Here is a 54,767-nt window from a genome sequence, read left to right as displayed (position 1 = left end):
CAGAGGGGAAACGGGCTGTGGCATCAGGTCAAACGCTTTGACAGTGTACCCGCCTGACGGCGGGTAACTGAAGTGACTTTAAACATACAAGGGGAAACAGATCGACGGGTGAACGGAATATTCATCCAGCATAGCGAAAAGCATTTGCACTGCTTTAGGGATTAGATCACAGCGTAGAACTCTTCCAGGTCTTCTCTGCCAGACCGCGGGTCATCGACAGCGTCTGCGCTTCCTGCTCTTTCAGGCGCTGATAATGCCCTTCCAGCCGTTTCAGAATCTGTTCTTTAAGCTTCGGATGATGGTTAAGGATCTCTTCCAGCACCGCACCATACACTTCTTCTTTAGCGCGCCACGGGAAAATCTCACGGCGGTTCATCCATTTCAGGTCGATAAGTGCCGAAGTAATATCCGTGACTTCCTGCGTATTACGGGTGATGTTTTCGTTCTTAAGGCGAATCAGAATTGCTATATTTTTACTTAACGTAAATTCATGGTCTTTATTTTCATCGGCGCTAATTAACACTGGCTGTTTTTTTATAGGTTCTGCCATAGCACTACTCCTCAATTGAATAGCATAATGGCCAGGGCTTTTCTTGAGTCATTTGATTAACCCAAATTTCCTGTTCCTTGCTACTCACCCAGGCGGTTTTGTCTTCGATAAGCATCTGCAAATCGGCGGCACTAATAAGTTCTTTTTCAACCAGTTCGCCAATCAGGGCGTGTAACGCCTCTATCCGAACCGCGCACAGCAGCCGCTCTTTAATATGACGATCGGTTTCTTCAAGCAGGCGGTTTTTGGCCTGCCCGGCATAATGACTGCCGCTCAGGATGTTTTTTTCCAGCGTTAAAATCTTGTCCTGAACGACTTCCGGCGTGGTACTATTTTCAACTTCTGCAGGGAGCGTTGACGGTGCAGCAACGGGATAGCGCCGTGGTAAGAAGTGTTCAGGCAGCATCGAATGTGATCCTTTGAAATCGGTTCAATATTCAGGTTCAGAGATTCGCGATATGATGCCTCAATTCAAAAATAAAAAAAACAGGAGTTTCTTATGCACAGCATATTTTATTCTATTGTCACAATTTTGATTTTGTTATGTGCCGTGCTGATTATGCGCAAAGAGTTTAGCACCTCAAATAATAAAAAAAATCGTGCTTCGGGTGAAATACAACCCATCACCTCCAGTGAAGAGCGGGAAGATTATTTCGGCATGCTGATGTCTAAAATTACGCCCAGCTATTATTGGCGTATTAACAGTGAGTATATTGATTTTACTCACGCCACCATTAAAAAAATGCGTATCGATGAACTGACGTCTCAGCCGGTTTTATTTAGCGCTCAGCGCCGCTGCAGTGATTTAAATTCGGCGGTATATAAATATTATGACAACATTAAAAAACGCTGTGCCGACGGTGAGGAGGTGCCATTGTCAGATATTGAAGTGCTGAACCTGCGCCAGTGTTTTAACGAGTTTAGCCGCGACGCTTACCCTGCACTGGTGGCGCTGGTATGGCCGCAGTATCAGCGCCCGGAGATCGACCTGAAAAGTGTTTAAGGTCTGCAATGCAGGTCACTCTTAAACGCCGGAATTCGCTATAATGGCGCTCTTTTGATATTTCCAGACAGGACATTATGGAACGTTTTATTGAGAATGCGATGTACGCCTCGCGCTGGCTTCTGGCTCCGGTTTACTTCGGGTTATCTCTGGCCCTGCTTGCGCTGACGGTGAAATTTTTCCAGGAGATCATTCACGTTCTCCCGAATATCTTCTCGATTGCGGAAGCAGACTTAATTCTGACGCTGCTCTCGCTGGTGGATATGGCGCTGGTCGGCGGCCTGCTGGTGATGGTGATGTTTTCTGGCTATGAGAACTTTGTCTCGACGCTGGATATTTACGAAGGCAAAGAGAAACTGAGCTGGCTGGGGAAAATGGACTCCGGTTCGCTGAAGAATAAAGTCGCGGCATCCATCGTGGCGATCTCGTCCATCCATCTGCTGCGTATTTTTATGGACGCTAAAAACGTGCCGGACAACAAACTGATGTGGTATGTGATCATCCACCTGACGTTTGTGCTGTCGGCGTTTGTGATGGGCTATCTCGACAAGCTCTCCCGCAGCGCCAAGTATTAAATATTAAGCCCCTTTTAAACAGGGGCTTTTGCTTTTATTTGTCGGACGATGCCTGCCACAGATTTAGCTCACCATCGGCGACGTGGCGGTCAATTCTCTCCAGCTCTTCTGCCGTAAAGTTGAGGTTCTCCAGCGCTTTCACATTCTCTTTTAGCTGTTCTGGCCGGCTCGCACCGATCAGCACTGAGGTGACGCGTTCGTCTTTCAGCAGCCAGCTCAGCGCCATCTGCGCCATCGTCTGGCCACGCTGCAGCGCCATCTCGTTGAGCAAGCGCAGGCTGCTGAGATTAGCCTCAGTCAGCATCTTTTCATTCAGCCCGCGGATTTTATTGCCTTCCACCTGCATCCTTGAGCCTTCCGGGATGCCGTTCAGGTATTTGCCGGTCAACAGGCCCTGGGCGAGCGGGGTAAAGGCGATGCAGCCGCTGCCGTTGCGCTGCAGCGTGTCCAGCAGGCCGCTTTTATCGACCCAGCGGTTTAACAGGTTGTAGGAGGGCTGGTGAATAAGCAGCGGAATTTTCCATTCCCGCAGCAGATCGGCCATTTTTTGCGTTCTTTCGGCGGAGTAAGAGGAGATCCCGACATAAAGCGCTTTGCCGCTTTGCACCGCATGTGCCAGGGCGCTGGCCGTTTCTTCCATCGGCGTTCTCTCATCCACGCGATGGGAATAGAAAATATCAACGTACTCCAGCCCCATACGCTTCAGGCTCTGATCCAAACTCGCCAGCAGGTACTTGCGTGAGCCGCCAGAGCCATAAGGGCCTGGCCACATGTCATACCCCGCTTTGGTGGCGATAATCAGCTCGTCGCGATAGCCGCTAAAATCCTGTTTCAGCAGGCGGCCAAAGTTTTCTTCCGCTGAGCCCGGAGGCGGCCCGTAGTTATTCGCCAGATCGAAATGCGTAATGCCAAGATCGAACGCGGTGCGCAGCAGATCGCGCTGGGACTCCAGCGGGCTTACGCCGCCAAAACTGTGCCACAAACCGAGAGAAAGCGCAGGCAGCTGCAGGCCGCTCTGGCCGCAGAAGCGATACTGCATGGATTGATAACGCGACGGGCTGGCTTCGTAGGGCATGGTGTCTCCTTAGGGTCAGAGTTATTTTTTGAAACGTTGTTTCCATCTTAACCCTGCGGAGACATTCGGCAATCCGAAAATCAGGCCTCCGGCGAGAGCGCGCTGTGCGGCGTGCCCTGGTAATACGCGAGCGCCACCATCAGCGACTGTACCAGGCAAAGCGTGGCGGACTGCGAGCGGAAAGCGTCTACCTGCGCCTCTTTCACCACAAAACAGAGATCGCTAAACGTGGCAAACGGGCTAATCTGGCTGTCGGTGATCACTATCTGACGGGCCCCCGCCTGGGCGGCAATTTCGCTGACCATCAGCGTCTCTTCGGCATACGGAGAGAAGCTTATCGACACCACAATATCTTTCGCTTTCACCCGGTTGACCTGCTCACGCAGCATCCCGCCAAGCCCGTCCAGCAGCACAGCGCGGCAATCCAGATGGCTCAGGGCATAGGTCAGATAGGCCGCCACGCTAAAGGAGCGACGCAGGCCAACAACGTAGATCGTGTCTGCTTCGGCAAGCAGTTCCACGGCACGCTGCAGCATGTCCGGTTCGGTACGGGCGGCCAGCTGCTGCAGGGCCTGAGCATTTGAGCGGGCAAACTCCTGCAAAATATCCAGCGGCGTTTCCGGCACGGCTTCGCTGCCCAGCTCGCGGAACAGCCTCGCCCGGTCGGTATAGCTTGCTGTCTCTTCCACCAGATTCATGCGAAACAGCTGTTTCATCTCGTTGAACCCGCTGAAATCAAAGGCATTGGCAAAACGGATAAGCGTAGAGGGCGGCACCTCCGCCCGCTCGGCAATGGCGGCCACGGTATCAAATGCCACGCTGTTGGTGTTATCCAGCACGTAGCGGGAAACCTGCTGCAGCCTTTTGCTCAGGCTGTCATAGCGGTCGCGGATCTGCTGCTGGAGTTCGCTCAGGGTTGTCGCCGTGGTCAATTTGCCATCCTCAAAAGTATTCGCTGAAACGTATTTAAGCGTAGTCCCGGCAAAAATGAAACAGATGCACCAAAACTGGCGGAGGCTGAAACGCCGCTGACGTCTCAGTCTTTGCACCTCATTCTGCGGGTTAACATAAAAACGAAGTGTTGATCACAATAATCAACATTTATTTTATTTCAACTTAAAATGGAATGTTTGTTTCATATACAGTGTTCGGGAGACAACCCTAACAGCAAGAGGCCAGAGATGGAGACGGTAGCGAATTTTATCCACGGTGAATGCGTCGCGGGCGAAGGCCAGCGAGTACAGGCGATCTTCAACCCGGCGACTGGCGCGCAGATCCGCCAGGTCACCATGAGCACGGCCAGGCAGACGGAGCAGGCCATTGCTGCCGCCCAGCAGGCGTTTCCGGGCTGGGCTCGCCAGTCTCCGCTCAAGCGTGCCCGCGTGATGTTCCGCTTTAAAAGCCTGCTTGAGGAACACATGGACAGCCTGGCGAAGCTTATTAGCGAAGAGCACGGCAAAGTCTATTCTGACGCGGTGGGCGAGCTGACCCGCGGCCTTGAAGTGGTGGAGTTCGCCTGCGGCATCCCGCATCTGCAAAAGGGCGAGCATTCGGCCAACGTGGGAACGGGCGTGGACAGCCATTCTCTGATGCAGCCGCTTGGCGTCTGTGCGGGGATCACGCCGTTTAATTTCCCGGCAATGGTGCCGATGTGGATGTTCCCCATCGCGCTGGCGACCGGCAATACCTTTGTGCTCAAGCCGTCAGAAAAAGATCCGTCGCTGTCGCTGCGGCTGGCGCAGTTGCTGAAAGAGGCCGGGCTGCCGGACGGCGTGTTCAACGTGGTGCAGGGCGATAAAGAAGCCGTGGACGTATTGCTGACTGACCCAAGGGTGCAGGCCGTCAGCTTTGTCGGCTCGACGCCGATTGCCGAATACATTTACCAGACCGCTTCTGCCCAGGGTAAGCGCTGCCAGGCGCTGGGCGGGGCGAAAAACCACTGCATTTTGATGCCGGATGCCGATCTGGACATGGCAACCAACGCCATTATGGGGGCGGCTTTTGGTGCCGCGGGGGAACGCTGCATGGCGCTTTCGGTGGTGGTCGCCGTGGGGGATGAAACTGCAGATGCGCTGTGCGCGGGGCTGGAAAAACAGCTTGCTACCCTGCGTGTGGGGCCGGGCCTTGGGCAGGAGCCGGAAAACGAAATGGGGCCGCTCATTTCCGCGCCCCACCGGGCCAAAGTGCTGGGCTATATTGATAGCGGAGAGCAGCAGGGCGCGACGCTGCGCGTGGATGGCCGGGGCCTCAGGCTGGCAGGCCACGAAGGCGGCTATTTTGTTGGCCCTACGCTGTTTGATCATGTCACGCCTGAGATGACCATTTATAAAGAAGAGATCTTCGGCCCGGTGCTGAGCGTGGTGCGTGTGCCGGATTACACCAGCGCGCTGGATCTGATCAATAAACACGAATACGGCAACGGCACGGCGATTTTCACCCGTGACGGCGGCACAGCCAGGCGCTTTACTGAAGACGTCCTGGTGGGCATGGTTGGCGTAAACGTGCCCATTCCGGTGCCAATGGCTTTCCACAGCTTTGGTGGCTGGAAGCGTTCTATCTTCGGGCCGCTGAACGTGCACGGCAGTGACGGCGTGCGTTTCTACACGCGGATGAAAACCGTCACCGCCCGCTGGCCGGAAACCAGCCATCAGCAAGGATCTGCATTCTCAATGCCGACGCTGGGCTAAGGGGAGGAAAGATGACCACACAACGCATGACCATGGCGCAGGCACTGGTCAGGTTTTTAAACCAGCAGTACGTAGACATTGACGGGCAGGAGCAGCCGTTTATAGAAGGCGTAATGACCATTTTCGGGCACGGCAACGTGCTCGGCCTTGGGCAGGCGCTCGAGGAGGACCCCGGGCACCTGAAGGTGCATCAGGGCTGCAACGAGCAGGGGATGGCGCATATCGCCACCGGCTTCGCCAAGCAGCACCGGCGGCAGAGGATTTATGCCGTGACCTCCTCCGTGGGTCCGGGAGCCGCCAATATGGTGACTGCCGCCGCAACGGCCACCGCCAACCGCATTCCGCTGCTGCTCTTGCCCGGCGACATCTATGCCAGCCGGCAGCCGGACCCGGTGCTCCAGCAAATTGAGCAGTTTCATGACCTGAGCATTAGCACCAACGACTGCTTCCGGCCGGTGTCCCGCTACTGGGACAGAATCAACCGCCCCGAACAGCTGATGAGCGCCATGATGAGCGCCATGCGAGTACTTACTAACCCCGCTGAGACTGGCGCGGTAACGATTTGCCTGCCGCAGGATGTGCAGGGCGAAGCCTGGGATTACCCGAAAAGCTTCTTTGCCCGGCGGGTACATCATATCGCGCGGCGTCCGCCGGATGAAAACCGGCTGCAGGCCGCGCTAAAGCTTATTGCTACAAAGCGTCGTCCGCTGGTTATTTGCGGTGGAGGGGTTCGCTATTCCGGCGCGCATCGGGCATTTCAGGCTTTTGTGGAACGCTTCGGGCTGCCGTTTGCCGAAACGCAGGCCGGGAAAGGTGCAATTGTAAGCGAGCACTCACTTAATCTGGGAGGCCTCGGTGTGACGGGCGGCCTGGCGGCTAACCTGCTGGCCCCACAGGCGGACTTAATCATCGGCGTGGGCACCCGGCTGACCGACTTTACCACCGGCTCTAAATCACTGTTTTCACCTGAGGCTGATTACCTGCTGCTGAATGTGGCCGAATTTGATGCCCTCAAACTGGACGCCACGCCGCTGGTGGCCGATGCCCGGATTGGGCTTGAGCAGTTGACTGCCGGGTTGCATCAGGCTGGCTATCACGCCGCCTGGCAAAACGAGGCCGCGCACGCGAAAGCCGCCTGGCACGAGGAATGCCAACGGCTGTGGACGCGGCAATGGCAGGCGGGAGAAGCCCCGGAAGTGGCGGGCCATCTGGACGAAACGTTGCAGGAATACAGCCGTGAATTAGGCACATTTTTGACCCAAACCCGCGTGCTGGGCCTGGTAAATCAGCACATTGAAGATGACGCTATCGTGGTGGGCGCGGCGGGGTCGCTGCCGGGGGATTTACAGCGCCTGTGGCAGGTAAAAACGCCGGACAGCTATCACCTGGAATACGGCTATTCCTGCATGGGGTACGAGATAGCCGCGGCGGTGGGAGCAAAGCTCGCGAAGCCGGAGCAGCCGGTGTACGCGATGGTGGGGGATGGTTCTTACCTGATGCTGCATTCCGAGCTGCAAACTGCCGTACAGGAAGGGATCAAAGTCACCATTCTGCTGTTCGATAACGCCGGGTTCGGCTGCATCAATAACCTGCAGATGGGGCACGGCATGGGCAGTTTTGGTACCGAAAACCGTCATCGAAATCCGCAAAGCGGCAGGCTGGATGGCCCGCTGGTGAAGGTGGATTTTGCCCAAAACGCCGAAAGCTACGGCTGCAAAGCCTGGCGGGTTAATAGCGAGGCGGAGCTGCTTGCCGCGCTGGAGGCATCTCGTCAGGAGCCGGGGCCGACGCTGCTGGATATCAAAGTGCTGCCTAAAACCATGACCCACGACTACGAAGCCTGGTGGCGCACCGGCGATGCTCAGGTTTCTCGCTCGAGCGCGGTGGCTGATGCCGCTGAACAAACCGCCACTAAGCTTAAAAACGCCCGTCAGTACTGACCCTTTAGCATTCCGCTGGACTATCTGGCGGAATGTTTATTTCATTTTTGCTTTCTTCTCTTCTTGCGCTGCAGCATGGGTGCACTCTCCCTCTCAAGTCCCTTCTCTGTTCAGGTTTTAATTCATTCGGCGTTGTGATTCTGCTAACAAAATACAGCCGATAAATTATCAAAATGTTAACCTCTGCGCAAAAATGAAACTTTCACTCTGCATTAAAATGAAATAAATGTTTTATTTAAGGCGTCGTTATTCAGCTGCATGTGAAAGCCGGAAGACCCGGCTCATGATCCTACTGCAACACCACTTTCGGGAGCCGCCATGTTTAACATTGCTTTACTGGGCGCGGGCCGTATCGGCCAAATCCACGCCGCCAATATTGCCGCCCATCCCCATTCCACCCTCTGGTCCGTTGTCGATCCTAATGCAGAAAACGCCGCGCGCATTGCTGAAAAATACCAGGCGCGCCAGCAGAGCGTTGCCCAGGCGATGAGCGACCCGGAGGTTCATGCGGTGCTGATCGCCTCGGCGACCGACACTCACGCCGACCTGATTGAGCTTGCCGCCAAACATGGCAAAGCAATCTTCTGCGAAAAGCCGGTGCATTTGGATCTGGCCCGTGTGCGCGACTGCCTGAAAGTGGTGAAAGCACATAATGTGCCGCTGTTTATCGGCTTTAATCGTCGCTTTGATCCGCAGTTCCGCAAACTGAAAAACGAAGCGCTGCAGGGGCGCATCGGCACGCCGGAATCGCTGGTGATTATCTCCCGCGATCCATCGCCGCCGCCGGCTGAATATGTGCGTGTCTCCGGCGGCATGTTCCGCGACATGACCATCCACGACTTTGATATGGCTCGCTTCATCATGGGCGAAGAGCCGGTGACCGTGTATGCCCAGGGCAGCAACCTGGTGGATCCGGCGATTGGCGAAGCGGGCGACATCGATACCGCTTTTATCGTCCTGAAATATGCCTCCGGAGCGCTGGCGACCATCGTCAACAGCCGCCGCTCGGCCTATGGCTACGACCAGCGCCTGGAGCTGCATGGCGCTAAGGGCCTGCTGACCGCCGGCAATATCCTGGAAAACCAGGTTCAATTCTTTGGCGACGGCGGGAACACCAGCGCGTTGCCAGAACACTTTTTCCTCCAGCGCTACAAAGATGCCTATGCCGCCGAATGGCAGCACTTTGTTGCCGTCCTGCGCGGCGAGGCCAAACCCGAGTGCAGCGGCGATGACGGTGAACGCGCCCTGTACCTGGCCGACAAGGCGCTGGAGTCACTGCGTAGCCAGCGCGAAGTTGCTTTGTAACCTCCGAAGACCCTACACATAGAAGAGAGATAACAATGAAAAAGCTGATCCTCGCCGCCCTCATCGCCCTGACCACGGCGCCGGCGCTGGCCGAAAACGAACAGATTGTTTTTAGCACCCCAAACCTTGCGATGCCGTTTGAAGTGCATATGCAGCGCACCGCCGTGCAGGCCGCCAAAGAGATGGGCGTCAAGCTACAGGTTCTCGACAGCCAGGGCAGCTCGCCTAAGCAGGTCGCAGACCTGGAAAACGCCATCACGCGTGGCGCTCAGGGGTTTATCGTTTCGCCAAACGACGTTAACGCCGTGTCGAGTGCGGTAGGGGAAATTCAGGATGCCAAGCTGCCGGTGGTAACGCTCGACCGCTCGGTTGCCAGCGACAAGCCGGTACCGCACTTTGGTGCCAACAACTACAAAGGTGGCCAGGCCGTAGCTGATTTTGTGAAAGCCAAATTCCCTGACGGCGCGGACATTGTGCTGCTGACCGGGCAGCCTGGCTCCTCCTCCAATATCGAACGTACCAAAGGGATCCGCGACGGCCTGAAAGCCGGGGGCGACAAATATAAGATCGTCGCCGATCAAACCGGGAACTGGATGCGTTCTGAAGGTATGCGCATCGTTGAAAGCGTCCTGCCATCGCTGCCGAAAAAGCCTCAGGTGATCCTCTCCGCTAACGACGATATGGCGCTGGGTGCGATTGAAGCGCTGCAGGGCCAGGGCATGAAGCCGGGTGAAGTGCTGGTGACCGGCTTTGACGCAGTACCGGAAGCGCTGGCTCGCGTGCGTGACGGCTGGATGGCGGCAACTGCCGATCAGCGCCCTGGTTTTGCGGTGAAAACGGCGATGAGCCAGCTGGTGGCCAACATTCGTGAGAAGAAGGCGATCACCGGGGCAGATTACGCGCCCACGATGATCACCAAAGATAACCTCGATCAAGCAGAGCGTATCGGCGAAGCCGGCAAATAAATCTGAACGTGCCCGTCCGCCTGCGGGCGGGCGCAACAGAGGAGCAGTCTGATGTCGCAACCTTTACTGAAAGTGACCGACCTGGCGAAAAGTTTCTCCGGCGTCTGGGCGTTGAGCAGCGCACAGCTCAGCGTTGGGCAGGGGGAAATCCATGCCCTGCTGGGGGAAAACGGCGCGGGAAAATCCACGCTGCTGAAGGCGTTGGCCGGGGCGCAGCCGCAAACGCGCGGTGAGATCTGGTTTAACGGTGAAACGCTTTCGGCGGATGACTCGCCGGTAGCGCGCCAGAACAAAGGCATTATCACGATTTATCAGGAATTTAACCTGCTGCCCAATATGACGGTGGCGGAAAACATGTTTCTTGGCCGCGAGCCGCGTCGCCGCAACCTGATTGTCGACAGCAAAGCGGTGAACCAGGAAGCGCAGGTCATTCTGGATTATTTGCAGCTCAACGTCGCGCCGACGACTGCCGTGGCCCGCCTGAGCGTGGCCCAGCAGCAGATGGTGGAGATTGCCAGGGCGCTGACGCTGAATGCCCGGCTGATCATTATGGATGAGCCTTCCGCAGCCCTGAGCGACAGTGAAGTTGAGAGCCTGCACCGCGTGGTGCGCGAGCTGAAAGGCCGCGGCGTCAGCATTATTTATGTGACCCATCGCCTGCATGAAGTCTTCCAGCTTTGTGACCGTTTCACCGTGTTCCAGGATGGCCGCTATACCGGCTCCGGCGACGTGGCGGGCACCAACGTGGAGCAAATTATCCGCCTGATGGTCGGCCGCGATGTGGTGTTTAACCGCCGCGATGCCAGCCTTACGCACCATGCAGACAAGCCCATCCGCCTGGCGGTGAAGGGGCTGAGCCGTGAAAAACCGCCGCTTGATCCACACGGCATTGCGTTGAAAGACATCAGTTTTCACGTCCACGCCGGAGAAGTGCTGGGCATCGCCGGGCTGGTAGGCGCCGGGCGTACCGAGGTTGCTCGCTGTCTGTTTGGCGCAGACAAATTCACCACCGGCAGCTTCGAGCTGGACGGCAAACCTTACCGACCGCAAAACCCGATGCATGCCCTGGACCAGGGGATCGCGCTGGTGCCGGAAGATCGTAAAAAAGAAGGGGCGGTGCTGGGTCTGTCGATCCGCGACAACCTTTCGCTCTCCAGCCTTTCGTCGCTGCTCACCTGGCGCTATTTCGTCAGCCCGCGCAAAGAAGATGCGCTGATTGAGTCCTACCGGCAGGCGCTGCAAATCAAAATGGTTAACGCCGAGCAGGAGGTACGCAAGCTCTCCGGCGGGAACCAGCAAAAAGTGATCCTGGCGCGCTGTATGGCGCTGAATCCAAGGGTGCTGATCGTCGACGAGCCGACTCGCGGCATTGACGTAGGGACTAAATCGGAAGTGCATCAGGTGCTGTTTGATATGGCTAAGCGAGGCGTGGCGGTGATCGTGATTTCTTCCGACCTGCCGGAGATTCTCGCGGTGTCGGATCGGATCATTACCCTCAGCGAAGGGCGAGTGACCGGCGAACTACACGGCGATGAAGCCAATGAAGAACGGCTGATGACTCTGATGGCCATCAACCATAGCGCCTTAAGCGCCGCATAACGGGGGAGCCCATGACGCAGATGATTACCAAAACCCAGACTCCGGCAAAAAGCGCCTCGCGCTTCGATCCGATCGCTTTCTTCGAGCGCTTCGGGGTGCTGATCTTCATGTTCTTGTTGCTGATCTTCTTCCAGTCACAGAACAGCAACTTCCTGTCCGAACGCAATATTTTCAACATCCTGACCGAGGTTTCAATCTACGGGATCATCGCGGTGGGCATGACCTTTGTCATTCTTACGGCGGGTATCGATCTGTCGGTGGGGTCGATCCTGGCCGTGTGTGCGATGACCGCAGCCTACGTGATCAAGGGCGATAACTTTACCACCGTCGATCCGAACGCCTGGGGCGGTTTTAGCTGGCTGCTGGGGCTGGGGATCTGCCTGGCGCTCGGCACGCTGATAGGCTTCCTGCACGGCCTGGGCGTCACTCGTCTGCGTCTGCCGCCGTTCATCGTCACGCTGGGCGGGATGACCATCTGGCGCGGCCTGACGCTGGTGATCAACGACGGTGCGCCCATCGCCGGGTTTGACGCGGGCTACCGCTGGTGGGGACGCGGCGAAATGCTCGGCATCTCTGTTCCTATCTGGATCTTCGCCATTGTCTCGATTCTGGGTTATCTGGCACTGCACAAAACTCGCTGGGGGCGCTTTGTGTATGCCATCGGCGGCAACCCGGAAGCGGCTCGCCTCGCCGGGGTTAACGTGAAGCGCGTGCTGGTTAGCGTGTACGTGGTTATTGGCTGTCTTGCCGGGCTGGCTGGCTTTGTGCTCAGCGCCCGATTGGGCAGCGCCGAAGCGGTGGCGGGGATCTCCTTTGAGTTGCGCGTGATCGCCTCGGTGGTGATCGGCGGGACATCGCTGATGGGCGGCTACGGGCGGATCAGCGGCACGATCATCGGCGCCATCATCATGGGGATCCTGATTAATGGCCTGGTGCTGATGAACGTGTCGGCTTACTACCAGCAGATCATTACCGGGCTGATTATCGTGCTGGCGGTGGCGTTCGATACCTACGCCAAGAACCGCCGCGGCGCGCTGTAAGGATTTTCCCTCACCCTAACCCTCTCCCTCTCAGGGAGAGGGCTGGGGTGAGGGTACAAAGGCTGGTCACGACTTCAGGAACAACACATGAAAAAGGTCAGAATTGGTTTAATCGGTACCGGCTACATCGGCAAAGCTCACGCCATCGCCTACGCGCAGGCGCCGACGGTCTTTGACCTGCAGGGCGAACTGGTTCGCGAAATGGTAGCGGAAGTCACGCCGGAACTGGCGGCGAAGCGCGCCGCCGCGTTTGGGTTTAATCGCTCCACCGGCGACTGGCGCGAACTGGTGGCGGACCCGAATATCGACGTGGTGGACATTTGTTCCCCAAACCACCTGCATAAGGAGATGGCGCTGGAGGCGATTCGCCACGGCAAGCACGTCTATTCGGAAAAGCCGCTGGCGCTGAACGCCCGCGACGCACGCCTGATGGTGGATGCTGCCGATCTGGCCGGTGTCAAAACGCTAGTCGGCTTCAACTACATGAAGAACCCAACGGCGCAGCTGGCAAAGCAGATCATTGCACGCGGTGAGATCGGGGAAGTAATCCACTTCTACGGCACCCACAACGAAGACTACATGGCCGATCCGCTTTCGCCGATCCACTGGCACTGCTTCAAGGAGACCGCCGGGCTTGGTGCGCTGGGGGATCTGGCGGCGCACATCGTCAATATGGCGCAGTACCTGGTCGGCGATATCCGCGAAGTCTGCGGCGACCTGAAAATCGTGGTGCCGCAGCGCCCGGCTTCGGCTGGCAGCAGCGAGATGATCGCCGTGGAAAATGAAGATCAGGCCCACGCGATGGTGCGCTTTGAAGGTGGTGCTCAGGGCGTGATTGAAACATCACGCGTCGCCAGCGGCAGAAAAATGGGGCTGACCTGGACGATCACTGGCACGAAAGGGGCGCTGAGTTTTACCCAGGAACGCATGGCGGAGCTGAAACTTTATCTGCAAAGCGATCCCGAAGGCCGCCAGGGGTTCCGCACGCTGCTGGTTGGCCCGGCTCACCCGGATTACGGCTCGTTCTGCATGGGCGCGGGGCACGGCATAGGCTTTAACGATCAAAAAACGGTGGAAGTACGCGATCTGATCGACGGCATTGCCGCCGATGCCCCGCTGTGGCCGGATTTTGAAGAAGGCTGGAAGGTGTCTCGCATTCTCGACGCGATCGCCCTGTCACACCAGCAGGGGCGCTGGATCAACGTATCTGACATTGTCTGAGGACGAAGAATGAAAGAAAAGCAGTTGGATCTGATTTGCATGGGGCGGGTCGCGGTAGATCTCTACAGCCAGCAGATTGGCGCGCGGCTGGAAGATGCCAGCAGCTTCGCCCGTTATCTTGGCGGCTCGTCAGGCAATGTAGCCTACGGCACCGCTCGCCAGGGGCTGAAATCTTCCATGCTGGCGCGCGTTGGCGACGAGCACATGGGGCGCTTTCTGCGCGAAGAACTTAGCCAGGTTGGCTGCGACACCAGCCATTTAATCACCGACAAAGATCGGCTGACGGCGCTGGTGCTGCTGGGCATCAAAGATCGCGACACTTTCCCGCTGATTTTTTACCGTGACAACTGCGCAGATATGGCAATCACGGCGAACGATTTCAGCGAAGAGTACATTGCCTCCGCCCGCTGCCTGGCGATTACCGGCACGCACCTCTCAAACCCGCGTACCCGTGAGGCGGTGCTGACCGCGCTGAGCTATGCCCGCCGGAATGATGTGCGCACCGTGCTGGATATTGATTACCGCCCGGTGCTGTGGGGGCTGACTTCCCTTGGCGACGGCGAAACGCGTTTTGTTGAAGCTGAACAGGTCACAACCCAGCTGCAATCGGTCCTGCATCTCTTTGATGTGATTGTCGGCACCGAAGAAGAATTTCACATTGCCGGTGGATCAACCGACACGCTGGCGGCGCTGAAAAAAGTGCGGCAGACCACGGAAGCCACGCTGGTCTGTAAGCGTGGAGCGCAGGGCTGTTCCGTATTTCTCGGACTGATTCCTGACTCGCTGGACGGCGGGATCAACGTCAGCGGCGTGCGCGTGGAAGTGCTCAACGTGCTGGGCGCGGGGGATGCGTTCATGTCTGGGTTGCTGCGTGGTTATCTCAATGACGAAGGCTGGGAGCAGGCCTGCCGCTATGCCAATGCCTGCGGCGCGCTGGTGGTTTCACGCCACGGCTGCGCCCCGGCGATGCCGAGCAAAATCGAGCTGGATGATTACCTTTCGCGTGAGCATCAGGTACCTCGGCCGGATCTCGACGCCCGCCTGAATCATCTGCACCGCGTCACCACCCGCCGTCGGCAGTGGCCGGAACTCTGCGTGATGGCGTTCGACCATCGCAGCCAACTGGAAGAGATGGCGCTGAAAAGCGGCGCAGATTTACGCCGTATCCCGGTGTTGAAACAGTTAATTTTGCAGGCAAGCCGCGAAGCCGCTCAGCGTGCCGAGCTGGAGGGCAAGGCCGGGCTGCTGTGCGACGGCACCTTCGGCCAGGACGCGCTGAATTCCATCACCGGTGAAGGCTGGTGGATTGGCCGCCCGATTGAGCTGCCGGGATCACGCCCGCTGGAAATGGAACACGGCAACATCGGCTCGCAGCTGATTAGCTGGCCGCAGGAGCATATCGTCAAGTGCCTGGTCTTTTTCCACCCGGAAGATGCCCACGCGCTGCGCCTGGAGCAGGAGCAGAAAGTTGCGGAAGTGTATCGCGCCTGCTGTCAGTCGGGGCACGAGCTGCTGCTGGAAGTGATCCTCCCGGCGGATATGCCGCGCAGCGACGAGCTTTATCTCAGAGCCGTTTCCCGCTTTTACAACCTCGGTATCTACCCGGACTGGTGGAAGCTGCCGCCGCTGAGCAGCGCTGGCTGGGCGGCCCTGAGCGAGCTGGTGGAGAAACGGGATCCTCACTGCCGTGGCGTGGTGATCCTCGGCCTGGATGCACCGGTCGATGTGCTGCGTGAAGGCTTCAACGCAGCTGCTGATTACCCGATTGTGAAAGGCTTTGCAGTAGGGCGCACGCTGTTTGGCGAAGCCTCGCAGGCCTGGTTAAAACGCGATATCGACGATGCGCAGCTGGTGGCGCGCATCCGTGACAATTACCTGCGGCTGATCGCCCTGTGGCGCGAGCGCGGCCAGCATAAACAATAAGGAGAGCATTATGACCGTGCATTTAGGCATTAACCCGCTGACCTGGACCAATGACGATCTGCCTTCTTTGGGCGCCGACACGCCGCTGGAAACCTGTCTGAGCGAAGGGAAAGAAGCCGGGTTTGAAGGTTTTGAACTGGGGAATAAGTTCCCGCGAGAGGCCGGCGTGCTGGGACCGATTCTCGATAAGCATGATTTGAAGCTGGTCTCCGGCTGGTATTCCGGTCGCTTGCTTGAGCGCTCCGTTGAGCAGGAAATCGAGGCCGTGCAGCCGCACCTGACGCTGCTGCGCGAGCTGGGGGCGAAGGTGCTGGTGTTTGCCGAAGTCACGCACTGCATTCACGGGGAGCAGCAAACCCCGGTGCATTTACGGCCCAGATTCCCGGCCGAGCGCTGGCAGGAATACGGCGAAAAGCTGACCGCGTTCGCCCGTTATACCCAGCAGCAGGGCGTGCAAATTGCCTATCATCACCACATGGGGACGGTGATTGAGAGCGCGGACGACGTGAATAATTTGATGGTTCATACCGGGACGGAAGTCGGGCTGTTGCTGGACACCGGGCACCTGACCTTTGCGGGGGCCGATCCTCTGGCGGTAGCTGAACGCTGGATCTCGCGTATTAACCATGTGCACTGCAAAGACGTGCGTGCTGGCGTGCTGGCTGATGTAAAAAACCGTAAAACCAGCTTCCTGGATGCGGTGCTGAGCGGTGTGTTTACCGTGCCGGGCGAGGGCTGTGTGAACTATCCGCCGATCATGGCGCTGCTGAAAAAGCAGGGCTATCAGGGCTGGCTGGTGGTTGAGGCCGAGCAGGATCCGGCGGTGGCGCACCCGATGACCTACGCGCGCTTGGGCTACGCTAACCTGAACCGTTTTGCTCGCGAAGCCGGGCTGATTTAAGGAGGGAGCATGGCCGAATTACTTTCCCGCTGGCAGCAGCCAGACGCGAAGGGGCAGACGCAGCACGTCACGCCGGAGAACGCGGGCTGGGGCTACGTGGGATTTGCTGCTTATCAGCTTCAGGAAGGGCAGGTTCTGGAACTGCCCGCCGTGGAGGAAGAGCGCTGCCTGGTGCTGGTCGCAGGACGCGCGACGGTGGACACGCCGCTCGCCCGCTTCCCTGAAATAGGCGACCGCATGAGCCCGTTCGAACGCCGTAAACCCTGGGCTGTGTACGTGACATCCGGTGAGCCGGTTACGGTTCAGGCGCTCACCGCGCTCGAGCTGGCTGTTTGCTCCGCGCCAGGTAAAGGGACTTATGCCACGCGACTCATTGCCCCGCAGGATATTGATGCCGAGGCGCGCGGCAAAGGCCACAATCAGCGCTATGTCCACAATATTCTGCCGGAGGATAAGCCCGCCGACAGTCTGCTGGTGGTGGAGGTGTACACCAACGAGGGCTGCACCAGTTCGTACCCGAGTCACAAGCACGACACCGATAATCCGCCCAACGAAACCTATCTTGAAGAGACCTATTATCACCGCCTCAACCCACCGCAGGGGTTCTGTCTGCAGCGCGTTTATACCGATGACCGCGCGCTCGATGAGTGCATGGCGGTATACGACAAAGACGTGGTCAAAGTGCCGAAAGGCTATCACCCGGTGGCGACGGTGGCCGGGTACGATAGCTATTACCTGAATGTGATGGCGGGGCCGGTACGCAAATGGATGTTTACCTGGGAAAAAGATCACGCCTGGGTCAACGGCAGCGAGTACGGTACTCAGCAGAAGTAACTGGCATACAAACCGAGAAAGGCTGCCAGGCTGCCCAATAAGGCAGCCTTTTTCTTTGGGAGATGGCCTGAGATATATAGCTTTTGGCGCTGGCATATAGCGTTACATTATCACCGGATTTTAGCTGGAATGTTATTTTAGCCGTATCTGGTACAGAGAAAGTGACCGCCGATAGCGTCACCTGTCGCAGGCTTTTCCCCCTAAAAGATGTTCCGGAGTCAAGGTTATGAGCGACAGCTTTCGTCAGTTAACCGCTGAAGATACCGCGATTTATTATCCACTGGTGCATGAGGCGTATGCCTCCGCGCGCGAGCTGGGCATTAAGTTCGATGCCGCCAGCGCCGATGCGGAAAAAATGCAGGCTCACATCAACAGCCACGCCGTTTATGGCATGTTCCGCGACGGCGAACTTATCGCTTCGGTCACCCTCCGCTACCCATGGGGGCCGTTGCCGGGGCCGTTTGGTTTGCCGCACATCGGCTGGTTTGCTACCGCCCCGCGCCTCAGAGGCCAGCGCCTTGGAGCTCAGCTACTCGACTGGCTTGAACAGGCCGTACTGCACCAGGAGCTGCGCGCCCCCGCTTATTCACTGGGCACCGCCGAGAGCCATCCCTGGCTGATTCAGCTCTACCACTCGCTGGGGTTCGAAACAGTGAGCCGCAAAGATCTCGGTAAAGGCCATATCACCGTTTATATGCAGAAAACCATTAGCCCCAGACAGCCCGCTTTCGAGCGATGTTTCAGGAGGACATAAGATGAAAGAGCTTCTCGCCGAACACCAGCCACTGGCCGACCAGATTCAGGCTTTCCGCCACGATATGCACCGCTTCCCCGAGTTATCCAATCAGGAATTCGAAACCACAAAGAAGATTAAGGCTGCCCTGGACGAGGCCGGGATTCGCGTGCTTGATCTGCCGCTAAAGACCGGGCTGGTTGCAGAGGTCGGCGGTTTTGAGCCGGGGCCGTTAGTGGTGCTGCGTTCGGACATTGACGCATTGCCTATTGAAGAAGAGTCCGGCGTGGCGTTCAGTTCGCAGCACAAAGGCGTGATGCATGCCTGTGGACACGATTTTCATACTTCGGCCGCATTAGGGGCTGCTATTTTGCTGCGCCAGCAGGAGAATCGCCTGCCCGGGCGAGTTAGAATTCTTTTCCAGGCGGCGGAAGAAACGGGCTTGGGAGCCCCGGAGCTGATCGCCACTGGCGCACTTGATGACGCGGCAGTTATTTTTGGTATTCATAACGATCCTACCCTACCGGTAGGTGTGCTGGGAGGCAAAGACGGGGCGTTAACGGCAGGGGTCGATCGTTTCGAAATTAAGATCGCCGCCAAAGGTGCCCACGCCGCGAAACCTCACGAAGGCAACGATCCGATCGTGATCGTCAGCCAGATCGTGACCGCGGCGCAGACGCTGATCAGCCGTAACCTGCCGTCTGAACAGAATGCGGTTGTGTCTATCACCCAGATCCACAGCGGCAGTACGTGGAACGTGATTCCTGACACCGCCTATATGGAAGGCACGGTGCGCACTTTCAACGCGCAGGCGCGCGAGCTGATTGAAAAGCGTTTCCGTGATTTGCTGAATGGCCTTGCGGTGGCGTTTGACGCCCAAATTGAGTTTCTGTGGCACGCGGGGCCGCCTTCGGTGGTCAACACGCCTGAATGGGTGGCATTTGCCCTGGAGCAGGCGAGTGAGGTGGGCTTTGAGGCTCGCCGGGTTGAAGCGAGCCCCATCGGGGAAGATTTTTCGTTCTATCAGCAGACGGTGCCGGGCACGTTTATGATGGTCGGCTCCGGCGGGCCCTGGGCGCTGCACCACCCTAAATTCAGGGTGGATGATAAAGCGCTGTTCCCGACCGCGCAGTATTTGGCCCAGCTGGCTGTGAAAGCGCTGGATAAACTGTCTTAGTTTTATGCGCCTGAGCTACCTTAGCGTGGCGCAGGCGCGTGCAATTCGCCTGCCGGCTTCTACAACCGTGTCGAAGTCGGTGGCAATGGACAGCCGGAAATAGGGGGAAAGCCCGTAGGCGCTGCCCGCCACGCCTGAAACACCGTTTTCCAGCAACAAGAGCATCACATCCTCTTCATGTTCAAGGCGTTTGCCGTTCGCTTGCACCTTGCCGAGCAACCCTGCGACGCGGATAAAAACAAAGAATGCCCCTTCGGGCTGGAGAAGTTCCAGTCCTTCAACCGGAAGTAAAATATCGACCAGGGCATCGCGCCGCGTCTGATAAGCGGCCACCTGTTGCGGCAGGAAATCCAGCCCACCGTTAAATGCGGCGACGGCTGCAGCCTGGCTGATGGCGCTTGCGCCGGAGCTAATCTGCGATTGCACCACCGCGAGCTGCTGTGCCAGCGGGGCGGGGGCTGCGCCATAGCCGATTCGCCAGCCCGTCATGGCATAGGTTTTGGACACCCCGCCGACCAGAAGTGCGCGCTGCCGCAGGTCCGGCGCAACGTTGAGCAGGTTTACGTACTGGCGGGTATCGAACAGGATATGTTCATACAACTCATCCAGCAGGATCCAGACTTGCGGGTGCTGACGAAGGACTTCGGCCAGCGCCTCAAGCTCCTGCGGGCTGTAAACCATGCCGGAAGGATTACCGGGATTATTCAGCACCAGCCAGCGGGTGCGTGGCGTGATAGCTTGCTCAAGCTGGGCCGGGAGCAGCTTGTAATGCTGCTCCAGCGGACAGGCAAGAATGACGGCTTCTCCACCGTTAAAGCGGACGCTATCCGGGAAGGTCGGCCAGTAGGGCGCAGGCACCAGGACTTCATCCCCGTCATTAAGCGTGGCGGCAAAAGCATTGAAGATAATCTGTTTGGCCCCGTTGGCGATGACGATTTCATCGTGGGTGAAATCGAGATTATTCTCGCGCAGAAGCTTGGCCTGCACGGCTTGCCGCAGCGGTAAAGTCCCCTGCGTGGGCGTGTAGCGGGTTTGCCCCTCTTCCATTGCCTGCCACGCGGCTTCACGAATGTGGCGAGGCGTATCAAAATCAGGTTCGCCGGTCGTCAGATCGAGAATGTCTACACCATCAGCCTTAAGCTGACGGGTTAAATCTCTTGCCGCCGCGTTGGCAGACAGCGTCACTCGCTGAACTCGTTGTGAAAGCTTCACTCTGTTTACACTCCCGGCAGGCCCAGGTTTTCACGCAGCGTCGCGTGTTCGTACTTGGCCGGATACAGGCCCCGGCGGTGCAGCTCAGGCATGACCAGCTCAACGAACAGATCCAACTGCTCCGGCATGACGGCGGGCATAATGTTGAAGCCGTCCGCGCCGCCTTGTTCGAGCCAAAGCTGGAAGTCGTCGGCAATATCTTCGGCGGTACCGACGATGACGCGGTGCCCTCGAGACCCGGCGGCAACGGCGGCCAGTTCACGAAGCGTCAGATTTTCGCGTTTTGCCAGGTCGGTCATGAGCTTCACGCGGCTTTGGTTACCTTCGCCCAGCGGCACCTCCGGTACGGGGCCATCCAGCGGGAAGGCTGACATGTCCATGCCAAAGCGGAGCGAAAGCTGTTTCAGGCCATTATCTATATCCACCAGCGCATTTAGCGATTTCCAGAGCGCGCTCGCTTCTTCACGGGTACGGCCAATAATTGGCATCACGCCCGGCATGATCACCACGTGGTCGGGGTTGCGACCTGCGGCTTCAACCTGTGATTTTTGTGACCGGTAAAAAGCCTGCGCTTCTTCCAGGCTTGCTGCGGCGGTGAAGATAACCTCGGCGGTCTCTGCGGCCAGTTTCTGTCCGTCAGAAGAGGAACCGGCTTCGATGATCACCGGGCGTCCTTGCGGAGAGCGGGTGATATTGAGCGGCCCCTGTACCTGAAAATGCTCGCCCACGTGGTTAATGGGCTGAATTTTCTCGTTCACAAAATACTGCCCGCTCTGTTTGTCCGGCTGTACCGCGCCTTCCTGCCAGCCTTCCCACAGCTTAAAAGCGACGTCCAGAAATTCGCGGGCGCGGGCGTAGCGCTCGGCGTGGTTTGGCATGTCATCGCGGCTGAAGTTTTTTGCCACATCGGCGGAGAAAGACGTCACGACGTTCCATGCGGCGCGACCGCGGCTGATATGGTCCAGCGATGAGAAGCTGCGCGCCATGGTAAACGGGTCGCTAAACGTTGTGGACGCGGTTGCCGCAAGGCCAATGCGCCGGGTGTGGACGGCGAGGGCAGACAACAGCGTCAGAGGCTCGAGCCGCGCCATGGTTGAAGGCAGGCGGTACATGCTGGTGGCCAGCGCATCGCCGACGAAGAACAGGTCGAAGCGGCCTGCTTCGGCTTTTTTGGCGAGCGTAATCAGCCAGTCGATATCCGTCGGCGAACCGAGCTGCTCCGTGAGCCGCCAGCCGCTAACGTGCTGGCCAACGGGTTGCACGAACAGGCCAAGACGCAGGCGTTTATTTGCAGTGAGAGTGTCGATGTTGTTCATAGTAAATTCAAAAATTGTCCTGAAGCGGCGGTGAAAAATGATCGGTGGCGAGCAGCGCTTTTTCCAGCGAGTCTGGCGAGAGTGCGAACGGCAGTCGGGCGGCACTGGCCGCCGGGAAGTTAAACTGAATGGCTAACGCCCGAAGCCTTTCTGCACGGTTGCCATACAGTTCCGGGAGCCGCAGCGGGCTGCCGAAACGGCGCAGCAGCGCCACGAGTTCGTTGTCCGGCTCGCCGTTTTCTTGCTCAAGCAGAGACTGGACCAGCAGGCAGTAACCGACTTTTTCACCGTGCAGCCAGGGATGTAATTCCGGCTGGTGGGTCAGTCGATTATGGATGGCATGGGCGACGCCGGGCGTGGGCAGGTCATCGCGCATGCTGTTAGCCAGCCCGGCTAACACGATATTTGCGTCAATCACGCGTTCCAGCGCAAAGCTCACTCGCTGCGCCTGATTGTCTTCGACTGCCTCATCGCCCCACTGATGATAAGCCTCGACGGCGCGCTGAGCGGCCATCACCTTAAGATCGAGTGCCAGACTGTCGGGATTCTGGCGTTGGTAAGGACGGAATTCGTACCATTTTGCCAGGGCGTCAACAATGCCGGCTTGCAGGTAACGCGCGGGACTGTTGGCAATAACTTCGCTGTCGACCAGAACCAGCACCGGCATTTTCTTCAGCGGCTGGCTGCGCAGGTGCCCGCCCTCGGCGTTGTAGATAATCGCCACCGGTGACCAGGCCGCACAGGTGGCCGCCAGCGTAGAAAAGTTGATGACGGAAACGTGCTCCAGCTTATCGCCAGCGGCTTTGGCGCAGTCCAATACCCGACCGCCGCCGATGGCCAGAATGGCGCTGGCACCTTGCTCATGCGTTTGTTGGCTAAGCTCGTTAATGGCTTCGTCGGTGCATTCTCCGGCAAGCCAGGTGACTTCCCAGCGGATCTCGCGAGCGTCGAGGCTCTGCGTCAGTTCAGGGTTTACGGCCTGCCAGGCTTTGGGGGAGGTGATAATGCGAATGTGGCTGGCAATCGGCTTGACGTACTCGCCAACTCTGGTCCGCAGGCCGGGCTGTTGCAGATAGGCTTTGGGGGATTTGATCGCTAACACGTTTCTACCTTGATGAAATAGCCTGATTTCTTATTAACTTATTAATAAGAAAGGGAGAGTTGTTTTTTGTTTTAGCGCTAAAACCTCCCTGAATGGTACGGCAACGCGAAATTTAAGCAATGCATAATTAGGCGATTGCTATTCACAAATTTGCATAACCTTTGCCTGATTTCAGATATAGAAGGCGAGGGCTTTATTGCTATTCTGCGGCGCTGTGCCACGCAATCTCTTCGAGGGAAAAAATGCCGAATAAAGTGAGCCTTACCGCGTCGCTTAGTCAGTTGATCGTCAGCTCTCAGCCCGATCCCGCCGTGCAGGACAAGGCGCGGCAGGGGCTGCAGGATTTCTTTGCCGTGAGCTGGCCGGTGTTAACAAGACAGGTGCCGGATAGCGGTTTGCCTGTTTTAAAGGCCGTTTATCAGGAGAGATCCCCGTCTGCCCTTGCCTTGCTGCTGGGGTATGCCGGACACGCGCTGGATTATGATGATTTTCACGCTGATTTTCGTGGCCATCCTGGCGTGGTGATTTTGCCGGCGCTGCTGGCTTGGGTAGGTGAAACGCCTGAATTAAGCCTGTCGCACTTTTTTGACGCCTATGCGATTGGCGTTGAAGTGGCCGGGCGGCTGGGACTGGCCATTACGCAAAAGCACTACACGCTTGGCTACCACAACACGGCTTCCCTGGGGGCGATTGCGGCCACGGCGGCCCTGGCGCGCTTTACCGGCGCAACGGCAGAGCAGACGGCGATTGCGCTGGGGATAACCGCAACCCAGGCCAGCGGGCTGCGCGCGCAGTTTGGTTCGGCGGTGAAACCGCTTCATGCCGGACTGGCGGCAGAGAGCGCGGTACGTGCCACGCAGCTGGCACTGGCCGGGTTCGATGGCAAAGCTGAAGGGGTACTGGAAGCCTTTTTGCAAATTGGCAGCGGGAGTGAAGCCTTACCGGAGAAACTGTTGCAGGCGTGGGGGCAGCCGTGGCGCATTATCAGCCCCGGGCTTGAGTTTAAGCCGTTCGCAACCTGTGCCGGGACGCACAGTGCAGCGGAAGCCAGCCGAGAAATTCGCCGGCGCTGGCAAGAGGCAGGGCGGTCGGTTACCGATCTGCTGCAAAGCATTGAGCGTATCACGGTTGCTTTCCCGCCCGGGGGCGATATTGCGGCCTCAGTGCGCGTGCCGACAAACGGTATCGAAGCGCGATTTAGCCTCGAATATGCCATCGCAGGCATGTTGATTTACAACGACTTAAGGATGGTCGACTTTGCTGAGGGCGGTGTTAACGCAGAAATTATGTCACTGGCGGAAAAAGTGGTACGCATTCCGGATGACAGCGCGCCACCCGATGCCCTTAATCCTGCCCTGCGTTTTCATGAGGTGACGCTTTATCTCAATAATGGCGAGACGCTGCGCCAGCGCCGCACTCGCCAGCAATCACTGGCCACGCCGGTAAACGTGCTGGCGAAGCTGGAGGCCGCACGAACGCCAGATCATATCAGCCTGTTTGCCCGTGTTGCCCGTCTGGAAAATACTGATGATTTGCGCCAGCTGATACTGGCGCTGAACGCTGCGCTTTAGCGGCTCTCAACAAGCCCTTACAGCACGGTGGCGATGAAGTTGCGGACGCGCGCGTTGTTTGGGTCATCCAGCACTTGCTGAGTGGGCCCGGCGGCGACAATTTTGCCGTTTTCCATAAAGACGATATTGTCTGCGACTTCCCGTGCAAAGCCGATTTCGTGGGTCACAATCACCATGGTGATCCCGGAATGCGCCAACTGCTTGATGACCTGCAAGACTTCGCCAACCAGCTCCGGGTCCAGCGCGGAGGTGGGTTCGTCGAACAGCATCACGCCGGGGTCCATAGCCAGCGCCCGGGCAATCGCGACGCGTTGCTGCTGGCCGCCAGAAAGGTTCTGCGGCCACTCCTCTTCGCGACCGGAAAGCCCGACCTGACGCAAGAGCGCCCGCGCTTTTTCCGTGGCCTGCTGGCGGCTCTGGTTTTTCACCCGCACGGGCGCATCGGTGATGTTTTGCAGCACCGTGCGGTGAGGGAACAGGTTGAATTGCTGAAACACCATGCCGATTTCACTGCGCTGACGGGCGATTTCCCGACTGCTAAGTTCGTGCAGGGCCTTGCCTTTTTGCTTATACCCTACCAGCTCGCCGCCGATGCGAATTGTGCCGCCGTCCAGTTTTTCCAGATGGTTGATGCAGCGTAGCAGCGTTGATTTCCCCGAGCCCGATGGCCCCAGAATCACGGTAACCGAGCCGGCGGGAATGTCCAGGTTGACCTCATCAAGGACGGTTACGCCCGAAAAGTGTTTAGTGACCTTACGCAGGGTGATTGCTTCAGCCATGGCTGGTACTCCTTTCTCTGCGCTGCGGGGCAAAGCCATTGAGCAGTGTTTTTAGCAGACTACGTTTCGCCCCTCGCGTGACGCCGCGCGAGAAATAGCGTTCGACATAATATTGGCCGACGGACAGCACCGAGGTAAGCAGCAAATACCACAGAGTGGCGACCAGCAGCAGCGGGATAACCTCATACGTCCTTTGGTAGATAATCTGCGCGGAGAACAACACGTCCTGCAGCGAAATCACAGACACCACGGCGGTGGTTTTCAACTGGCCAATGACTTCGTTTCCGGCGGGCGGCAGAATCGCACGCATGGCCTGCGGCAGAATGGTGTGGCGGAAGATTTGCGCCGGGCGGTAGCCAAGTGCTCTGGCGGCTTCCAGTTGCCCGTTGCTGACGCTCTGAATCCCCGCCCGCACAATCTCTGCCGCGTAGGCCGATTGATGCATCACCAGCGCAATAACCGCCGCGCTAAACGGACTGATAAGCGCATTAGATTGCGCGCTCCATAATTCACCCAACCCTGGAAGCGAGAGTGAAATGGTGGGGTAGAGCGCCGCGATGTTATACCAAAGAAACAGCTGAACCAGCATCGGCACGCCGCGGAAGAACCACGTATAGCCCCAGCTCACGGCGACAAGCACCGGATTGGACGAGAGCCGCATTAACGCCAGAACGGTGCCGAAAGCAAAGCCCAGGACCACGGAGATAACGGTCAGTTGCAGGGTCATTAACACCCCCTGCAGAATAGATGTCTCAGTGAAGCTTTGTGCGATCACGCCCCATTCAAAACGTGGGTTGTTGATCATCGAATGTGCCATGGCGACGACGCAAATCAAGACCACTAACGCGCTTAGCCAGCGGCCATAATAGCGTTTGCCGACAATGCGCAAATCGTCCGTACTGTCTGGCGATGGGTTCATTTAAAGATCTCTTCGTTACGCTTGGCTTCGGTGACTGCGCCGTAGCCAATGCCCCAGTTGTCGAGGATTTTCTGGTAGCTGCCGTCTTTGATTAGCGAGTTCAGTGCGGCCTGTACCGCAGGCTCCAGCGCTGATTCTTTCGGGAAAGCAACGGACACTGGGGCATCGTTGACGGCAATTTCGCCGCTCATTGCCAGAGGTTTGATGAGCTTCACTTGCCAGGTTAGCCCCTCATAAGGGCCAAAGAACATCGGGACGCGGCCGCTCACTACCGCCTGAACGCCAGCCGGGCGGTCAGGGAATACGGCGATTTTGATGGGGGGCTTGCCAGCGGCTTCACACGCTTTGCTGGCTTCTTCCAGACGGGTGATTTGCGTCGTGCCTGCGCCCGCGCCGACTTCTTTCCCACATACGGCATCGAAGGATTTAAACGGCGTGATGTTGGCGCTTTTCAGCGAAATAATGCCCAGTCTGCTGGCGTTATAGTAACCCACAAAATCAACCTGCTTCAGGCGCGCCTGCGTCGCGTTGATATTGGAAAGCGCGACATCGTAGCGGCCCGTTTTCAGGCCCGGAATAATGTTGTCGAAGCCGCCGGTGTCACGCCATTGTACGGCCAGGCCAAGTCTTTCACCCACGGCGTTCATTACGTCTATTTCTCTGCCAGCCAGCGTTTTATTGTCTTCTTTGTAGAACGTGGTTGGTGGCGTATTGGGGTTGGTGCCCGCCACGATATACCCGCGCTGGGCGATATCGGCAGGCAACAAGCTCTTTAATGAGGGATCGGCTTTGACGTGCAGTGTGCTGTCTGTCGGCACCGCCGCTTCTGCCGCAAATACTGAATGAGTCGACATGGCGAGGGCCGCCAGGGTCAGGCCTTTTGCAATTTTCACTGAGATTTACTCCTGATATTCACGAATTACAGCTCCCCGCATCGGGGAAATATGCCCGGTGGAAACCCGGACTCAATGTTGGAAACAGTGTTTTCTTTTTAAATGCAGGAGCGCCCTACATCGTCGGCAGGGGCCATTCTCAGGGAATCAAGGCGGGGTTAACAAATGCGAATAACGGATAACTATTTCTGTTAAATGGCAAAACGCTTTGGCGATGGGGTGTTTTAAAATTCGGGGTGGTTAGCCGCTTCGCCTCTGCACAAAGTGAGCCGCAGGGGTGTATGATGGCGGTTTCTCTGTCAGGTTAATTTTAACGTGCAGACGACAATTCGCGTAACCTTTGCCGCCTGCCTGATTTAGGTTGGACACATGCATACAGGAACAGCAGACACCGACGCCCCTTTTGGCACTCTTTTGGGCTATGCGCCGGGTGGCGTAGCGATTTACTCCTCTAATTACGGCAGCCTCGACCCGAAAAACTACCCCGAAGATGCTGAGTTTCGCAGCTATATCGGCAACGAATACATGGGCCACAAATGGCAGTGCGTAGAGTTTGCGCGCCGCTTCCTCTTCTTAAACTATGGCTTTGTCTTTACCGACGTTCACATGGCGTGGGAAATCTTCTCGCTGCGTTTTTTACGTCAGGTGGTAAACGACAATATTCTGCCGCTGCAGGCCTTTGCTAACGGCTCAAAACGGGCACCGGAGGCGGGCGCGCTGCTTATCTGGCAGAAGGGCGGTGAGTTTCATTAAACCGGCCATGTCGCCGTGATCACTCAGCTTATCGGCAATAAAGTGCGTATTGCCGAGCAGAACGTGATTCATGCACCGTTACCGGTCGGGCAGCAGTGGACGCGCGAGCTAACCCTGGTTGAGCACGAAGGTCGCTACACGCTGCAGGATACGTTTGCCGACACGTCGATTCTTGGCTGGATGATTCAGACCGGGGAGACGACCCACAGCGAGCCGCAGCCAGAAATCGGCGGTGAAGCGCTAAAAATTGGGGGGGCCCGGCTGGCCAATAAACGCCAGTTTGACGGCAAATGGCTGAATGAAAAAGATGAACTCCAGCAGGCCTATATACAGGCTAATGGCCACGTTATTAATAAAGATCCTTGCCAGTATTTCACTATTACTGAAAGCGCCGAGCAGGAACTGATCAAGGCCACTAACGAGCTGCATCTGATGTACCTGCACGCCACGGATAAAGTGCTGAAAGATGACAATCTCCTGGCGCTTTTTGATATCCCCAAAATTCTTTGGCCGCGTCTGAGGCTTTCCTGGCAGTGGCGTCGCCATCAGATGGTCAGCGGTCGCATGGATTTTTGTATGGATGAGCGCGGTCTGAAAGTGTACGAATACAACGCCGATTCTGCCTCCTGCCATACCGAGAGCGGGCTGATTCTCGAGGAGTGGGTCAAGACGGGATATCGGGGTACCGGGCATAATCCGGCCGAAGGATTACTGGAGGAGCTTACCGGGGCCTGGAAGCACAGCAGCGCTCGCCCGTTTGTCCACATCATGCAGGACAATGACGCCGAAGAGGATTACCACGCACTGTTCATGCAGCGTTCGCTGATGCAGGCCGGGTTTGACACCAAAATATTGCACGGCCTGGGTGAGTTAAGCTGGGACAGTGCCGGGCAGCTTATTGATAATGAAGGTCGGGCGGTGAACTGTGTCTGGAAAACCTGGGCATGGGAAACTGCGATTGAGCAAATTCGTGAGGTCAGCGAGACCGAGTATGCCGCCGTGCCAATCCGCACAGGCAATCCTCAGGGAGAGGTGCGCCTGATTGACGTTTTACTTCGCCCGGAAGTGCTGGTGTTTGAGCCGCTGTGGACGGTTATCCCCGGCAACAAAGCCATTCTGCCGGTGCTCTGGCAGCTGTTCCCGAACCACCGTTACCTGCTGGATACGGATTTTGAGGTGAACGATCTGCTGGCAAAAACCGGTTACGCGGTGAAGCCGATTGCCGGGCGTTGCGGCAGCAATATCGATCTGATAAGTCATCACGATGAACTGCTGGATAAAACCAGCGGTAAGTTCGTTGACCGCAAGAATATCTATCAGCAGTTGTGGTGCCTGCCCAAGGTGGATGGCAAATACATCCAGGTCTGCACTTTTACCGTGGGCGGCAGCTACGGCGGCACTTGCCTGCGTGGGGATGATTCGCTGGTGATTAAAAAAGAGAGCGATATCGAGCCACTGATTGTGGTGAAAGACAGCTAGCGGTTTAGCGGCTTAAGGATGAGTTGATGGCCCGGATGCTGTTTCGCTCCGGGCAAATCGTCTGCTTATACCACTGTAATTCATCTATTCTGTTTCGGCATGGCCAGCGCTATTTCTTATTTTTATCGTGGTTATCCATTTATTAATCTACCATTATTTTAATGAAATTAACGCCAGGCTTTAGATGAGAGCTCCCTTGATTTTTTGTTGATATCTTTTTTCCATTTTAAATATAGTTAACTCAATTGATTGCGATTTTTTCTTGATGATTTTAATTTTTTATTGTCTGGGGCTAGATATAACATAACCGCATTACGGTATTGATGGTATTTATATAAATAATGCGAATCATAATTTATATGAATATTTTATCCGGAGAGAGAGGTTTTCCTGGTGGAGGATATTACCAGGCTGGCGCGCTAAGATATCCTGGATGGATTGAACGAAATGCCGAGATTTTGCTGTCGTGGTAATGTTGAGACAGCAATAAAAGGGAGTTTTTGTGAGAAAAGATAAAAAATTATTCTTGATGATAATGTTCTTAATGCCTCTAAAAAGAGAATCGATTGGGTATTCGATACCTTTGATCAGGTCTGCGTCTCGACTGGGGGAAATCAGAGATCGGGGATTGGAAAACCAGAGCTACCGGGCCAGTAGGCTGACGTTGCTGACTGCGGCAATTTCACTCTGGAATACGGTATATATAGAAAGAGCCATCGATTCTCTAAAGCGAAAAGGGATCCCATTCAATGACCAGCTGATTTCTCATCTGTCCCCGCTGGGATGGGAACACATCAACCTGAGTGGAGATTACGTCTGGCGAACAAACCTCAAGCTGGGACAGGGGAAATACCGTTCATTACGCTCAGTTGACAGCAGTTTGTACAAAAAACAGGCTTGGCGTAGGATATTTTCCGTTTTCCAAGCGGCCCCCTAGTTAGCATCAGCAGTTTAGGGAATCTCTGCCGACCTCCTGACCTTACCCATAGTCTCCCATCGGCGTCTGGTTATTTTCAATCTGGTGACAGGGTCTACCATGATTGATACACACTACCCTGATGACTTTAATTTCTCCTGATTTAATTTCCTACAGCAGTGGGGTTATCCATTTAATAACATTTCGTACTTGTCAGGTGCTCTTATCTTGCCGCCAGTGTTAAAAGGTGGGCATTGTTATATTAGCATGAGGGTGGCTGTAAGAGGGGTGCAGAGAGAATAATTTTGTTTCGATCTTCATGAAAATGAAGAACAGGTGTTTTTTTCTTAATTTTAAAAGGAAATGGTAATGCAAGGGAATATAAAATTATACAGCCTATTTATAGGTCTTATAGTTACGATAATGATTACATGTGATACTTTGGTTTACAAGGTTTTTAACATCTATGGACTTAAGATTACCGCCAGTGGAATTGTGTTCTCACTGTACTTCTTGATTTCGACAATTATTACTGAGGTCTACGGGTATAAATTATCTGTAAGAGCTGTCTGGATAATGGTTTTATGTCAAACTTTATATGTCCTAATATTGAACTCAATTTCTGTTATACAGCCTGAAAATAATGAATTGGCATCAAATTATTATCATTTATATCACGAATTTTGGCGGGTGATGGTGGGAACCTGGATCTCTGTACCTGTATCATATTTTATTAATGGTTTTATCATTTCGAAAATGAAAGTTGTTTTTTCTGGCAAGTATTTTTTCATGAGGTATATGATAGGTTCTATGTCTACTCAGGCCGCATTGTTACTTACAGCGTATCCAATTAGTCTTTCTGGAAAGTATTCAATGATGGATTTGTTAAATATAATAAGTACAACATGGACCTACAAAGTAATCATGTCAATTGTGTTACTACCGCTAGCAATAATTATGGTGGGCGTTATAAAAAAAATAGAGAAAACCGATCATTATGATTGGGGTATATCTTACAACCCATTTAAATGAATTGTGGTTACGGAGAAGTTATATGAGAATAATTCAGTTGAGTGACATACACCTTTTTTCTGATGAAGGTGAACTAACGACGATTCATTTTAACAACTTTAACAGAGTAGTCGATTTTATTATTGATAATAAACATGCTTTAAATGCCGACTTCATTATTGTAACGGGTGATATATCACACGACGGTGGATTGCCATCGTATGATGTTTTTTTTAATTTAATGGCTAAAATTGGTTTGCCATTTTATTACTTGCCCGGTAATCATGATAATTCGATTAATTTGTGTAGTTCAGGCGTTAAACATGGGGCGGTTTCCGATACAAGTTTAGTATATGATGAAGACTGGGTGGTAATTACTATTGATTCAATTTTTGAGAATGAAGATTTTGGGTTTATATCTAATAACTCACTTCGAGATTTAGAACATGCTGCTAATTCAGCTGGAGGGAAGAATATAGCTTTATTTATGCACCATCATTTAATTCCAGTGGGAACGCCTATTGTTGATGATTGTATGTTACGTAATGCCTCTGATGTGTTGGAGTTATGCCTCAGGCTAAATATAAAATTCATTGGTTCAGGTCATGCACACACACTTTTTCAGAGAAAAATTGAAAGTGCATTGGTTTCAGTTTGTCCAGCTATCTGTTCTCAATGGCTGAATGGTACTAAAGAAGTAAATGTTGTAAAAAATAGTGGGTTTAACATTGTTAGCCTTGATGATAATATTCATATTGAAACTTGGCTTATTTAATTAACGTGAAAGTCTTTTTCTTGTCAACTTTAGCGCTACGGTTTGTTAATGAGGTGGATATTTCTCTGCCTTTTTTTATTCCAGTGTAGTATGCGATTCGGGTTGCATCCAAAGTCTCAGTTTTATCAATTAGTTCCTTATTTCTAATAAACTCATTTCCTGAGATAGAAATTGAGATATGTTCATTTTCTATTGTCCATAAACAATTTCTTTTTTCTTCCGAGATTACGAGTTTTGAAGAATCCAATTTTAGTTTGCACTCGGTTTCTGCGATTAATGCAATGTCTTTTGGGTTAACCTGCCTCAGGAAATCCCCATCAACTAACTGGTTCCAGCTTTTCTTTACGAAAGTATGCGTGCCAAATTCTTTAAATAACCATAGCCCCTCTGAAGTTCGACCTACGCTATGGTCCAAAGTATAAAAATAAAATGGTGTATATAATTTTTTTATATTACGAAGGATTTTTAAAATTCCCATTTATTTTAATCTCTTAATTATTTTTAATAAAACGCCAACTATATTATAATCACTGTAAGATTTTGGTATATTATCTGTTTCTAATGAAATGGTTGTGAATTGTAAGTTAGTATCAGAAACGTAGACTCTACGCAGACATATGGGGTAGTTTTTCAATTTTACTAAGACAATATCTCCGTCACAAAATGGTTCATCAAGTGATATAACACAATAAGTCCCTCGATCCAATTCAGGAGACAAGGAGTTATTTGTTATCTCTACTGTAAATAACGATTTGTCACTGACATCGTCAACTTCAGTAATATAACTATCGGTCACCTTCATTTTGTTCGCTAAAAAACGTTCTATCTCGCTATAGCTAATCAGGGGTATCGATTTCACATTGTCGCTTGTGTCATCATGTTTTCTTAAATTTTTGTCTGTTAGATCCCCTACCTTTACATCAAAAAAATCTGCGATGGACGAAAGCGTTGATATTGTTGGGTTTCCTATACCTTTTCTCAAGTTGTTGATTGTTGCGATGCCGACTCCTGTATGGATGCTTAGCCCCTGTGCATCGATGCCCTTCATACCCATAAGCGATGTCAGGTTTTTGCTGATAATTTTCAGTAGATTAGACTCATTGCTTGATATTTTAATGTCATATTCTTGCATTATAATGTTTGTTCCTGTATTTTAATGTTAGGCGATTTTTAAGGCAATATTGCTTAACTTATTAACATAACTTACGGTTTTTGAGTAAAAAACTCAATCTGATATAAGCATGATTTTGTAAAAGAAAGAGAGTTGATAAAATTGGAGGCTGAGATGTCAGATTTGTTGATAATAATGAGTGTGCCGGGCCTGATTATCCTGGTGTTAGTTGTGATTGTCGTTTATCTGAAATGCCAGTGCGGGGTGATTCAAACCAAACTGGAGCGGGCGATAATAATGAGGAAGACAATTGAACATAACTACGATGTACTTATTGATGAACTAATGGAGCCTTCTGGTGGCATTATGAAAGAGCTAAACAGTATTCGAAATCTTACTCAATATCTCCACTCATTACCAGATAATGCCGCAAAAAAATCAGCCCAGGCAGAGATTGGTTATATCGAGAATGAATTAAATCAGTTGTTGCTCAGGGCTATCAGTCGTAAAGGCAGTTATTGCTGAGTAAAACAAATTTTTCCGGATTTCAGGGATCGATTCGTAATTTCTTCAGCGTTAATGCTGTATATAACTTCCGTAATTTGAAGATGCTTATAAAAGAAAGTATTTCAGTCTGAGAATACTGAATTAACCCTATGGGGCTTCCGATGTTTGAAAAAGAATGTAACTCTTTAATCTCAGTATTAAGGACACTGCCTCTGACCAAATGACTTGGTATCCGGCCTGCTTATTTGGTGCTTTCTCCTGCACCATGACGACGTCGCCAGCGCCGGTCTTTATTCCGGGCGTCTGATTAGCTTTTAAAGCCGTACTGATAGAAATATTTTTACATCCGCACAGTGAGTTAATTGTGGAGAGTAGTATTACGTCGGGGACAGAATAATGCTCTTTATTTGTGCACCAAGGACCGCTGATGTCTTATTCTGATACGCCCGAACAATTCTCCGTAGACACGGGTGATGAACAGTCTGGCATATGCCCTGTTGAATGCCTCAGAAGCGGAAGGAGAGAAGGGACATGAAGCTTAGCTGGCTGAAATCTCTTTCCGGGCGGGGCAGACCGCAAGCAGGCCCTCCGGTTTCCATCGGCCCTGCGCAGCAAGTGGTCCCCGGATACCATATCCCACAAACGGTGGCTGTGCTGACCGCCACCCCGGCAAGACAGCCATACCTGCAGCAGCTGTGGGATAACAGCGCCCTGCCCGCAGAACAGTACCAGCGGCTGTATTTTTCGCCTCTCGCGCAACTACTGGTCCGGGTGCAGAACGTACCCGCTGCGCGCTCCGGCCCCTGGTCGGAGAGTGGGGGTTATGGCGATATGGTGATGAAATTTGTGAGCTGCGCCGTGCGTCTGGCAAAAACGCATTTATTACCTCCGGGGGTGGCACCCGAAGAGCAGGCGGCCCAGGGGCCGCTGTGGAATGCGGTGGTGTTCTGGGCGGCGTTGTTCTATCACCTGCCGCTGCTGAGTCAACTGGAAGGAGAGTTGAGGGGCGGCCAGCCCTGGTTGCCCGGTATGTCCGTGCCTGACGGGCCTTACCGCTTTCGCTTTTGCTCCAGCCCGTTGTCTGCAGGTCAAAACCCGGGCATCACGGCGTTGATGGCCGGCCAGCTGCTGCCGGGATATGCACCCGCCTGGTTATCCACGTGCCCCGCCACGCTGCAGTGTCTGGGGCAACAGTTATGCCGCTTGCCGTTCACGCTGCCGGTGATTGATGAGCTGCTGCTGATTGCTGTCGAAAAATCGGGCGCGGCGTTATCACTGCCTGCATCACCGGCGCCGGCAAGTACGACACTGTCTGCGGCCCCCGTTAACCCGGCTTACATTCCGCCAGTTAGTGGAGAAACAGCCCCTGTCGCGCCCGTAGAACAACCTGTGAAATTACCCCCCGCGCTGGAGACGGCGTTCTCAGCGATACCGGCGGGGGGAACTGAAAGTATTGCGCCGGCGGTGAGTGATGGGTTGGTGCCTGATGAGGACACCCTGGCATTACTGACGTTACTGGCGGCCGTTGAGCCAGCGGCTACAGATTCTGTGATTGTGCCCGGCGTCAGCCTTATCGCTGAAACCGGCGGTTCCCCGGGAACGGATATTGATGGTGCTGGCCAGGCACTGAGCGTATCGCCTGATATCGATACCTCCCTCCCCGAGCAGAGAACGGATATCCAGACCGGTACGTGGCGCCAACATGCGGCCAGTGGCGTGAGTGGCTTATCCGAAAATAAAGGGGGGCTGGAAGAGGGGGAAGCTTTCTGGGGCTGGCTGCACGAGGGGCTTCGTCAGGGGAAAATGTCCATCAATTGCCCTGACGATAAATTGCATCTGGTTGCCGGTTTTTTGTTTTTGCCGGTGCCCGGCATTTTCTTCCAGTACCTGAAAGAAAATGCGCGCCCGACAGAAGACAGGGAACGCGTTCAGGAGAGCTTCGAATTGCTCAGTCGCCATAAACGAAGGGATAACCGGCGATTTTTCTTTGCGCGGATTTACACCTCTGGGGAGGGTAACGGCCCGTTTAAACGGGCAAAGGGGTATCTGATCAGAGGCAATTTGCTGTTTAGCCAGGTCCCCAGGACAGCGGCTACCTGATTATTTCTTGATGTCCGGGGATGCTCCCTGGTTAGCACAGTCTCTACCAATTGTGAGGAGAATACCGTTAATGGAAAACGCCAGGAGTGATGCAGTATGGGCGGAGCTGCTTAATGACTACTTTTTTAATAAATTGCTGCGGGATGCAACTGAATGGAGCTATGAAAAGGTGGTCAGCGGTTTCAGGAAGTTTATTGGTAAGCAGACGCTGCCGGAGGCGGTGGTCCGGCAGGACGTGCTGCGCTGGCGGAGACAGGTGATCAAGGAGCAGGGGCTGTCGGGGCATACCTGGAATAACAAGGTGACGCACATGCGGGCGTTGTTTAATTTTGCGATTAAGCACCACAGATACGGCGGGGAAGAAAATCCCTTTAACGGCGTGTCGATACGCACGGCCAAAAAACGCAAAAGGCCCCTGTCTGAAGAGCAAATATTGCGGGTGTATCTGATCATGCAGCAGTTTGAAGAAGAAGAGCTGCTGGGTCAAAAAAGGAGTGTCCGGGGAGGAAACAGCCAGTGTGCCCTTTACCCGGCGTGGTACTGGCGAACGGTGCTGGACACGCTGCGCTTTACAGGAATGCGCCATAACCAGCTGATGCATATCCGGCTGAAGGATGTGTGTCTGAAGACCCGGTGTATCGAGCTGCAGCAGGAAGGAAGTAAAACGCACCGTGAGTGGGCGGTTTCGATAGTGAGCCAGTTACAATCGGAACTGGCTCGTCTGATTGACGAGATGGGCGCCTGTGGTGCAAAGCCCGGCGACCCGCTGTTTGATATTGAGCGGTTGCTGAGCCGGGGTCAGGGTTATGAGACGCGTGCTGAGGGACCCGCCAGACAGCCGCTCCGTTCGTTTTTTCGGCGATTGTCGAAGGAGTGCGGCTTTGAGGTCACGCCGCACCGGTTTCGGCACACGCTGGCAACGCGGCTGATGGAGGCACCGGATCGCAACCTGTCGCTGGTTAAGGGGTTGCTGGGCCACAGAAATGTGGCCACAACGCTGGAGTACATCACGCTCAGCATGGATATCGCCTCCAAAACGCTGGAGCGCGAACTGGAGATATATACGGACAGCCAGCGCAGCCTGTAGATAACCAGGGCACTTCAGAATGCAAGTTATAGCCAGAGTGGCAGCAAGATGTCAACGGAGGAGATAGTGCAGGGCGGTTTTACACGTGTTGACATTGTGGGTATTGACTGTAATCATAATCAGTGATCGAGAAAAGGGAACTGCTACAGACAGTTCCCTTTCTTGAGAAAGATATTAAATCCATCGTGTGAAATACGAAGCTTAATGGATTTGGGTACCCTTCTCTTAACCGCCCGTCAGATTTCTCAGTTCTGACCAGCGTGCTTTGATGTAAGTGGTGCCCGGACTCGGAATCGAACCAAGGACACGGGGATTTTCAATCCCTTCTCCCATGGGTTCTGATTTTACAGTAAAAGTCAAATGCTGTTTTATTTGATCTGAACCGATGATTTTCACTCCAGTTTAATCAATTGGATGTGAAAATGAAAATATTGCCCGTAATTTCCACCAAAGGTGGCGAAGGTAAATCTACCCAGGCTGCCAACCTCGCCGGTTTTCTCGCTGATGCCGGTTTGAAGACGCTTTTAATCGACGGCGACTACGCTCAGCCGACCGCCAGCAGCATTTATGAACTGGATTATGAAGCGCCTTGCGGCCTGTTTGAGCTTCTCATGCAAACCGCGGATTTATCCCATCCCGAACAGATCATCTCCCGCACTATTATCCCTGGCCTCGACCTCATCATCTCCAACGACCCACACGGCCAGCTGAAAACCGCCATGCTGCACGCGCCGGATGGCCGACTCAGGCTGCGCAACGTGCTGCAGCATCCCCTGTTTCAGCAGTACGATGCCATTATTGTTGACTCTCAGGGCGCGCGTTCCGTCATGCTCGAGCTGATTTTGCTGGCCGGCACGGAGACCGCCGTGGGCGTGGTCAAACCCGTTCTCCCTGACGTGCGTGAATTCCTGCGCGGTACCATTGCCATGATGGAACAGCTGTTGCCTCTGGCCTGCTACGGTGTACGCCTGCCTGAAATCCGGATCCTCATCAACTGCATGACCTACACGGTGCTGGCCCGCCAGACACTCAGCGACCTGAACATCATCATTGGTCAGGGCAAATACAGTGAGCACGCCGCGCAGCTGCCGGTCTCCCTGATGAACACGCAGATTTATGACCTCGATATCTATAAGTTTGGCCATGCTGCAGGCCAGCCTGTTCACCGGCTGGAAAAAAACACCTCGCGTAAAAGTGACAGCGCAGCTCAGACCATGCACAGCCTCGCCTGTGAGCTGTTTCCGGCGTGGACGGCGCAGTTTGATGCGGTTATCGCCCGGGAGGAACGCGCATGAGCCTGGTCCACTGTTCCCTGACGGCTTCACTGACGGAGGTGTGCGTATGACCACGCAACCGCTACCGGCTCCCCACGCCACCGATGCCGAACAGGCGGTACTCGGGGGCCTGATGCTCGACAACGACCGCTGGGACGATATCGTCCTGCTGCTGGCCCCGGACGATTTTTACCACGGGGCGCACCGCTTCATCTGGCTGGCTATCGCAGAGCTTGCCACGCAGGACTCGCCGTTTGACCTGATTACCCTCAGCGGGGTACTGGAGTCCCGTGGGCAGCTTAACCAGGCGGGGGAGTTTGCCTACCTGGCGGAGCTCAGCAAGAACACGCCCAGCGCCGCCAACATTGTGGCCTACGCCCGCATCGTCGCGGAAAAAAGTCGCCTGCGCCAGCTGCAACAGCTCGGGCGAATGCTGACGGCGGATACGCAGGACCACAACGCCGATGCCACCGCGCTGGCCGGGCGCGCCGAAGCCAGTCTGTTTGCTCTGGCTGAAAGCGGCAGCACCCGACAGGTTCAGGAAATGTCGGCTATTGATGCACTGGGCACTCTGGTCAGCCATCTGGAAACCGTCAACGGTGGGACGGGGGTAACTGGTACGCCAATGGGGTTTCACGAGCTTGACCTGCTGACCTGTGGTCTTCAGCCCGGCGATCTGGTGCTGCTGGCAGCCCGCCCTTCGATGGGTAAAACTTCACTGGCGCTGTCTGCCTGCACCGGGGCGCTGCGGGGGCGTCAGGATGAGTCCGTGCTGATTTTCAGCATTGAGATGCCGGTCGGGCAACTGATGATGCGTCTGGTCGCCATGGAGGGGCGTGTGGAGCTTTCCCGCATGCGCTCCGGAGACATGCGCGACGAAGACTGGGGGCGGGTTTCGACGGCGGCGGCCACCATCAGCGAATGGGGTAACCGTCTGGTTATCGACGATAACAGTCAGCAAACACCCGCGTTGTTGCGCGCCCGTGCTCGCCGATATGTGCGTAAGTACGGCAAACCTTCTCTCATCATGATTGACTACCTGCAGCTGATGCGTTCGCCGGAGCAGGAGAATCGCACGCAGGAAATTGCCGAGATTTCCCGCAGCCTCAAGGCACTCGGCAAGGAACTCGGGTGCCCGGTGCTGGCCCTCTCCCAGCTTAACCGGCAGGTGGAAAGCCGCGCCGACAAACGCCCAAACAATGGCGACCTGCGTGACTCCGGGGCGCTGGAGCAGGACGCCGACCTCATCATGTTCATCTACCGCGACGAAGTCTATAACCCCAACAATGCTATGACCGGGGTGGCGGAAATCATCATCGGCAAGCAGAGGCAGGGGCCTGTGGGTACCGTTCGGGTGCAGTTCGAGGGGAAATACACCCGTTTTTCTGACTTCCCGGAAGGCGGGTATCACCCCGGTTATGAGAGGGCCAGCGCATGAATATGAAGAACGTGGACTTAGGCACCGCCATGCTGCAGCGCGGTCGTCAGGCAACCGCCGCGCCGGTTGTACCCCAGCCAGCCAGCGAAATGCCGATGGTGCTGACGCTTGACCAGCTCCGGCCTAATCCGGATAACCCCCGCACGTCGCGTAACCCCAAATTTGATGATATTAAAGCCTCCATCCTGGCCCGGGGGCTGGATACCGTGCCTAAGGTGACGCGTGACCCCGATGGTGAGGCGGTTTATATCTTCAGCGACGGCGGGAATACGCGTTACCAAATTCTGACCGAGCTGTGGCAGGAAACCGGTGAAGACCGTTTTTATCGTCTGCACTGCCTGTTCAAGCCGTGGCCGGGGCGACTGCAGTGCGTCATCGGGCATCTGGCTGAAAATGAGGTGCGCGGGGAGTTAAGTTTTATTGAAAAAGCGCGGGGTATCCAAAAAGCGCGGGCTATATATGAAGATCAACGGGGTAAAAAAGTCTCCCTGCGCGAGCTGGCATCGCTCCTGACCGGGGAGGGTTTTCCCGTTCATAATTCCAGTATCAGCCGGATGGATGACGCCGTGAGGTATCTGTATCCCTCCATGCCCCGGCTGCTGGAGTCCGGTCTGGGAGCCCCGCAAATAAGGATTTTACTGGCGCTACGGCAGGATGCTGAGAATGCGTGGAATCAGTATAAAACGAGTGCTGATTCTTCCCCTGGGCAGTCTTTTGGGGACGTATTTGGGGCATGCTGCCATAAATTTGATTCTCCTGAACTCTGGTCAGCAGAAATGTTTCGCGACGAGCTGATTGGCGATCTGCTGCAGGCGTTGCCCCACCCGGCACTGAATTACGACCGCTGGCTGCTTGAACTCAACCCCAAAGAGCGTCACCGCCGTAACGTTCTGGGGGATACGTCGCCATTGCCTGAACTGGCTGACGTTCCGCCTGCCCAGTATGTCCCCCCTCGTCCCGCTGGCAATCCACAAAACAATGACTGCGATATGCCCCCGTTAACCTCTGCGCAGGAAAAGTCCGGTGACGGGCAGAACATTCTTATGCAGGCGCAGGAGGCTCAACCCTCACGGGTGGGGAAGGGAATGCCATCCCCGGTACCTGAAAAAGGCGCGCCTGACGTCAGCCCCTGCGTTCACCCACTCCGCCCCGAACTACAACCCGATATGTACGGCGGGGCTCCTGTGCTTTCCGGTGACGTGTCGGAGGAGGATATCGCAGACATGTTGTCTGGTGCAGATATACCGCCCTCGCCCGAACAGCCCATTGCCGGGACGCTGGATTTTGCCACTGTCGGGCTGGAGCCCGTCGGTAACATCTGGCATATCTCACCGTTACACGATGACATTGAGCACCTGCAGGCGATGGCATTCCGGCTGGCTTTTGAACTGGCTGAAAGCCGGGGGTGTGAAGCCGGGATTATGCCCGATGCTGCCCATCCGCGGGCTGCGGGCTACAGCCCTGCACCGTCTACAGACGTCTCTGTCTTCGGGGCGCAACTCCTGTCTTTAGTTGACCCGGCCCACGAGGCGCACACCCTGGCGTTAGCCTGTCTGCTGACAGGGACGTCCGAGCCGGCCTGCGGCCCGATGCTGGATGACGTGTGTACTGTTAAATTTTTGCGTCTTATCCGCGTGTTGCGTCGCCTGCGAGAACTGCAGCGTGGCCTGCCTGTGGGCGATGACGTGGCTGATACCGAAGGAGGCAATGCATGAGTGACATTATCGATCAGGCCAGCGAGTCTGAGGAGTGGTATCGCCAGGTGGCGTTGCGTGATTTTGGCAACAAAAACACGGTTCAGGGCCCCTCGCTGATCCACTGCATTTCCTGTGGCGAGGAAATTGAGGCCAGACGTCGTCACATTATTCCGGGGTGTACCCAGTGCGTAACCTGTAAAGACAAAGAGGAATCCCGGAGCCGACACAGGGCATCAGCCCGGAGGTATCATAATGAATAATAACCATATTGCACAGGCGACGAACGGGCTGCTGACACAGCTGGTGCTGGATTTGAAAAGCGGCTATCTGCGCCGCTGCGAATCGCTGGGTTTAGACACACAGCAGATGCAGGTGCTGCTCAGTCTGACGCTGGAAGACCTGCACTACCTGACCAACAGCCAGGTGCCCGTCATGTCTTTTCAGATTGATTATGAAATTCTGACGCGTATCCAGCAGCAGGCCCGGCTGGAACAAAAGCGTCTGGAGAGCATTGACCGTGCGCTGGTGCTGGGGGGCTCCATTGAGCTGATGCAGCACTATTTCGGGTTATCGAGTGCGGAGGTGGCCGCCCGTCGTCGTATTGCCGGCATTGATGTCCGGTCCGGGCGGGGTAATGTCCTCAGCGATGAGGACAATGCGCAGGTCTGGCTCAACTGGCAGAAAGCGGGGGTCGCGGATGCTGACACGACTGACGGGCTTGATGTGATGATGCTGACGGCTGAGCAAATGGATGTGTCATTGACGGCGGTCTGGCATGCGGTTCACAGCTGGCATAAGTTGCAGCCGGCTTCTGTCCGGGCAGCGAGGAAAATGGCATGAGAAAAGCGCGACGGGAGGTGTTTCCGGGACTGCATACACAAGACAACGTTCCTCCCTTACCCTGTCATAAGGCGGTGGTTGAGTTACAACGTTTTCATCAGGGCGTGCACAACTATACGCGACTCAGGGAGAAGGGAACGGGCTACCTGAAGATCAACATCGGTCTTTTCTGGCGGCTGCTGAGTCGCGACAGGGGGCGGACGTGGGAGCTGATGAGCCACGAACGCTACAACTGTGAAATCCGCAAAACGTGATGTTGCCCGGGCGTGAGCTTATCCTGCATCCGGTACGCAGGGTGCAGCAATCAGCTTATGGGACCACCGAAGGTGGTCTGGTCATAAAGGAAAAAACATGAATTTGCCTGCAGAGAGTCTGATAACCCGCACCGTTGAGCTGATGAATGCCCAACTGGCACAGCGAATACCCGGTGAAGACGTGGCGCAGTTGCGCAGCGGGCTGCTTTATATGGGCAATGTACAGGACGCGTTTCCGCGCCGCCTGCTGCTCGACGCCCGTCTGTCACCCCTGGATAAAATGGCGTGGATGATGATCCGCCTTTACGCGCAGCAGAATCAGGGGGCCGTCTTCCCGAGTTATGATGATCTCCAACTGCAGCTGGCATCTCCCGGGAAAGGCAGGGCATCGCGTGAAACGGTCAGCCGGGTGCTGCTGATGCTGCGTATCACCGGCTGGCTGAGCCTGTGTAAACGTGTGCGTGACGAAAGAGGGCGGGTGCGGGGCAACGTCTATGCACAGCATGACGAACCGGTGACCTGCCGGGATGCTGAAGTGCTGGATCCCCGCTGGCTGGACACGGTCGCTGAGGCGTGTCGTCACAGAAATCGTACGATCAGCCAGACTGCGTGGGAGGTTCTGCAGGATATCAAAGACGATCCCCAGATGCGCCACCGGCACAGCCATATCACGCTGGTTGAGAGCCGGCTCAGGGCGGCACAAACGCCAGGCCAGCTGGCGGTACGGCAGCGGGAAAATATAGCGTCACAGCCTCCGGGTTCGGTATCCGAACTCAGTCAAAAAATACCGGGTTCGGATGCCGAACTGAGTTCTCTACCAGAGAAAACAGCGCAGAGTTCGGATACCGAACTCAGTCTACAATCAGGCACTTACAAAAAATCGCCCGGAGTTCGGAAACCGAACGGTTACGTACGTTCTTTTACACAAAGTGATAATAAAAATACGTACGTAAACCCGCGCGCGATGTTGCCTGACAATATCGTCAGCCAGATAAAAGATGAAGATGCCGATATGCTGACCTGCCAGCTGCAGGCGCTGCCGGGGGATCTACGCGAGCAGGTGCTCCAGCGCTTCGGGATTGCGCAGGCGGCGGGGAAACTCAGTAACCCGGTGGGCTGGCTGCTGGCGGTTATGAAGCGGGCTCGCGAAGGTGCGTTGTTCAGCCATGTGTCCGGGCGCGAAGATGCTGTGTCTCCGCCAACTGCCGATACCAGCCCGTCATGCCGTCTGTTGCAATTGCAGAGCCCGCGGCGTGCATCATCGCCTGAGCACGTCAGCAGCGTGGTGGCAGAAATTCGGCGCAGGATGGCGGTTGAGAAAGGGCTTAAGTAGCGTTGTTCAAATAACAGGCGGTGCTGGCACTGCCAGCACCGTATAAAAAACAATCAACTCTGTTGTTTGCAATTATCGGGAATACAAGAGGGTTTCCATGTCTGGCTATGTGTCCCGGCTTACTCAGCTCCCTGAGGGTTATTCCCGATCTGGACGGGGAATACTGGCTATAAAATGGGTGCTGATAGAGGGCTCAAACCGTTTGGGTTAAAAAACAGGTGCTGCTGGCAGTGCCAGTAGCGATTAAAAAAGCAAGCGATGTCGCTGTTTGAGCCTGCCGCCTGAGTAAAACAGATTTTTAATACAGAGGGGATTGATGTTCCCATCCTGATGCAGGGTGGCATAAAGCGAGGTGCCCTGGAGCATCTCAGGCGGTTTAGGGCGGGGAATCCGGAGTCCTGTGGTGCACTTTAGCCCAGTTAAAGAGAAGTGATGCTGGCATATTCCTGCTCATGAGCATCAGAGGTGGCTCATATGTGCTACAGAGAAAGCCCCGCAGATGACTAATAAACCATCATAAATATCACGCTATCGTTATCGAAAATAAATAAGCCAGCCTTATGGTATGCCCACAGCGCATCAATAATGAGAATTATTTTCCTTTACTCCTCAGATCCACCGGGTAAGAGAGAGGGGCAATGTTTTTTTCTTTATAAAACTTTATCACTGACTCTCCGGGTTATTAGTTGTTTTTTTTCTTAGGCGGTTTCAGAAGCCCTACTGGAAAATTGCTGCAGCGCCTTATTCCATGGTATTTGCAAGGCTTTTTATAGAAAATTCCTATAAATCAAATGGATGATCTGATTTTGTTAAATTCATCTGGTGTAAAAATGTGTTACATAATTTAAATTTTCATCGCGCTGTTAAAGTTTTTACACTTCCCTCCAATAGGTGCTTATCCGAAATGTCTCTTTCAGGTTAAGGCTTATCAATACCGTGTCATGTTACGTCAGTGAATGGAATGTGCTCGTTTTTAACTCCGTTTGGGCTTTACGTCAGTTCACGTAAGCTGCGATGTTGTTTTGGATAAATAAGCCGTTCTTATTGATTTTTCACTGGCATTGGCCATCTCTATTGCTTCATAGAACAGGGTCATCTATGTCTAACTCGTATCAGTCCGAGATCCCCAAAGCCCGCGTGAACATCCAGTTGAGTGTGCATACGGGAGGCGCGCAGAAAAAAGTCGAATTGCCTCTTAAGCTGATGGTCGTGGGTGATTACAGCAACGGTACCGGACAGCTTCCGGTGTCTGAGCGCGAAAAGGTCAACGTCGATAAAAACAACTTTGACAGTGTGCTCTCGGAATTTTCTCCCTCCGTCAATCTTTCCGTGGAAAACACGCTGGCCGGTGACGGCAGCGAAGAAAACGTCAGCCTTTCCTTTACCCGGATGAAAGATTTCGAGCCGGAGCAGGTCACCCGCCAGATACCCCAGTTAAAAGCCATGCTTGCCATGCGTAATCTTCTCCGTGACCTGAAGGCCAACCTGCTGGACAACGGCACTTTCCGTAAAGAGCTGGAAAAAATTCTGCTTGACCCGTCGCTCAGCGCTGAACTGCGCAGCGAGTTATCTGCTCTGGCGCCGAAACAAGCCTGACGGTCGTGATGTTTAACGGATTAATGAAGAGAAAATGCTGATGTCTGTGAAAAATGAAAATGCCGCAGCGGGTGAAAGCGTCGTCCTTGAACAATCTGATGCACAGGGGGTGTATGCGTCCCTGTTTGAGAAAATTAACCTGAAACCTGTGTCTGAGTTAAGCGCGCTGGATATCTGGCAGGATAATCAGGCGATGTCGGATGCCACTGCTGATGAGCGACTGACCGCCGGTGTGCAGGTGTTTCTCGAGTGCCTGAGTAAAACGGGTTCAAAAGTCGAGAAACTGGATAAGACCCTGATTGACCATCATATCGCTGAGCTCGATTTTCAAATCAGTCGCCAGCTGGATGCGGTGATGCATCATGAGGCGTTCCAGGCCGTAGAATCTCTCTGGCGCGGCGTGAAATCCCTGGTAGATAAAACCGATTTCCGTCAGAACGTCAAAATCGAGCTACTTGATCTGTCGAAAGACGATTTGCGTCAGGATTTTGAAGACGCGTCGGAGATTATCCAGAGTGGATTATACCAGCACACGTACACGGCTGAGTATGACAGTCCGGGTGGAGAGCCGATTGCTGCCCTGATTTCAGCTTACGAGTTTGACGCATCTGCTCAGGATGTGGCGCTGCTGCGTAACATCTCCAGAGTGTCCGCTGCGGCACATATGCCCTTTATCGGTTCTGCCGGTCCGAAATTCTTTCTCAAAGAATCGATGGAAGAGGTGGCTGCGATCAAAGATATTGGTAACTACTTTGACCGTGCCGAATACATCAAATGGAAGAGCTTCCGTGATACCGACGACAGTCGCTACATTGGCCTGGTGATGCCACGTGTGCTGGGTCGTCTGCCATATGGCCCGGACACCGTACCGGTGCGCAGCTTCAACTACATCGAAGAAGTCAAAGGCCCGGATCACGATAAATACCTGTGGACCAACGCGTCGTTCGCCTTCGCGGCCAACATGGTGAAGAGCTTCATCAACAACGGCTGGTGCGTACAAATCCGTGGCCCGCAGGCGGGTGGCGCAGTACAAGACCTGCCAATCCATCTGTATGACCTGGGCACCGGCAATCAGGTGAAGATCCCGTCAGAAGTGATGATCCCGGAAACCCGTGAGTTTGAATTCGCCAACCTCGGCTTCATTCCCCTGTCGTACTATAAGAACCGCGACTATGCGTGCTTCTTCTCGGCGAACTCGACCCAGAAACCAGCCCTGTATGACACTGCGGATGCGACGGCCAACAGCCGCATCAACGCGCGTCTGCCGTACATCTTCCTGCTGTCGCGTATCGCGCACTACCTGAAGCTTATCCAGCGTGAAAATATCGGTACCACCAAAGACCGTCGTCTGCTGGAACTGGAGCTGAACACCTGGGTGCGCGGCCTGGTGACTGAAATGACCGATCCGGGCGATGAGCTGCAGGCTTCTCACCCGCTGCGTGACGCAAAAGTGGTCGTGGAAGACATCGAAGACAACCCGGGCTTCTTCCGCGTGAAGCTGTACGCCATCCCGCACTTCCAGGTGGAAGGCATGGACGTCAACCTGTCACTGGTTTCCCGGATGCCGAAGGCGAAATCATAAGCTAAGGCAGGAAGCCAATGAAAACGGAACAACCGTTATGGGGCAGGGGCCAGATGGTCTCTCCCCAGCACTTCCAGCAACAGGCCGCGTACGCGGCTTGGTCTGCGGAATGCATTGCCCGGCTGGGTCTCTCCCATCCCTGGGGAATGATTGAGGCCACTTTCGAACAGGATGCGCTGAAACTGGGCCGCCTGCAGGCCCGTCATCTGCACATCCGTTTCCCCGACGGCACGCTTATCGATACGGATAATGCCGATGACCTGCCGCCGGTGCTGACGCTTGAGGGCGAATCACAGGACGCGGTGGTGGTTCTGGCGCTTCCGCTGCTGCGGGCAAATGGCGGCAACTGTCTTAAACCCGATGAGGTGGCCGAGCGCCCTGTTCGTTATCGCCAGCGCTGGCGGGATGTCCGCAATGTCTTTGGGGAAGACACCCGCCAGATTGCAGTGATGCAGCCAGAGCTGACGTTGCGTTTCGCCCATCAGAACAACAGTGATTACCTGACCTGTCCGGTCGCCCGTCTGCAGCAGGATTCACAGGGGAACTGGGCACTCGATGAAACCTTTCTTCCGCCACTGCTGGCTTTGCAGGGCAGCCGCTGGCTGGTGACCCAGATGGAACAGCTGATGACGCAACTGCGTGCCCGTCTGAGTCGCCTGATGGACATGCGTCGTGAAAGTAACGAGCGCATGGCCGATTTTGCCGTGGCGGATGTGTCTCTCTTCTGGCTGCTCAATGCCCTGAACAGCGCAGAACCCGTGCTCGGACAGTTTCAGCGTCACCTGCAAAGTCCACCTGAGCGTCTGTACCCGGAACTGGCACGCCTTGCAGGCAGCCTGCTGACCTTTTCGCTGGAACACCAGGTCAGTGCTATCCCTGTATGGCAGCATGAGCAACTGAATAACGTCTTCCCGCCGCTCTTTGACCTGCTGGGCGACCTGCTGGAAGCCAGCCTGCCGTCGCGGGTGGTAGCGATTGAGCTTGAGCATGATGCCCGGCTTCACTTCTGGCAGGCCCGTCTGCATGACCCACGCCTGCGCGAAGGGGCGGACTACTACCTCTCCGTGCGTTCGCCAATGCCGGTGGCACAACTGCAGGAACAGTTCCCGCGTCAGTGCAAGGTCGGCAGTCCCGATCATGTCAGGAGTATCGTCAATTCATCACGGGTGGGCGTGCCTCTGACGCCACTGCGTCATGTGCCGGCCGCCATTCCGCTGCGTCTGGAAAATCAGTATTTCTGCCTCGATGTTTCTCATCCTCTGGCCACCGAAATGCTCACGGGCGGCACCTGTATGTTTTACGTTCCGGGCATGCTCGGCGAGCCTGAACTTGAACTCTTTGCGGTACTGAGAACATGAGTGAGTGCAAACGCGGCGCGACCGCGTCCATAGATATTGATGTTCTGCTGCAGGACACCTGGCTGCAGGTGATCAGCCTGCGTCACGGCCCAAAGTTTCAGGATGGAGAAGGGCGCACGTTGTGGGAGCGCTGCATTGCTGATGTTGAGCGTGTGCAGCGTGAGCTGAAAGCGAGTGAACTCGATGAAGCCAGCTGCCAGCATATTCTCACTGCACAGTGTGCGTTGCTTGATGAAGCCGTCAAAGGTCGCGGTGTGGAGGATGATGCCTGCGTGCAGTGGTATGACATTCCCCTGCAGGGACACTACCTCGGCACCATGGATGCCGGTGATACGTTGTGCGATCGGATGCGCGATGTGCTGCATGAACCGGCGCCTGACCAGGCTGTGGTGACCTGCTTCCAGCGGGTCATGATGCTGGGGTTCCTCGGCAGTTTCCGCTTGCTGAACGATCCGGAGCGCCAGAAACTCGTCAACGCGCTCAGTGAACATGTCACGCCGTTCAGCTATCCACAAACCCATCCGGTGCTGGCGGAAAGCCGTACCGGACGGGGAATGGGCGGCTGGCTGGCGTCATGGCCCGTGCGTATTGGCCTGAGCGTGGTGGTGGTTGCTGCGCTGTGGTGGGGACTGAGCCACTGGCTGGATCAGACACTGCTGACCCTGCTGCCGGGAACCGTGAAATGAGTCCTGCACAACAGCGCGGGCTTGCGTTGTGGGCCGCCCTGCTGAGTGCAGTGGTCTGCCTGGGCTTCCTGCCGGTGTCCCGACTGGTTTCTGTGCTTGTTCTGTTGGCAATGCTGGGGCTTATCTTGGCGTTCTGGACTGTCGGCAGTCGTCGTGCGGAGCATGACGTCACCCTGCGTCTGGATGGCCTCCCGGAAGCCACTTACCGTCAGCCCGTGGTGCTGGTCTGTGGCGATCTGCCGCTGGCATGTATGCAGCAGTCACCGGTGCTTACGGTCACGCAGGGCTGCTGGATCCGCGTGGAGGATCATCAGGATCTGGAGCAGGTCGCCCGCCAGGTACTGTGGTTGCGACCTGACTGGGGTCGCAACCTGTCGGTGATGGTCAGCGTCTGTCCGCAGAAACACGCCGACAGCGAGCGGCTTACCAGTCGTCTGCTGGCCCTGCGCTGGCAAATCAGCCAGTTGCGTAAAGAGACGGGCCATTCTGTGCCGCTGGTTCTGAATGGGCAGATTGGCAGCGAGATGACGAATGATCTGCTCTGGCAGGCGGCTATCCCTAGGGAAGGGGGGAGGGTCTGGCGTGAGTCTTCAGCGCCGGGTTCAATCGCTGCATGGGTCACCACCGGTGGGTCGCCTGCGATGCAGCAACAGGTGCTGATGAACAGCCTGATGAGCTGGTTCCATCAGCACGTCAATGCTGTCTTTATGGATGAGAACCCCGACGTTCCTGTCATTGCACCTGGCGCGGTGTTGTGGGGAATGGGACCGATCCTGGCCGGAAGTCTGGCCACATCTGTCTGGACTGCGTGGCTTTCCCGTCACACTGCGATGCAGCAGGTGGCGGGCTGGCAACCGTTAGGAACGGACAGTACGGTTATCTCTCCCTTCCCGGATTTTATCCTGCCGCTGCTACCCGAAGGGCGAGGCCTGACGCCGCGTGGGCGAGCCTTCCGTTGTGCGCTCGGGATTTTCACGCTGGCGGCCATTGCTGCGCTGCTCACTAGTGGCTGGAACAATCGCCAGCTGCTGCAGCGAGTGAGCTTCGATATTGCCCGCTATGACCGTATCCCGATGCATGATTTCGGACCCAAAGCCGATGCCATTGCCGTTCTGCGTGACGATGCTGCAGAGCTGGATGATTGGGCGCGCAATGGCGTACCGGCGCGGATGGGCCTTGGTCTGTATCAGGGGGAGCGTCTGCGAATGCCTGTGCTGGATGCGATCCGTTCGTATATGCCTCCACCGCCGCCACCTAAACCACAACCGGTACCAAAAATTGTCCGTCTCGACAGCATGTCGCTGTTTGATTCCGGCAAATCCGTGCTGAAGGCTGGCTCCACCAAAATGCTGGTCAACTCCCTGGTCGGTATCAAAGCGAAGTCGGGCTGGCTGATTGTGGTCGCCGGGCATACCGACAACACCGGCAATCCAACACTCAATCAGACGCTTTCACTCAAGCGTGCCGAAGCGGTGCGCAACTGGATGCGTGATACCGGTGATGTACCGGAAAGCTGTTTTGCGGTGCAGGGCTATGGCGAGAGCCGTCCGATCGCAACCAATGACACCCCGGATGGGCGCGCGCTCAACCGCCGTGTCGAAATCAGTCTGGTACCGCAGGCCAGTGCCTGTCAGATACCGGGCCACACCCAGGCGTCATCGCAGGATGATGGCGCATCACAACACAATGGAGAGTAATTCCATGGCAATTCCTGTTTATCTTTGGCTGAAAGACGATGGTGGTGCGGACATCAAAGGTTCTGTGGACGTTCAGGATCGTGAAGGCAGCATCGAAGTGGTTGCACAGCAGCATAACCTGTACATCCCGACTGACAACAACACCGGCAAGCTGACTGGTACCCGTATCCACACCCCGTTCCTGTTCACCAAGGAAATCGACTCGTCCAGCCCGTACCTCTACAAGGCGGTGACCACCGGTCAGACCCTCAAGTCTGCGGAATTCAAGTGGTACAAAATCAACGATGCGGGCCAGGAAGTGGAGTACTTCAACACCAAACTGGAAAACGTGAAAGTGGTGAAAGTGAATCCTGAAATGTATGACATCAAGGATCCTTCTAAAGAGAAGCACAACCACCTTGAGCGCATTGAACTGCGTTACGAAAAAATCACCTGGACCTACAAAGACGGCAACATCATTCATTCCGATTCCTGGAACGAACGCGCCACCGCGTAAGCCCGATGCGGACGGGGTTTCCTGTCCGCAGTTTTTTGCTGAGTGCCTGTATGAAACGGGCTTTCAGCAAAGAAACCCACAAACTGCCAGCCTGACCGTATGCGCTTTGGTCCCCGTCACGGGAAACAGCGATGGGCGGTAGCGTGTCCAGGAACCGACAAAGAGAGAGATTCATGGAAAATCCAGCCATCCTGTTGCGACGTCTGAACCCTTACTGTGCCCGTGCGATGGAGGGGGCGGCTTCGCTCTGCCAGACCCGTGCCCATGCGGAAATTATGCCGGAGCACTGGCTGTTGAAGCTGCTCGAACAGGGGGAAGGTGACCTGACAGTGCTGGCACGCCGCTACGAGTGGGATATGGATGCACTGTGGCAGGATTTGCTCGGCTGGCTGGATAATCAACCGCGTTCGGTACGCAGCCGCCCGCAGCTGTCCGCAGATATTCAGAAACTGATGCAGGAAGCCTGGATGCAGGCCTCACTAGCCGGAGAGGAAAGTATCCGTAGCGTACACCTGCTGATGGCGCTGACGGAAAACCCACGGCTTGCTCACTGCGACGGTCTGTGGCCACTGCTGACGCTCGGGATGAGTCAGCTTTCCCGCCTGCGCCCGCTGCTGGATGCACAATCTGATGAACGCCCGGAGCTGCAGTTTGAGGCTGAACTGGCCCAGGAGCATGGCAGTGAGGTGGAGTTTGTTGGCCGCCCGGTCGGTGCAGGGCTGAAAGAAGGCGAACTGAACCCGGCGCTGCAGAACGCGCTGGATAAATTCACCCTCGATCTCACCGCCAAAGCCAGAGAGGGCAAAATTGACCCGGTATTCGGCCGTGATACTGAAATCCGCCAGATGGTCGACATTCTCTCGCGCCGTCGTAAGAACAACCCAATCCTGGTCGGTGAACCAGGTGTCGGTAAAACCGCGCTGGTTGAAGGTCTGGCGCTGCGTATAGCAGAGGGCAACGTGCCTGAATCGCTCAAGCCAGTCATCCTGCGTACCCTTGACCTCGGTCTGTTGCAGGCAGGGGCTGGCGTGAAAGGCGAGTTCGAACAGCGCCTGAAAAATGTCATTGATGCGGTACAACAATCTCCGGTACCGATTTTGCTGTTTATCGACGAAGCCCACACCATTATTGGAGCCGGTAATCAGGCGGGTGGCGCGGATGCGGCCAACCTGCTGAAGCCGGCACTGGCGCGCGGCGAACTGCGCACCATCGCCGCGACCACCTGGAGCGAGTACAAACAGTACTTCGACCGCGATGCCGCCCTGGAGCGTCGCTTCCAGATGGTGAAGGTCGACGTGCCGGACGACGACACCGCGTGTCTGATGCTGCGTGGACTGAAATCCCGCTACGCAGAACACCATAACGTGCACATCACCGATGATGCCGTCCGTGCGGCCGTTACACTGTCCCGTCGCTACCTGACCGGACGCCAGTTGCCGGACAAGGCCGTTGATCTGCTCGACACCGCGGCCGCGCGCGTACGCATGAGTCTCGATACCGTGCCGGAACAAATTGTGCGCCTGAAAGCACAGCTGACCGCCCTGGAACTGGAAGAGCAGGCGCTGCTGGAAGATATCGCCGCCGGCAGCAACCGCCATGGTGACCGCCTAGGTGCCATTGAACAGCAGCGGGCTGAACTGAAAGCGCGTATTGCGGAGCAGGAATCGCGTTTCAGCACTGAAAAGGCGTTGGCGCAGCAGCTGATGGCGAGCCGCCAGGACATCAGCCAGCAGGCTGAAATTTCCGACCTGCAGCAGCAGCTGGAGCAGGCACGGCAGGGCGACGTACTGGTTCAGGTGGATGTGGATACCCGCACGGTTGCCAACGTGATTGCCGACTGGACCGGCATACCGCTGTCTTCCCTGATGAAAGACGAGCAGACCGAACTGCTGACGCTTGAAAATGAAATCGGCCGCCGTGTCGTCGGTCAGAATATTTCCCTTGAGGCTATCGCCCAGCGCCTGCGCGCGGCGAAGACCGGGCTGACGTCAGAGAATGGTCCGCAGGGTGTGTTCCTGCTGGTCGGCCCGAGTGGTGTCGGTAAGACCGAAACCGCGCTGGCGCTGGCGGATGTGCTGTACGGCGGTGAGAAATCCCTCATCACCATAAACCTGTCCGAATACCAGGAGCCGCACACGGTGTCGCAGCTGAAAGGCTCGCCTCCGGGTTACGTGGGTTACGGTCAGGGCGGCATTCTCACCGAAGCGGTACGTAAGCGCCCGTATAGCGTGGTGCTGCTTGATGAAGTGGAAAAGGCGCACCGCGACGTCATGAACCTGTTCTACCAGGTGTTCGACCGGGGCTTTATGCGCGACGGTGAAGGGCGTGAAATCGACTTCCGCAACACCGTTATCCTGATGACCTCCAACCTCGGCAGCGATCACCTGATGCAGCTGCTGGACGAACAGCCGGAAGCGACCGAAGCGGATCTGCAGGAGCTGCTGCGCCCAATTTTACGCGACCACTTCCAGCCGGCACTGCTGGCCCGTTTCCAGACCGTGATTTACCGCCCTCTGGCGAAAGCTGCCATGCGTACCATTGTGGAAATGAAGCTGTCACAGGTCAGCAAGCGCTTACATCGTCACTACGGTCTGACCATGCAGATTGATGAGAGCCTGTATGACGCACTCACTGCCGCCTGCCTGCTGCCGGACACCGGCGCACGCAACGTCGACAGTCTGCTCAATCAACAAATTCTGCCGGTGCTGAGTCAGCAGTTGCTGACCCACATGGCGGCGAAACAGAAACCACAGTCGCTATGCCTTAGCTGGAGTGAGGAAGAGGGTATCGGGCTGGAGTTTGACCGTACACAAGGAGTGCACGCATGAGCAGTAATCCCCCGATCAGATTCAGCCACAACCATCACCAGTTGTCGGTGAAGGGATGTGACGCAGAGCTCGATGTACTGGCGTTTGAAGGCGATGAAGCCCTGAGCACGCCGTTCAGTTACCGTATTGAATTCACAAGCGCTGACCATGGCATCAGCAAAGAAATGATGCTGATAAAAGCAGCCTCCCTGACGCTGCAGGCCCCGGTGGACCAGGGTTACGGCATCAAAATGCAGCAGGCCGTGCGAATTCTTCAGGGAGTGGTGAGCGGCTTTGAACGTCTCAACACCTCAAAAGATGAAACCCACTATGCCCTGACGCTCCAGCCACGCTTGGCGCTGCTCGATCGTTCGCACCAGAACGTCATTTATCAGGACATGTCGGTCCCACAAATCGTTGAAAAAATTCTGCGCGAGCGTCACAACATGCGCGGTCAGGATTTTCTGTTCTCACTCTCAAAAGAGTACTCGCGTCGTGAGCAGGTGATGCAGTACGGTGAGGATGACCTGCACTTTATTACCCGCCTGTTGGGTGAGGTGGGTATCTGGTTCCGCTTTACCACTGATACGCGCCTGAACATCGACGTCGTGGAGTTTTATGACGGTCAGCAGGGGTATGAAAAAGGCCTG

The 54,767-nt window shown here is 55.3% G+C and carries 47 protein-coding genes and 2 pseudogenes (1 of these 49 only partly in view); 37 read left to right on the top strand and 12 right to left on the bottom strand.

The annotated features are described in order from the left end of the window. Positions 1 to 166 precede the first annotated feature (166 nt). Positions 167 to 550 carry a cytoplasmic protein gene (locus B9Y90_RS16560; protein WP_085541919.1) on the bottom strand — a complete coding sequence of 128 codons (384 nt, stop codon included), beginning with the start codon at positions 548 to 550 and terminating at the stop codon, positions 167 to 169. A 4-nt stretch (positions 551 to 554) separates the two neighbouring features. Next, positions 555 to 956, bottom strand: a complete 402-nt coding sequence (locus B9Y90_RS16555; protein ID WP_085541918.1) for a hypothetical protein — start codon at positions 954 to 956, stop codon at positions 555 to 557. Positions 957 to 1,049: 93 nt separating this feature from the next. Here B9Y90_RS16555 and B9Y90_RS16550 point away from each other — a divergent pair, with 93 nt between their 5' ends. Both B9Y90_RS16550 and B9Y90_RS16545 read left to right on the top strand, forming a co-directional pair. Beyond that, positions 1,050 to 1,553, top strand: a complete 504-nt coding sequence (locus B9Y90_RS16550) for an ESA_00282 family adhesion-associated protein (RefSeq protein WP_085541917.1) — start codon at positions 1,050 to 1,052, stop codon at positions 1,551 to 1,553. 77 nt (positions 1,554 to 1,630) lie between these two features. Then, positions 1,631 to 2,128 carry a TIGR00645 family protein gene (locus B9Y90_RS16545; RefSeq protein WP_039287718.1) on the top strand — a complete coding sequence of 166 codons (498 nt, stop codon included), beginning with the start codon at positions 1,631 to 1,633 and terminating at the stop codon, positions 2,126 to 2,128. 34 nt (positions 2,129 to 2,162) lie between these two features. On the opposite strand, the gene mgrA is transcribed toward B9Y90_RS16545, so the two are convergent. Together mgrA and B9Y90_RS16535 are read right to left on the bottom strand one after the other, a co-directional pair. After that, positions 2,163 to 3,203 carry an L-glyceraldehyde 3-phosphate reductase gene (gene mgrA, locus B9Y90_RS16540; RefSeq protein ID WP_085541916.1) on the bottom strand — a complete coding sequence of 347 codons (1,041 nt, stop codon included), beginning with the start codon at positions 3,201 to 3,203 and terminating at the stop codon, positions 2,163 to 2,165. 80 nt (positions 3,204 to 3,283) lie between these two features. Next, a complete protein-coding gene (locus B9Y90_RS16535; protein WP_085541915.1) occupies positions 3,284 to 4,135 on the bottom strand; it encodes a MurR/RpiR family transcriptional regulator in 852 nt (283 codons plus the stop codon). A 249-nt stretch (positions 4,136 to 4,384) separates the two neighbouring features. Between B9Y90_RS16535 and B9Y90_RS16530 the strand changes: the two genes are divergently transcribed. The 12 genes from B9Y90_RS16530 to B9Y90_RS16475 all read left to right on the top strand — a co-directional run bounded on the left by B9Y90_RS16530 (position 4,385) and on the right by B9Y90_RS16475 (position 19,528). Beyond that, entirely contained in the window at positions 4,385 to 5,890 is a 1,506-nt protein-coding gene (locus B9Y90_RS16530) for a CoA-acylating methylmalonate-semialdehyde dehydrogenase (protein ID WP_085541914.1), read from the top strand. An 11-nt stretch (positions 5,891 to 5,901) separates the two neighbouring features. Beyond that, positions 5,902 to 7,830, top strand: coding sequence for a 3D-(3,5/4)-trihydroxycyclohexane-1,2-dione acylhydrolase (decyclizing) (iolD, locus tag B9Y90_RS16525; RefSeq protein ID WP_085541913.1), 1,929 nt, complete (start codon positions 5,902 to 5,904; stop codon positions 7,828 to 7,830). A gap of 318 nt (positions 7,831 to 8,148) precedes the next feature. After that, a complete protein-coding gene (iolG, locus tag B9Y90_RS16520) occupies positions 8,149 to 9,135 on the top strand; it encodes an inositol 2-dehydrogenase (RefSeq protein WP_085541912.1) in 987 nt (328 codons plus the stop codon). Between the two features lie 35 nt (positions 9,136 to 9,170). Then, the gene (locus tag B9Y90_RS16515) at positions 9,171 to 10,100 is read left to right on the top strand and encodes a sugar ABC transporter substrate-binding protein (RefSeq protein WP_039287700.1); all 930 of its coding nucleotides are present in this window, start codon (positions 9,171 to 9,173) and stop codon (positions 10,098 to 10,100) included. 51 nt (positions 10,101 to 10,151) lie between these two features. After that, positions 10,152 to 11,699, top strand: a complete 1,548-nt coding sequence (locus B9Y90_RS16510; RefSeq protein ID WP_008457024.1) for a sugar ABC transporter ATP-binding protein — start codon at positions 10,152 to 10,154, stop codon at positions 11,697 to 11,699. An 11-nt stretch (positions 11,700 to 11,710) separates the two neighbouring features. Further along, the gene (locus B9Y90_RS16505) at positions 11,711 to 12,739 is read left to right on the top strand and encodes an ABC transporter permease (RefSeq protein WP_085541911.1); all 1,029 of its coding nucleotides are present in this window, start codon (positions 11,711 to 11,713) and stop codon (positions 12,737 to 12,739) included. An 87-nt stretch (positions 12,740 to 12,826) separates the two neighbouring features. Further along, positions 12,827 to 13,960 (top strand): Gfo/Idh/MocA family protein, encoded by a 1,134-nt coding sequence (locus B9Y90_RS16500; protein WP_085541910.1) that lies wholly within the window; start codon positions 12,827 to 12,829, stop codon positions 13,958 to 13,960. A 9-nt stretch (positions 13,961 to 13,969) separates the two neighbouring features. Further along, positions 13,970 to 15,883: a bifunctional 5-dehydro-2-deoxygluconokinase/5-dehydro-2-deoxyphosphogluconate aldolase gene (locus B9Y90_RS16495; protein ID WP_085541909.1), complete on the top strand. Its 1,914-nt coding sequence runs from the start codon at positions 13,970 to 13,972 to the stop codon at positions 15,881 to 15,883. Positions 15,884 to 15,893: 10 nt separating this feature from the next. Next, positions 15,894 to 16,784, top strand: a complete 891-nt coding sequence (gene iolE / locus B9Y90_RS16490; protein ID WP_085541908.1) for a myo-inosose-2 dehydratase — start codon at positions 15,894 to 15,896, stop codon at positions 16,782 to 16,784. Between the two features lie 9 nt (positions 16,785 to 16,793). Beyond that, positions 16,794 to 17,618: a 5-deoxy-glucuronate isomerase gene (gene iolB / locus B9Y90_RS16485; RefSeq protein WP_085541907.1), complete on the top strand. Its 825-nt coding sequence runs from the start codon at positions 16,794 to 16,796 to the stop codon at positions 17,616 to 17,618. A gap of 226 nt (positions 17,619 to 17,844) precedes the next feature. Further along, positions 17,845 to 18,372: a GNAT family N-acetyltransferase gene (locus B9Y90_RS16480; RefSeq protein ID WP_085541906.1), complete on the top strand. Its 528-nt coding sequence runs from the start codon at positions 17,845 to 17,847 to the stop codon at positions 18,370 to 18,372. Between the two features lies 1 nt (position 18,373). Then, positions 18,374 to 19,528: an amidohydrolase gene (locus B9Y90_RS16475; RefSeq protein WP_085541905.1), complete on the top strand. Its 1,155-nt coding sequence runs from the start codon at positions 18,374 to 18,376 to the stop codon at positions 19,526 to 19,528. Positions 19,529 to 19,543: 15 nt separating this feature from the next. Here B9Y90_RS16475 and B9Y90_RS16470 read toward each other — a convergent pair whose 3' ends face one another. The 3 genes from B9Y90_RS16470 to B9Y90_RS16460 are packed head-to-tail and all read right to left on the bottom strand — an operon-like array spanning position 19,544 to position 23,158. Further along, positions 19,544 to 20,740, bottom strand: coding sequence for an aminotransferase class I/II-fold pyridoxal phosphate-dependent enzyme (locus B9Y90_RS16470; protein WP_085541904.1), 1,197 nt, complete (start codon positions 20,738 to 20,740; stop codon positions 19,544 to 19,546). A gap of 5 nt (positions 20,741 to 20,745) precedes the next feature. Next, on the bottom strand, positions 20,746 to 22,056 hold the full coding sequence (locus B9Y90_RS16465) for an LLM class flavin-dependent oxidoreductase (RefSeq protein WP_176227880.1): 1,311 nt from the start codon (positions 22,054 to 22,056) through the stop codon (positions 20,746 to 20,748). A gap of 7 nt (positions 22,057 to 22,063) precedes the next feature. Continuing rightward, positions 22,064 to 23,158: an iron-containing alcohol dehydrogenase family protein gene (locus B9Y90_RS16460; protein ID WP_085541903.1), complete on the bottom strand. Its 1,095-nt coding sequence runs from the start codon at positions 23,156 to 23,158 to the stop codon at positions 22,064 to 22,066. A gap of 254 nt (positions 23,159 to 23,412) precedes the next feature. Here B9Y90_RS16460 and B9Y90_RS16455 point away from each other — a divergent pair, with 254 nt between their 5' ends. Continuing rightward, complete coding sequence (locus tag B9Y90_RS16455; protein WP_085541923.1) at positions 23,413 to 24,729, top strand: MmgE/PrpD family protein; 1,317 nt, start codon at positions 23,413 to 23,415, stop codon at positions 24,727 to 24,729. 17 nt (positions 24,730 to 24,746) lie between these two features. Here B9Y90_RS16455 and B9Y90_RS16450 read toward each other — a convergent pair whose 3' ends face one another. Genes B9Y90_RS16450 through B9Y90_RS16440 form a run of 3 tightly spaced genes read right to left on the bottom strand, consistent with a single transcriptional unit; the run spans position 24,747 to position 27,320 of the window. After that, positions 24,747 to 25,508, bottom strand: coding sequence for an amino acid ABC transporter ATP-binding protein (locus tag B9Y90_RS16450; RefSeq protein WP_085541902.1), 762 nt, complete (start codon positions 25,506 to 25,508; stop codon positions 24,747 to 24,749). Further along, positions 25,501 to 26,427 carry an amino acid ABC transporter permease gene (locus B9Y90_RS16445; RefSeq protein WP_085541901.1) on the bottom strand — a complete coding sequence of 309 codons (927 nt, stop codon included), beginning with the start codon at positions 26,425 to 26,427 and terminating at the stop codon, positions 25,501 to 25,503. Before B9Y90_RS16445 ends, B9Y90_RS16450 begins: the two co-directional genes overlap by 8 nt. Beyond that, a complete protein-coding gene (locus B9Y90_RS16440; RefSeq protein ID WP_085541900.1) occupies positions 26,424 to 27,320 on the bottom strand; it encodes an ABC transporter substrate-binding protein in 897 nt (298 codons plus the stop codon). Before B9Y90_RS16440 ends, B9Y90_RS16445 begins: the two co-directional genes overlap by 4 nt. Positions 27,321 to 27,689: 369 nt before the next feature. Between B9Y90_RS16440 and gss the strand changes: the two are divergent. The 4 genes and pseudogenes from gss to B9Y90_RS16420 all read left to right on the top strand — a co-directional run bounded on the left by gss (position 27,690) and on the right by B9Y90_RS16420 (position 32,254). After that, positions 27,690 to 29,552: pseudogene (gene gss / locus B9Y90_RS16435) on the top strand (bifunctional glutathionylspermidine amidase/synthase). A gap of 598 nt (positions 29,553 to 30,150) precedes the next feature. Continuing rightward, positions 30,151 to 30,489: pseudogene (locus B9Y90_RS16430) on the top strand (Tn3 family transposase); the annotation flags it as partial. A gap of 342 nt (positions 30,490 to 30,831) precedes the next feature. Next, the gene (locus tag B9Y90_RS16425) at positions 30,832 to 31,500 is read left to right on the top strand and encodes a VUT family protein (protein WP_085541899.1); all 669 of its coding nucleotides are present in this window, start codon (positions 30,832 to 30,834) and stop codon (positions 31,498 to 31,500) included. A gap of 22 nt (positions 31,501 to 31,522) precedes the next feature. Next, positions 31,523 to 32,254, top strand: coding sequence for a metallophosphoesterase family protein (locus tag B9Y90_RS16420; RefSeq protein ID WP_176227879.1), 732 nt, complete (start codon positions 31,523 to 31,525; stop codon positions 32,252 to 32,254). Here B9Y90_RS16420 and B9Y90_RS16415 read toward each other — a convergent pair. Next, positions 32,247 to 32,732 (bottom strand): hypothetical protein, encoded by a 486-nt coding sequence (locus tag B9Y90_RS16415; RefSeq protein WP_085541897.1) that lies wholly within the window; start codon positions 32,730 to 32,732, stop codon positions 32,247 to 32,249. The two genes, B9Y90_RS16420 and B9Y90_RS16415, sit on opposite strands and share 8 nt — an antisense overlap. Next, a complete protein-coding gene (locus B9Y90_RS16410; RefSeq protein WP_085541896.1) occupies positions 32,733 to 33,386 on the bottom strand; it encodes a helix-turn-helix domain-containing protein in 654 nt (217 codons plus the stop codon). 153 nt (positions 33,387 to 33,539) lie between these two features. Between B9Y90_RS16410 and B9Y90_RS16405 the strand changes: the two genes are divergently transcribed. From B9Y90_RS16405 to B9Y90_RS16320, 18 genes are all read left to right on the top strand, one after another. Further along, positions 33,540 to 33,890 carry a hypothetical protein gene (locus tag B9Y90_RS16405; RefSeq protein ID WP_139827409.1) on the top strand — a complete coding sequence of 117 codons (351 nt, stop codon included), beginning with the start codon at positions 33,540 to 33,542 and terminating at the stop codon, positions 33,888 to 33,890. A 513-nt stretch (positions 33,891 to 34,403) separates the two neighbouring features. Beyond that, a complete protein-coding gene (locus B9Y90_RS16400) occupies positions 34,404 to 35,972 on the top strand; it encodes a conjugal transfer nickase/helicase domain-containing protein (protein WP_176227878.1) in 1,569 nt (522 codons plus the stop codon). Positions 35,973 to 36,042: 70 nt separating this feature from the next. Continuing rightward, the gene (locus tag B9Y90_RS16395) at positions 36,043 to 37,059 is read left to right on the top strand and encodes a tyrosine-type recombinase/integrase (RefSeq protein WP_085541893.1); all 1,017 of its coding nucleotides are present in this window, start codon (positions 36,043 to 36,045) and stop codon (positions 37,057 to 37,059) included. A 422-nt stretch (positions 37,060 to 37,481) separates the two neighbouring features. After that, on the top strand, positions 37,482 to 38,354 hold the full coding sequence (locus tag B9Y90_RS16390; RefSeq protein ID WP_085541892.1) for a ParA family protein: 873 nt from the start codon (positions 37,482 to 37,484) through the stop codon (positions 38,352 to 38,354). A 46-nt stretch (positions 38,355 to 38,400) separates the two neighbouring features. Continuing rightward, positions 38,401 to 39,771, top strand: coding sequence for an SPI-7-type island replicative DNA helicase (dnaB-PI, locus tag B9Y90_RS16385; RefSeq protein WP_085541891.1), 1,371 nt, complete (start codon positions 38,401 to 38,403; stop codon positions 39,769 to 39,771). After that, positions 39,768 to 41,486 carry a ParB family protein gene (locus tag B9Y90_RS16380; protein WP_085541890.1) on the top strand — a complete coding sequence of 573 codons (1,719 nt, stop codon included), beginning with the start codon at positions 39,768 to 39,770 and terminating at the stop codon, positions 41,484 to 41,486. The genes dnaB-PI and B9Y90_RS16380 overlap by 4 nt, the downstream gene beginning before the upstream one ends. Further along, positions 41,483 to 41,728, top strand: coding sequence for a TraR/DksA C4-type zinc finger protein (locus B9Y90_RS16375; protein WP_085541889.1), 246 nt, complete (start codon positions 41,483 to 41,485; stop codon positions 41,726 to 41,728). Before B9Y90_RS16380 ends, B9Y90_RS16375 begins: the two co-directional genes overlap by 4 nt. Next, positions 41,721 to 42,308, top strand: a complete 588-nt coding sequence (locus tag B9Y90_RS16370) for a DUF2857 domain-containing protein (RefSeq protein WP_085541888.1) — start codon at positions 41,721 to 41,723, stop codon at positions 42,306 to 42,308. The genes B9Y90_RS16375 and B9Y90_RS16370 overlap by 8 nt, the downstream gene beginning before the upstream one ends. Further along, positions 42,305 to 42,562, top strand: a complete 258-nt coding sequence (locus tag B9Y90_RS16365) for a ParE family toxin-like protein (protein ID WP_085541887.1) — start codon at positions 42,305 to 42,307, stop codon at positions 42,560 to 42,562. The genes B9Y90_RS16370 and B9Y90_RS16365 overlap by 4 nt, the downstream gene beginning before the upstream one ends. A 97-nt stretch (positions 42,563 to 42,659) precedes the next feature. After that, positions 42,660 to 43,895 (top strand): STY4528 family pathogenicity island replication protein, encoded by a 1,236-nt coding sequence (locus B9Y90_RS16360; protein WP_085541886.1) that lies wholly within the window; start codon positions 42,660 to 42,662, stop codon positions 43,893 to 43,895. A gap of 1,098 nt (positions 43,896 to 44,993) precedes the next feature. Next, positions 44,994 to 45,491, top strand: coding sequence for a type VI secretion system contractile sheath small subunit (tssB, locus tag B9Y90_RS16355; protein ID WP_085541885.1), 498 nt, complete (start codon positions 44,994 to 44,996; stop codon positions 45,489 to 45,491). Between the two features lie 34 nt (positions 45,492 to 45,525). After that, a complete protein-coding gene (gene tssC / locus B9Y90_RS16350) occupies positions 45,526 to 47,073 on the top strand; it encodes a type VI secretion system contractile sheath large subunit (RefSeq protein WP_085541884.1) in 1,548 nt (515 codons plus the stop codon). A 17-nt stretch (positions 47,074 to 47,090) separates the two neighbouring features. Beyond that, positions 47,091 to 48,431 (top strand): type VI secretion system baseplate subunit TssK, encoded by a 1,341-nt coding sequence (tssK, locus tag B9Y90_RS16345; protein WP_085541883.1) that lies wholly within the window; start codon positions 47,091 to 47,093, stop codon positions 48,429 to 48,431. Then, positions 48,428 to 49,117, top strand: coding sequence for a type VI secretion system protein TssL, short form (gene tssL / locus B9Y90_RS16340; protein WP_085541882.1), 690 nt, complete (start codon positions 48,428 to 48,430; stop codon positions 49,115 to 49,117). The genes tssK and tssL overlap by 4 nt, the downstream gene beginning before the upstream one ends. After that, positions 49,114 to 50,814 carry an OmpA family protein gene (locus tag B9Y90_RS16335; protein WP_085541881.1) on the top strand — a complete coding sequence of 567 codons (1,701 nt, stop codon included), beginning with the start codon at positions 49,114 to 49,116 and terminating at the stop codon, positions 50,812 to 50,814. Before tssL ends, B9Y90_RS16335 begins: the two co-directional genes overlap by 4 nt. 4 nt (positions 50,815 to 50,818) lie before the next feature. Then, complete coding sequence (gene hcp, locus B9Y90_RS16330; RefSeq protein ID WP_014070071.1) at positions 50,819 to 51,310, top strand: type VI secretion system effector Hcp; 492 nt, start codon at positions 50,819 to 50,821, stop codon at positions 51,308 to 51,310. Positions 51,311 to 51,483: 173 nt separating this feature from the next. Continuing rightward, positions 51,484 to 54,138: a type VI secretion system ATPase TssH gene (gene tssH, locus B9Y90_RS16325; protein ID WP_085541880.1), complete on the top strand. Its 2,655-nt coding sequence runs from the start codon at positions 51,484 to 51,486 to the stop codon at positions 54,136 to 54,138. Then, a protein-coding gene (locus B9Y90_RS16320; RefSeq protein ID WP_085541879.1) for a type VI secretion system Vgr family protein crosses the window boundary here: on the top strand, positions 54,135 to 54,767 show its 5' portion. The gene runs 1,719 nt beyond the window's last position; 633 of the gene's 2,352 nt are visible here — the first part of the coding sequence; the start codon lies at positions 54,135 to 54,137; its stop codon lies off the right edge, out of view. Before tssH ends, B9Y90_RS16320 begins: the two co-directional genes overlap by 4 nt.

The organism is Cedecea sp. NFIX57, from assembly GCF_900177785.1.
Taxonomy (GTDB): Bacteria; Pseudomonadota; Gammaproteobacteria; order Enterobacterales; family Enterobacteriaceae; genus Cedecea; species Cedecea neteri_C.
This window is presented reverse-complemented; position numbering and strand designations above follow the sequence as displayed.

Coding starts and splice junctions, on each gene's coding strand:
- B9Y90_RS16450 (WP_085541902.1), bottom strand. CDS start 25,508: ATGGCTGAAGCAATCACCCTGCGTAAGGTCACTAAACACTTTTCGGGC.
- B9Y90_RS16395 (WP_085541893.1), top strand. CDS start 36,043: ATGGAAAACGCCAGGAGTGATGCAGTATGGGCGGAGCTGCTTAATGAC.
- B9Y90_RS16420 (WP_176227879.1), top strand. CDS start 31,523: ATGAGAATAATTCAGTTGAGTGACATACACCTTTTTTCTGATGAAGGT.
- dnaB-PI (WP_085541891.1), top strand. CDS start 38,401: ATGACCACGCAACCGCTACCGGCTCCCCACGCCACCGATGCCGAACAG.
- tssL (WP_085541882.1), top strand. CDS start 48,428: ATGAGTGAGTGCAAACGCGGCGCGACCGCGTCCATAGATATTGATGTT.
- iolD (WP_085541913.1), top strand. CDS start 5,902: ATGACCACACAACGCATGACCATGGCGCAGGCACTGGTCAGGTTTTTA.
- B9Y90_RS16410 (WP_085541896.1), bottom strand. CDS start 33,386: ATGCAAGAATATGACATTAAAATATCAAGCAATGAGTCTAATCTACTG.
- tssC (WP_085541884.1), top strand. CDS start 45,526: ATGCTGATGTCTGTGAAAAATGAAAATGCCGCAGCGGGTGAAAGCGTC.
- B9Y90_RS16445 (WP_085541901.1), bottom strand. CDS start 26,427: ATGAACCCATCGCCAGACAGTACGGACGATTTGCGCATTGTCGGCAAA.
- B9Y90_RS16415 (WP_085541897.1), bottom strand. CDS start 32,732: ATGGGAATTTTAAAAATCCTTCGTAATATAAAAAAATTATATACACCA.
- B9Y90_RS16515 (WP_039287700.1), top strand. CDS start 9,171: ATGAAAAAGCTGATCCTCGCCGCCCTCATCGCCCTGACCACGGCGCCG.
- B9Y90_RS16500 (WP_085541910.1), top strand. CDS start 12,827: ATGAAAAAGGTCAGAATTGGTTTAATCGGTACCGGCTACATCGGCAAA.
- hcp (WP_014070071.1), top strand. CDS start 50,819: ATGGCAATTCCTGTTTATCTTTGGCTGAAAGACGATGGTGGTGCGGAC.
- iolB (WP_085541907.1), top strand. CDS start 16,794: ATGGCCGAATTACTTTCCCGCTGGCAGCAGCCAGACGCGAAGGGGCAG.
- iolG (WP_085541912.1), top strand. CDS start 8,149: ATGTTTAACATTGCTTTACTGGGCGCGGGCCGTATCGGCCAAATCCAC.
- B9Y90_RS16465 (WP_176227880.1), bottom strand. CDS start 22,056: ATGAACAACATCGACACTCTCACTGCAAATAAACGCCTGCGTCTTGGC.
- B9Y90_RS16365 (WP_085541887.1), top strand. CDS start 42,305: ATGAGAAAAGCGCGACGGGAGGTGTTTCCGGGACTGCATACACAAGAC.
- tssB (WP_085541885.1), top strand. CDS start 44,994: ATGTCTAACTCGTATCAGTCCGAGATCCCCAAAGCCCGCGTGAACATC.
- B9Y90_RS16550 (WP_085541917.1), top strand. CDS start 1,050: ATGCACAGCATATTTTATTCTATTGTCACAATTTTGATTTTGTTATGT.
- B9Y90_RS16495 (WP_085541909.1), top strand. CDS start 13,970: ATGAAAGAAAAGCAGTTGGATCTGATTTGCATGGGGCGGGTCGCGGTA.
- tssK (WP_085541883.1), top strand. CDS start 47,091: ATGAAAACGGAACAACCGTTATGGGGCAGGGGCCAGATGGTCTCTCCC.
- B9Y90_RS16405 (WP_139827409.1), top strand. CDS start 33,540: ATGTCAGATTTGTTGATAATAATGAGTGTGCCGGGCCTGATTATCCTG.
- B9Y90_RS16480 (WP_085541906.1), top strand. CDS start 17,845: ATGAGCGACAGCTTTCGTCAGTTAACCGCTGAAGATACCGCGATTTAT.
- B9Y90_RS16375 (WP_085541889.1), top strand. CDS start 41,483: ATGAGTGACATTATCGATCAGGCCAGCGAGTCTGAGGAGTGGTATCGC.
- B9Y90_RS16425 (WP_085541899.1), top strand. CDS start 30,832: ATGGTAATGCAAGGGAATATAAAATTATACAGCCTATTTATAGGTCTT.
- iolE (WP_085541908.1), top strand. CDS start 15,894: ATGACCGTGCATTTAGGCATTAACCCGCTGACCTGGACCAATGACGAT.
- B9Y90_RS16360 (WP_085541886.1), top strand. CDS start 42,660: ATGAATTTGCCTGCAGAGAGTCTGATAACCCGCACCGTTGAGCTGATG.
- B9Y90_RS16510 (WP_008457024.1), top strand. CDS start 10,152: ATGTCGCAACCTTTACTGAAAGTGACCGACCTGGCGAAAAGTTTCTCC.
- B9Y90_RS16335 (WP_085541881.1), top strand. CDS start 49,114: ATGAGTCCTGCACAACAGCGCGGGCTTGCGTTGTGGGCCGCCCTGCTG.
- B9Y90_RS16530 (WP_085541914.1), top strand. CDS start 4,385: ATGGAGACGGTAGCGAATTTTATCCACGGTGAATGCGTCGCGGGCGAA.
- B9Y90_RS16380 (WP_085541890.1), top strand. CDS start 39,768: ATGAATATGAAGAACGTGGACTTAGGCACCGCCATGCTGCAGCGCGGT.
- tssH (WP_085541880.1), top strand. CDS start 51,484: ATGGAAAATCCAGCCATCCTGTTGCGACGTCTGAACCCTTACTGTGCC.
- B9Y90_RS16400 (WP_176227878.1), top strand. CDS start 34,404: ATGAAGCTTAGCTGGCTGAAATCTCTTTCCGGGCGGGGCAGACCGCAA.
- mgrA (WP_085541916.1), bottom strand. CDS start 3,203: ATGCCCTACGAAGCCAGCCCGTCGCGTTATCAATCCATGCAGTATCGC.
- B9Y90_RS16560 (WP_085541919.1), bottom strand. CDS start 550: ATGGCAGAACCTATAAAAAAACAGCCAGTGTTAATTAGCGCCGATGAA.
- B9Y90_RS16545 (WP_039287718.1), top strand. CDS start 1,631: ATGGAACGTTTTATTGAGAATGCGATGTACGCCTCGCGCTGGCTTCTG.
- B9Y90_RS16555 (WP_085541918.1), bottom strand. CDS start 956: ATGCTGCCTGAACACTTCTTACCACGGCGCTATCCCGTTGCTGCACCG.
- B9Y90_RS16390 (WP_085541892.1), top strand. CDS start 37,482: ATGAAAATATTGCCCGTAATTTCCACCAAAGGTGGCGAAGGTAAATCT.
- B9Y90_RS16370 (WP_085541888.1), top strand. CDS start 41,721: ATGAATAATAACCATATTGCACAGGCGACGAACGGGCTGCTGACACAG.
- B9Y90_RS16475 (WP_085541905.1), top strand. CDS start 18,374: ATGAAAGAGCTTCTCGCCGAACACCAGCCACTGGCCGACCAGATTCAG.
- B9Y90_RS16505 (WP_085541911.1), top strand. CDS start 11,711: ATGACGCAGATGATTACCAAAACCCAGACTCCGGCAAAAAGCGCCTCG.